Here is a 57671-nt window from a genome sequence, read left to right as displayed (position 1 = left end):
TTCGACCCTGTGAACGACCGGTCCGCGCTTCTCCATGAGGAAGCCTCATCCGGGGCGCCGCCATGCGGAAACCGAACGGCCCGCGGAGACCTGGTGCAGGTCCCCGCGGGCCGTTCAGCGCTGTCCGGACAACCCTCCGGCGGGGGGTACGTCGCCCGGTGGGGCGCTCACCGCGTCAGACGCCGGCGAACGCGCCCTCCAGGATGTCCAGGCCCTCGTTCAGGAGGTGCTCCGGGATGACCAGCGGCGGCAGGAAGCGCAGCACGTTGCCGTAGGTGCCGGCAGTCAGGACCACCAGGCCCTCGGCGTGGCAGGCCTTGGCGATCGCCGCGGTGGCCTCGGCGTTCGGCTCCTTGCCGCCCGCCTTCACCAGCTCGATGGCGATCATGGCGCCGCGGCCGCGGACCTCGCCGATGATGTCGTACTTCTCCTGCATCGCCCGCAGGCGGCCCAGCATGACCTCGCCGATCCGCTGCGCCTTGCCGTTGAGGTCCTGCTCCTTCATGGTCTCGATGGCGCCCAGCGCGGCGGCGCAGGCCACCGGGTTGCCGCCGTAGGTGCCGCCCAGGCCACCCGCGTGCGCGGCGTCCATGATCTCGGCGCGACCGGTCACCGCGGCCAGCGGCAGACCGCCGGCGATGCCCTTCGCGGTGGTGATCAGGTCCGGGACGACGCCCTCGTCCTCGCACGCGAACCACTGGCCGGTGCGGCAGAAGCCGGTCTGGATCTCGTCGGCGACGAACACGATGCCGTTCGCCTTCGCGTACTCCACGATCGCCGGCAGGAAGCCCTTGGCCGGCTCGATGAAGCCGCCCTCGCCCTGGATCGGCTCGATGATGATCGCGGCGACGTTCTCCGCGCCGATCTGCTTGTTGATCACGTCGATCGCCTGCGCGGCGGCCTCGGCGGCGCAGTTCTCCGCGCCGGTCAGCCAGCGGTACGGGTAGGCCACCGGCACGCGGTAGATCTCCGGGGCGAACGGGCCGAAGCCCTGCTTGTACGGCATGTTCTTCGCCGTCAGGCCCATGGTGAGGTTGGTGCGGCCGTGGTAGCCGTGGTCGAACACCACGACGGCGGTGCGCTTGGTGTAGGCGCGGGCGATCTTCACCGCGTTCTCGACCGCCTCGGCGCCCGAGTTGAACAGCGCGGTGCGCTTGTCGTGGTCGCCCGGGGTCAGCTCGTTCAGCTGCTCGGCGACCGCCACGTAGCCCTCGTACGGGGTCACCATGAAACAGGTGTGCGTGAACGCGGCCAGCTGCTCGCTCGCCTTCGCCACCACGGCCTCGGCGCTGTTGCCGACATTGGTCACGGCGATGCCGGAACCGAAGTCGATCAGCGAGTTGCCGTCCACGTCCTCCAGCACGCCGCCGTTGGCGCGGGACACGTACACCGGCAGGGTCGTGCCGACACCCGCGGCCACCGCGCCCAGCTTGCGGGCCTGCAGCTCCTGCGACTTCGGACCGGGGATCGCGGTGACCAGGCGGCGCTCCTGCGGGAGCGGCGTTGCGGCGCTCATGGGGTTCTCCAGACTTCTAGGCTCGGTGCTTCGCAGGCTACGGCCGCCCCCGGGGACCGGGCATGCGCCACTCGGTAGCACTGCGCCGTCCGACTTGTCCGGCACGGCCAGCGCGGGTGGCACGACTACCCGCAGGCCCCGCTCCACTACATTGAGCGCGGGCGTGTCGCCGGTACGGCGGCATGGGTATGGCGGCACCGACGGCGGTCGGGCCGGGCGGGCGAGGGAGCGGGGCCGTACACATGGCACAGGACGGGGCACACCACCACGGCGACCGCACCACCACACCCCCACCCCCCATGCCCCACCAGCGCCCCGGCGCGTCCCAGGCGGGGTCCTTCGACCTTTCAGCCTGGGTGGCGATCCCCCGGCCGGAGGCGGCGCCGGGTATCTACCGCCAGGGGCACGAGCTGATCGACGCTACCCAGGCCGAAGAGGCGAAGGTGCCCACTGGGCAACTTCTGTGGCGGGCATTGCTGAATCTCGTCGCCACCTTTGCGACGTACTACATCGGTACGTTCGTTCTCATGTGGGTGACCGGGACGTTGTTCGGCTGGTTCGCCGGGACAACGCCGGAACAGTTCAACGTCGTCCAGATACTCATCAATCTGGTGACCATCAGTTGTGCCGCGGCCGTGTTCTGGCGGACTGGGCGGTGGCGGGAAGTCTGGCGACGGTTCCTCAGCCCGGCGGGCTGGCGTAGGAACGTTGCGCCTGTGCTTGCTCTTGCAGTCACGCACGAGGGCCCAGCTCTGGCGAGATCGGCAGACGAAGCCGCGGTGGTTCCCGCTGCCGACCCATGGATCGCGCAGCGTCTGGGCGGAGCGTCGGCCGCGGCCGCCAGGCTGGACCGCTTGTCCGTCGGCGATGTCGACTACGTACGGATCCAGCGTGCTTGGGAGTCGGCGCAAGCGGATGCCGTGTTCGTCCCGGCATTTGTCGACCAGGTAATGGCGAGGGGTGGTGCGGCCTTCGCACACCCGTCGGAGAGCCGTGACCTCCTGATTCGAAAGGGGCGGCACGACCTGTTGCTGCAGCAGGTCCGTCTAGGAACCACACAGGACGTGGTGAAGAATCCGCAGACCCACAGGGCCACCGGGTTTGCACTCGACCCCACGCTGCTCGGGACTTCCCTCCTGGCCGTGGGCCCAGCGGGTACCGGCAAGACAGCCCGTTTGGCGAGGCCGATCACCGAGGCACTGTGCCTTCAGACGCTCGCTGGTACGGCGTGCACAGTGGTGATCGGCGCAGCGGAGTCCGACCTCGGACCAGACTCCTGGTACGACGTGGTGATCGCACCGGGCGAGCCGGGTACGGCTTACGGGCTGGACCTGTACGGGGCGACCCAGGATCCCGACGAGGCAGCTGCCCGGCTGGCCGAGGCGCTTCTCCCGGATGAGTTGACCGCTCGTGCGGAGAGCGCTCGAACGACGCTCCAGCAGGTGGTCGGTCCGTTCAAGACGGCTTACGGGCGATACCCCGGGGTGCGCGAGTTGCGATCCCTGCTCGCCGGCGAGCCCGACATTCTGGATCCATTGGTGAAGGCGCTTCGCGAGTCCGGGCAGTTGGCGCTCTACGAGCGGGATCTGGACCATCGGCAGCGACAGCAGGGGCGTGCGGATGACCCGGGCGTGCTGCTGGCGGACCGGCTGGGCCTGCTCGACCGTCCGGCATTCGAGGGGGCGTTCGCCACCGATGGCACGGGACGGATGCCGTTTGCGATGCGTGTTCTGGACCATCCGTTGAGGGTGCGGGTGAAGCTGCCGGAGCGGAGCCACCCGGAGGCGGCCCGGATTCTCTCCCGACTGGTGGTGGGGCAGTTCGTCGTAGCCGCTGCCGCGCGCGTGGACCGTTCGCTCTTTGCCGGGCTGGTGGTGGACGATGCTTCCGCCGCGCTGGACGCCAACACGATCCGGGGCCTGCAACGGATGCGCGGGGCCAACGCTGGCGCCGTGTTGCTGCTTCGTACGTTGATGGATCTGCCCGAGGCGTTGCGGACCCAGCTGTTCGGAGCGGTTGGATGCCGGATGGTCTTTCCTGGTATCGCCCCTTGGGACGGGAAGTTCTTCTCCGAGGCGTGGGGCACCCATGTCGTCCACGAGACCGAAGTGACGCACACCCCCGACACCTCCGGTGGGGTGGTGCGGCGGGCCGGGCGGTTGGGGCGGAAGGCGTTGTCGGGGACGACGGCGCAGACGGAGTCGGTGACGACGCGGGATGTGGAGCGGTTGCGGTGGTCGCCGTCGGATCTGGCGCACGCGTTGCCGGCGGGGCACGCGGTGGTGTCGTTGACGGCGGTGTCGGGGGAGCAGGTTCCGCCGCTCCTGGTCGACCTCCGAGGGTGAGGCGGGGATGAGCCGGGGGTGAGCCGGGACTGAGGGCGGACGGGCGGCAGAAGTCGCCTCCGAGGTGGATTCGGCAGTGCCGGTTGTCCGGAGCGTCCATAATGAAGGGGAGAGCCCCTCACCAGATCCACTGCCCTCTCCTCGCCCGGCCGCAACGGCGCGGTCGGGTCGTTCCCCCGAAGGTGCCATGCCTCCCACACTCGCCTCCGTCGTCCGCAACAGTTCGCTCCACCTGACGGTCCTCGCCGGTGCGGACCACTTGGAGCGGCCGGTCCGCTGGGTGCACACCAGTGAGCTGGACGACCCGACGCCCTTCCTGGAGGGTGGCGAGCTGCTGCTCACCACCGGGATCAAGCTGGGCCGCACGGCCGCGCAGTTGCAGGCGTACGTGCACCGGCTGGCCGATGCCGGGGTGGTGGGGCTCGGGCTGGGGGTGGGGCTGTCGCACACGGAGGTGCCGCAGCCGCTGGTGGAGGCGGCGGCGCAGCGCGGGCTGCCGTTGTTGCGGGTGCCGGAGCCGACGCCGTTCATCGCGATCAGCAAGGTGGTGTCGGCGGCGCTGGCCGCGGAGCAGTACGAGGCGGTGACGACGAGCTTCGAGGCGCAGGAGGAGCTGACCCGGGCTGCGCTCGGCAAGGACGGGACGACGGCCGTGGTGCGTCGGCTGGCGGCGCGGCTGGGGGGCTGGGCGGCGCTGTACGACGGGTCGGGCGCGCTGTCGGTGGTGGCGCCGGACTGGGCGGCGCGCCGGGCGGGGCGGCTGGCGGCGGAGGTGGACCGGCTGCGGCGGCGTCCGGCGCCGTCGAGTGCGGCGCTGCAGGGGCGGTCGCCGGGGATAGACACGGCGGACGAGGACTACGTGGTGGTCCAGTCGCTGGGGGCGGACCGGCGGGCCCGGGGCTTCCTGGCGGTCGGGACCGAGGACCGGATCACGCCGACCGAGCGGTACGTGCTGAACGCGGCGGTGGCGCTGCTGACCCTCACCCTGGAGCGCTCGCGCGAGCTGCGGCAGGCGGAGGAGCGGATGGGCGCGGCGCTGCTGCGGATGGTGCTGGCGGGCGAGGTGGCGACGGCCCGGCAGGTGGCGGTGGGGCTGTTCGGCGGGCTGCCGGAGGGGACGATACGGGTCCTGGTGGCCGGGGCCGGGCCGAACGCGGACGCCGTGGACGCGCTGGTCGAGCTGGGGGACCGGGCGGAGCAGGCGGGGTCCCGGGTGGGCGAGAAGCTGCTGGTCGCGCGGGAGGACGGGACGCACGGGCCGCGGCTGATGGTGCTGGCGCTGGACAACGGCGCGGTGCACCGGGCCTGCCTGGGTGTCGTCGAGGAGCACGAGGGCCTGTCGCTGGGCGTCTCGGCGCCTGCCGTGCTGGAGGAGGCGGGCACGGCGCACGCGCAGGCCGAGCGGGCGCTGGCGGTGGCGCTGCGCGGTGGCCGGCGCTCGGTGGACCACGAGGAGGTCGGTGCGGGGTCGCTGCTGCCGCTGCTGGGCGAGGACGCGGTGACGGCGTTCGCGGAGGGGCTGTTGCGGCCGCTGCGCGACCACGACCGGACGGCCCGCGGTGACCTGGTGGCCTCGCTGCGGGCGTGGCTGTCCCGGCACGGGCAGTGGGACGCGGCGGCGGCCGACCTGGGCGTGCACCGGCACACCCTGCGGTACCGGATGCGCCGGGTCGAGGAGCTGCTCGGGCGTTCGCTGGACGACACGGACGTCCGCATGGAGCTGTGGCTGGCGCTGCGCTCCGGCGAGGAGTGACGGGCGACGAGGCGGCGGGCGAGGAGTAGCGGGCGAAGAGGCGGCGGCGCCGGGCCCGCGTCGAACGTCTGGACGGGATGGAGTGCCCCCCGGGCCGAACGCTCCTCGGCGGCCAATCCGGTTGTCGCGTCCGCCCACCTACCCTCGGGTTCGGGCTCATGTTCGTGGGTCCGACGACGACGAGGAGAGGGCCGGTACCACGGTGACCACCACGTACGATTTCTGGCTCGCCGGCCGCCGGGCGAGCGGTGACGCCGACTTCGAGGTGCGCAACAGCTGGGACGGCCGTCTGGTCGGCCGGGTGAGCGTCCCGACCGAGGCCCAGGTCGACGAGGCGCTGGACGCCGCCGTCGCGGCCCTGCCGGTGTTCGCCGCCACCCCGGCGCACGTGCGCGCCGCCGCGCTGGACCACGTGGCCAAGCGGCTGGCCGAGCGCACCGAGGAGATCGCCCGGCTGATCACCGCCGAGAACGGCAAGCCGATCAAGTGGGCCCGCGGCGAGGTCGGCCGCGCCGTCTCCGTCTTCCGCTGGGCCGCCGAGGAGGCCCGCCGCACCAACGGCGAGACGATGCGGCTGGACACCGACCCGGGCGGCGTGGGCCGCTTCGCGCTGGTGCGCCGCTTCCCGCGTGGCGTGGTGCTCGGCATCGCCCCGTTCAACTTCCCGCTGAACCTGGTCGCCCACAAGGTCGCCCCGGCGATCGCGGTCGGTGCCCCGATCATCCTGAAGCCGGCCCCGGCGACCCCGCTGTCGGCGATGGTGCTGGGCGAGATCCTGGCCGAGACCGACCTGCCGGCCGGTTCGTGGAGCATCCTGACGGTGCCCAACGACCGCATGCCCGCGCTGGTGCAGGACGGGCGCCTGCCGGTGATCTCCTTCACCGGGTCGGACAAGGTCGGCTACCAGATCATGGACTCGGTGCCGCGCAAGCACTGCACCCTGGAGCTGGGCGGCAACGCCGCGGCCGTGGTGCTCGCCGACTGGTCCTCGGACGCCGACCTGGACTGGGCGGCGACCCGGATCGCGACGTTCGCCAACTACCAGGGCGGCCAGTCCTGCATCTCGGTGCAGCGGGTGATCGCCGACGCGTCGGTGTACGACGCGCTGGTGGAGAAGGTCGTCGCCAAGGTGCGGGCCCAGGTCACCGGCGACCCGAAAGAGGACGCGACGGACGTCGGCCCGCTGGTGGACGAGAACGCCGCGAAGCGCGTGGAGTCCTGGGTGGACGACGCGGTGGCCAAGGGCGCCAAGGTGCTGACCGGCGGGACGCGCGAGGGCGCGACCTACGCCCCGACCGTGCTGGCGGACCTGCCGGGTGACGCGATCCTGGCCGAGGCCGAGGTGTTCGGCCCGGTCATGTCGCTGCACCGGGTGGACGGCACCGACGAGGCGTTCGCCGCCGTCAACGACTCGCCGTTCGGCCTGCAGGCGGGCGTGTTCACGCACGACCTGCAGACCGCCTTCCGTGCCCACCGGGAGCTGGAGGTCGGCGGTGTCATCATCGGCGACGCGCCGTCCTACCGTGCCGACCAGATGCCGTACGGCGGCGTCAAGGACTCGGGCGTCGGCCGCGAGGGCGTCAAGTACGCGATGGACGACTACACCGTCGAGAAGGTCATGGTCCTGACGGGCCTCGACCTGTAAGCCGTGTAAGTCCTGCAAGTCCTGTGAGCGAGGACGGCGGACGTGCGGAGGGCCCGGTTCGGTCGAACCGGGCCCTCCGCACGTCCGGGGGCGGGTCAGCCGTCGTGTCCGCCGGCGGCGGCCACGGCCTCGGCGACCGTGGCGTTGCCGGCGACGAGTTCGAGGGTCTGCCCGGCGGTGCCGGGTTCGCGCAGCAGGGCGGCGAGGACGGCGGCCACGTCGGCCCGGTCCACCGCGCCGCGCCCGGTCCCGGGGGCGAGCCGGACCAGGCCGGTGCCGGGGCCGTCGGTGAGCCGGCCGGGGCGCAGCACCGTCCAGTCGAGGGTGGTGCGGGCCCGGACGGCGTCGTCGGCGGCGCCCTTGGCGCGCAGGTAGGTCTCGAAGACCTCGTCGGCGGGGTGGTGGGCGTGGGCGTCGGCGCCCATGGAGGAGACCATGAGGTAGCGGCGGACGCCGGCGAGTTCGGCCGCGTCGGCGAGCAGCACGGCGGCGTCGCGGTCGACGGTGTTCTTGCGCTCGGCGCCGCTGCCCGGTCCGGCGCCGGCGGCGAAGACCACGGCGTCGGCGCCGTCGAGCAGGGCGGCGAGCTGCGGGGCGGTGGCGGCCTCCAGGTCGAGCAGCAGCGGCTCGGCGCCGGCGGCCACGAGGTCCTGGGCCTGTTCGGGGCGGCGGATGATCCCGGCCGGGCGGTCGCCGCGGGCGGCGAGCAGCCGTTCGAGGGCGAGCGCGATCTGTCCGTGGCCCCCGGCGATGACGGTACGCATGGCTCCGACGGTAGCCGCGGCGCGCGTCCCCGTCGTGCGGAGCGTGCTGCGGGGCGGACGCCCCGGGGCGGGCACGAGGAGGGCGCCGGGCAGGACACAATGGGCGCATGACTTCGCTCGCCCACCCGCAGCTGCGTTTCACGCCCACCGTGCAGGACCCGTCCGGCCCCCGGGAGCTGGTGATCCTCGGTTCCACCGGGTCGATCGGCACCCAGGCCATCGACGTGGTGCTCCGCAACCCGGACCGGTTCCGGGTGGTCGCCCTGTCGGCGGCCGGCGGCCGGGTGGAGCTGCTCGCCGAGCAGGCGCTGGAGCTGGGCGTGCACACCGTGGCCGTCGCCGACCCGGCGGCGGAGCCGGCGCTGCGCGAGGCGCTGGCGGCGAAGGCGGCGGGCCGTGCGCTGCCGGCCGTGCTGGTGGGGCCGGACGCGGCGACCGAGCTGGCCGCGATGGAGTGCCACTCGGTGCTGAACGGCATCACCGGGTCGATCGGGCTGCGGCCGACGCTGGCCGCCCTGAAGGCGGGCCGGGTGCTGGTGCTGGCGAACAAGGAGTCGCTGATCGTCGGCGGTCCGCTGGTGAAGGCGGTGGCGAAGCCGGGCCAGATCGTGCCGGTGGACTCCGAGCACGCGGCGCTGTTCCAGGCGCTGGCCGGCGGCACCCGGGCCGAGGTCCGCAAGCTGGTGGTGACGGCGAGCGGCGGGCCGTTCCGCACCCGGACCCGGGAGCAGCTGGCCGGGGTGACCCCGCAGGACGCGCTGGCGCACCCGACCTGGGCGATGGGCCCGGTCGTCACGATCAACTCGGCCACCCTGGTCAACAAGGGCCTGGAGGTGATCGAGGCGCACCTGCTGTACGACGTGCCGTTCGAGCGGATCGAGGTCGTCGTCCATCCGCAGTCGGTGGTGCACTCGATGGTGGAGTTCACCGACGGTTCGACGCTGGCGCAGGCCAGCCCGCCGGACATGCGGATGCCGATCGCGCTGGGCCTGGGCTGGCCGGACCGGGTGCCGGACGCCGCGCCGGGCTGCGACTGGACCAAGGCCGCGACCTGGGAGTTCTTCCCGCTGGACAACGACGCGTTCCCGGCGGTCGAGCTGGCCCGCGAGGTGGGTTCGCTGGGCGGCACGGTGCCGGCGGTGTTCAACGCGGCGAACGAGGAGTGCGTGGAGGCCTTCCTGAAGGGCCGGCTCGCCTTCACGGGAATCGTGGACACTGTTGCCAAGGTCGTGGCCGAGCACGGACAGCACGACGGCGGGTCGGCTGCGGCGGGAACTTCCCTGACCGTCGAGGACGTCCTGCACGCGGAGGACTGGGCCCGCGCCCGGGCCCGCGAGCTGGCGGCGGGCTGACCGACCGACTGGGCTGACCGGCCGACCGGGCCGGCCCGACCCGGCCGGCCCGGTCGGCCGCGGCGGTTGAACCGTGACTCCGGTCGCGGTAGGACGAGACGATGAGCGGAGCGGCATGACGGAGGAGTTGCGGTGGCAGCGGTTTTGACGGTGGTCGGCATCCTGGTCTTCGTGCTCGGGCTGCTGGTGTCGATCGCCTGGCACGAACTCGGCCACCTCTCCACGGCCAAGCTGTTCGGCATCCGGGTGCCGCAGTACATGGTCGGCTTCGGCCCGACCCTGTGGTCGCGCCGCAGGGGCGAGACCGAGTACGGCATCAAGGCGATCCCGTTCGGCGGGTACATCCGGATGATCGGGATGTTCCCGCCGGGCGATGACGGGCGGATCACCAAGCGCAGCAGCTCGCCCTGGCGGAGCATGATCGAGGATGCCCGGGAGGCCTCCTACGAGGAGCTCCAGGAGGGTGACGAGCACCGGCTGTTCTACACCCGCAAGCCGTGGAAGCGCGTCATCGTCATGTTCGCCGGGCCGTTCATGAACCTGATCCTGGCGTTCGGGCTCTTCCTGACGGTCATGATGGGCTTCGGCGTCTCCATGAACGTGCCGACGGTGAGCACCGTCGCCCAGTGCATCGTCAAGGCGGGCCAGCCCACCGACGCCTGCCCGGCGGGCGCCCCGCAGACCCCCGCCGCGACGGCCGGGCTGAAGGCCGGGGACCGGATCCTCTCCTTCGACGGGGACCGCATCCACACCTACGACCAGCTCCAGGCGGACATCCGCAGGTCGGCGGGGAAGACCGTGCCGGTGGTGGTCGACCGGGGCGGGCAGCAGCTGACCCTCAGCCCGACGATCGCGGTCAACGACGTCCAGAAGTACGACGCGAACGACATCCCGATCAAGGGGCAGACCGTCCAGGCCGGGTTCCTCGGATTCACCCCGGCGAGTGGCGTCGTCCAGCTGGGTTTCGGGCAGTCGCTCGGACGGATGACGGACATGGCCGAGAACGGCGTGAAGTCCCTGGTCGCCCTGCCCGGCAAGATCCCCGGGCTGTGGAACGCCGTCGTCGGTGACGCCCCCCGCGACCCGGACTCGCCGATCGGGATGGTCGGCGCGGCCCGGGTGAGCGGCGAGGTCTTCTCGCTCGACATCCCCGGCACCCAGCGGATCGCGTTCTTCGTGAACCTGCTGGCCGGCATCAACCTGTCGCTGTTCCTGTTCAACATGCTGCCGCTGCTGCCGCTCGACGGCGGCCACGTCGCGGGCGCGGTCTGGGAATCGGTCCGGCGTCGCCTCGCACAGCTGTTCAAGCGGCCGGACCCGGGCCCGTTCGACGTCGCCAAGCTGATGCCCCTGGCGTACGTGGTGGCCAGCATCTTCATCGGGTTCACCCTGCTGGTCCTGGTGGCCGACCTGGTGAACCCGGTCAAGATCAGCTAGTGCGTCCGGGTACGGCGGGTGTGCTCGGCTCCACCCCCGTGCCGTACCGTGGAGGCCGGGTGCGCGATCGTGGCGCGCCCGGCCCCGGCCGTTTCCTTCGGCCGGGCGGTCGACCACACCTCCACCCTGGGGAACCCTGCGCACATGACCGCGATCTCGCTCGGTATTCCGTCCCTGCCGCTCAAGCCGCTCGCCAAGCGCCGAGTATCCCGGCAGATCATGGTCGGCAACGTTCCGGTCGGTGGTGACGCCCCCGTCTCGGTGCAGTCGATGACCACCACCGTGACCTCGGACATCAACGCCACGCTGCAGCAGATCGCGCAGCTCACCGCGTCCGGCTGCCAGATCGTCCGGGTCGCCGTCCCGTCCCAGGACGACGCCGACGCGCTGCCGATCATCGCGAAGAAGTCGCAGATCCCGGTCATCGCCGACATCCACTTCCAGCCGAAGTACGTGTTCGCCGCGATCGACGCCGGCTGCGCCGCGGTGCGCGTCAACCCCGGCAACATCAAGGCCTTCGACGACAAGGTCGGCGAGATCGCCAAGGCGGCCAAGGACGCGGGCGTGCCGATCCGGATCGGCGTCAACGCCGGTTCGCTCGACAAGCGCCTGCTGGAGAAGTACGGCCGGGCCACCCCCGAGGCGCTGGTGGAGTCCGCGCTGTGGGAGTGCTCGCTGTTCGAGGAGCACGACTTCCGCGACATCAAGATCTCGGTCAAGCACAACGACCCGGTCGTGATGATCCAGGCCTACCGCCAGCTCGCGGCGGCCTGCGACTACCCGCTGCACCTCGGCGTCACCGAGGCCGGGCCGGCCTTCCAGGGCACCATCAAGTCCGCGGTCGCCTTCGGCGCGCTGCTCGCCGAGGGCATCGGCGACACCATCCGGGTCTCGCTGTCGGCCCCGCCGGCCGAGGAGATCAAGGTCGGCAACCAGATCCTGGAGTCGCTCGGCCTGCGCCAGCGCGGCCTGGAGATCGTGTCCTGCCCGTCCTGCGGCCGCGCCCAGGTGGACGTCTACAAGCTCGCCGAGGAGGTCACCGCCGGCCTGGAGGGCATGGAGGTGCCGCTGCGCGTCGCGGTCATGGGCTGCGTCGTGAACGGCCCGGGCGAGGCCCGCGAGGCCGACCTCGGGGTCGCCTCCGGCAACGGCAAGGGCCAGATCTTCGTCAAGGGCGAGGTCATCAAGACCGTCCCCGAGTCGAAGATCGTCGAGACCCTCATCGAGGAGGCGCTCAAGCTCGCCGAGCAGATGCAGGCCGAGGGCGTCGAGGCCGGGGCGCCGACGGTCGTCGCCGGCGAGTGACCGGGGTGTAGTTCCCCCGCGGCCCCCGCGCGGTCGTCCGCCCCGGGCCCGTGCGGAGCGCTGTTCTGTCTTTCCGGAAGCGGGGCCGTCCGTTCGCGGACGGCCCCGCGGCCGTAGCCGGGTGGGGCCACGGAGTAGGGTGCGGCCAGAGTCGTCTCAGTGAGGTGCTGTCTCGATGCTCGATCGAGGTGTGATGCTCCCCAGCTCGTTCCAGGCCGCCCGCGCCCTGGCCACCACCCGCGTGCTGGAGCCGCCCGACCTCGCCGACGCCCTGGAGATCCTCCACCGGGACCCGGTCGCCAACGCCTTCGTCGCCACCCGCGTCGAGTCGGTCGGCCTCGACCCCTGGCGGCTCGGCGGCGAGATGTGGGGCTGGTACGACGAGGACGGCGTCCTCGACGCGCTCTGCTACGCCGGGGCCAACCTGGTCCTGGTCAACGCCGGTCCGCCGGCGGTCCAGGCCTTCGCGGAGCGGGCGCGGCGCCAGGGGCGCCGGTGCTCCTCGATCGTCGGTCCGGCCGGACCGACGGCGGCCTTCTGGGCGCTCCTGGAACGGAGTTGGGGACCGGCCCGGGACGTGCGCGCCCACCAGCCGCTGATGGCCACGACGGTGTCCTCGGCGGAGATCGCCCCCGATCCGCTGGTCCGGCGGGTGCGGCGGAACGAGGTCGAGGCGCTGATGCCGGCCTGCGTGGCGATGTTCACCGAGGAGGTCGGGGTGTCGCCGCTGGCCGGGGACGGCGGGCTGCTGTACCAGGCCCGGGTCGCCGAACTCGTCTCCACGGGACGGTCGTTCGCGCGGTTCGGGGACGACGGCGAGGTGGTCTTCAAGGCCGAGGTCGGCGCGGTGACCGAAGGGGCGTGCCAGATCCAGGGGGTGTGGGTCGCGCCGGAGCACCGGGGGCGGGGGCTCTCGGAGACCGGGATGGCGGCGGTGCTGGACATCGCGCTGCGGGAGGTCGCCCCGGTGGTCTCGCTCTACGTCAACGACTTCAACGTGCGCGCCCGGGCCGCCTATCGACGCGTGGGCTTCCGCGAGGTCGGGGCGTTCATGAGCGTGCTCTTCTGACGGGGACGTCCGCCCGCCCGTTGTTTTCACATCGGGCTTCCTCACGTTGGGCTTCCTCAAGTGGGGCCTCCCCAGGGGGGATTCCTCCGGCGGCTCGGCCGGGTCGGCGGCGCTGATCTGCGGCTCCGCCCGCGTCGGCGCGGCGCGGGTAGTAACGTCCGGGGCATGGATCAGCTGACCGGGGTGACGATCGAGGCCATCGACCTCGCGGCCTGGGCGCCGCAGGCGCTCGACGTCCAGGCCGTGGCGTTCGGGCTGACGCCCGAGGAGGTCGCCGTCCGGCTGCACATCGTCGGCAGGCACGCCCAGCAGCCCGGGGTGATCGCCCTCGGCGCGATGAGCGGCGGGCGGCTCGTCGGCTTCGGGTACGGGATGCCCAACCGGCGCGAGCACTGGTGGAGCACCGTCATCGAGCCCTACCTGGTCTCCCGCGGGCACGGGGACTGGCTGGACGGGGTGTTCGCCATCACCGAGCTGCACGTGCTGCCCGAGTGGCAGGGCCGGGGCGTCGGTTCGCGGCTGATCCGGGGACTGTGCGAGCGCTCGGGCCTCGACCGGAGCATCCTGTCGGCGATCGACGCCGAGACGCCGGCCCGGCGGCTGTACCGCTCCCTGGGCTACCAGGACCTCGCGCGGGCGGTGCGCTTCCCGGCCACGGACCGGCTGTACGCGGTGATGGGGGCCCCGCTGCCGCTGCGGCGGCCGGGCGCGGGCGCGGTTCAGAGCGCGCCGGCGAACTCCAGGTAGAGCTCGGCGTCCTCCCGGCGCTGCACGGCGAGGGCGCGCAGGCCGAGGTCGACGGCGCGGTGGAGCGTCCAGCCGCGCAGGCGTTCCTGGTCCACCTCCAGGGCCTCGGAGAGCTGGTGGAGCCGCCTGCGGATCGCGCCGGGCGCACCGGCCGAGCCGACCACGGTGTCCGCGCGGTCCAGGACGAGGCGGGCCAGGTCGTAGGCGCGTTCCCCGGCGAGGGGGCGGGGGTCGATGGCCAGCCAGGGGGCGCGGTCGGCGGCGAGGACGTTGCCGTGGTGGAAGTCGCCGTGCAGCAGGAACGTCTCGGTGGCGGAGGCCGCGAGGGCGGTCCCGGTCTCCAGGGCCTCGGCGACGAGGGCGGCCGCCTCGGGCGGGGGCGCGACGGCGGGGGCCCCGGCGGCGACGCGGTCGGCGAGGGCGGGGTAGGCGTGTTCGTCGGGCAGTGGCACCCACAGGCGGTGGAGGAGGCTGGTCGCCTCCAGCATGGCCTTGGGCTCGGCGAGCGACCGCAGGGGGATGTCGCCGTGCAGACGCTCCAGGAGCAGGACTCCCTCGGCGGGCACGGCGTCCAGGAGGAGGACGGCGCCGCGGCCGGCCCATGCGGTCAGCGCGGCGTGCTCGGTGGCCGTCTCGGGCGTGACCAGGCCGACCTTGAGCACGGCGGGGGAGAGGTCGTCGCGGTGGACGTAGGCGACGAGGCTCAGGCTGCCCCCCGGGTCGAGGACGCGCTCCAGGGTGAGGTCCCAGTGGTCCAGGTGGGCGGCCACCCGCTCCGGGAGGCCCGCCAGCCAGGCCCCGGCCGCGTCGCCGCCGGGGCTCGCGGCGATGCTGCGCGCCAGCCATGCCGACACGGTGATCTGTGCTGCTGCTCCCGACATGCCGGCCTTCCGGTTGGTGTTCCCCCGTGGTGCTACCCGTCCATTGTCGGTGATCGGGGCGAAAGCGCAGGTCAGTGTCGCGCGGAGGGTGCCGGGCTCAGGAAGTCGCGGACGGGGTCGGGGCCGGGGTCGGCGACGCGGTCGGGGACGCCGTGGCCTGGTCGTCGATGCCCGGGAACGCGCGCTGGGGCGCGCCCCAGCGGCGGGCGTGGAGGGCGGCCTCGCGCAGGGCGTCGGCCGCGGCGGTGCGCTGCTGGGCGGGGACGGCGGCGACCAGGTCGGCGTAGATCACGGTGAGCCGGGTCTCGATGTGGGCGGCGAGGCGGGTGGCCGCGGCGGCGTCGGTGACGGCGAACGGCAGCTGGTAGCCGGCGGCCGCCGCGCCCGGGGTCGCTCCCACGCCGGTGAGGAGGCGCTGCCACGCGTCCCGGCGGGCCTGGTGGTCGGCGTAGGCCGTCCGCGCGTCGGCGCGCTGCTGGTCGTCGGGGAGCTTTGCGCCGACCACGCCGTAGCCGTATATGGCGGCGTGTTCGGCGTTCAGGGCGCCCTGGAGCGCGGTGACGGCCTCGGGGGTGAGCGCCGCGCCCGGGGTCGCGGAGGGTGAGGAGGGCGCGGAGGGCGAGGAGTCCGGCGCGGCCGGGGGCGCGGTGTCGCCGAGCGCGGTGGCGTGCACGGCGGCCGACGCGGCGACGGAGGCCAGGAGCCGGGCGAGTTGCGGGGACGCGGCGCCCAGGTCGGCCAGGTGGGCCTGGGCGGTCCGGCGTTCGAGGGCGGCCAGCTCGGCGGTGGTGGTGACGGGGGACGGAGTGGCCGTGGGGGTCGGCGCGGTGGCGCCCGGTGTGGTGGTGGAGGGTGCGGGCGGTGTCGGAGGCGTGAGGGTTTGCGCCAGCGCCGCCCGGTGCTCCGCGACCTCGGCGCGCAGGGGCTGGAGCTGGGCCGTCGGCAGGCCGTCGTAGGCCGCGAGCAGCGCGTCGGTGGCGGTCACGGCGCGTCGGCGGAGGGGCTCGTCCGGGTCGGGCCGACGGGCGTCGGCGGGCGCCTCCCGGTCGGGGCCGGTGGTGCAGGCGGCGGCGGTCAAGAGCAGTCCGAGGGCCAGGAAGCTCCGTCGGCTGGGCGGCTGCATGCGTGTCACTCCGGGGCGTGTACGGGAGGACGGCCTCCCTGCCTGCCCTCGTAGGCGTGAATGATTACAGAATCCCCACGATTTCGGCCCGGATCCGGGGCGGGAGGAGGGCCGGGGGCGGGTGTGACCTTGCTCGCAGTGGGTGGCGGACGGCCTGGGCGGTGTGGTCCGGAATCGGTGGTTCGCGGCATCACCGGCTAGGCTTTGGGCCGAGCTGCCGCGACCCGTCGGGACGCGGAGCGACCTTCTGACAACAGCAGACGCGGCCGAGGAGTCCACCCGGATGAGCACCACCACCAACGACCGGCTGCGCGCGTTGCTGGAGCCGCTGGCCGCGCGGGCGGGCCTGGACCTGGAGGACGTCAGGGTCACTCAGGCCGGCAGCCGCCGCCAGGTGCAGATCGACGTCGACACCGACGACGGCGTGGACATGGACGCCATCGCCGACTTCAGCCGCGTGGTCGGCGAGGCCCTGGACGAGTCGGACGTGATGGGCGACGGCGCGTACCTGCTGGAGGTCGGATCCCCCGGTGCCGAGCGTCCGCTGGCGCTGCCCCGGCACTGGCAGCGCGCCGAGGGCCGGCTGGCCAAGATCCACCTGGCCGATGGCGGGGAGGTCGTCGCGCGGGTGCTGGAGGCGGACGAGGACGGCGCACTGGTCGAGGTGCAGCCGGTGAAGGGCCGCGGCCGTCCGAAGGAGCGCCGCCTGGAGTACTCCGAGGTGGCCCGGGCGCGCGTCCAGGTCGAGTTCAACCGCAAGGACGACGAGCTCCTCGACGAGGGGGACGACGGTGCGGAGTGACGGCCGCACGCACTGGACCATGATGAACGTGACGAAAGACGAGGAGGCGTAGCCGTGGACATCGACATGAGTGCCCTGCGCACGCTGGTCAACGAGAAGAACATCCCCTTCGACCTGCTGGTCGAGTCGATCGAGTCGGCCCTCCTCACCGCGTACCACCGCACCGAGGGCTCGCGCCGCCGGGCCCGGGTGCACCTGGACCGCAAGTCCGGGCACGTCACCGTGTGGGCGATGGAGGACCCGGCGGAGCTGGACGAGGGCGTCGAGCCCAAGGAGTTCGACGACACCCCGAACGGTTTCGGCCGGATCGCGTCCAGCATCGGCATCCAGGTGATGATGCAGCGCCTGCGCGACGCCGCCGACGACCAGACCTTCGGCGAGTACGCGGGCAAGGAGGGCGACATCGTCACCGGTGTCGTCCAGCAGGGCAACGACCCGAAGAACGTGCTGGTCGACATCGGCAAGCTGGAGGCCATCCTGCCGCCGCAGGAGCAGGTCCCGGGCGAGGACTACCGGCACGGCACCCGGCTGAAGTGCTACGTCGTGGCCGTGCGCCGCGGTGTCCGCGGGGCGTCGGTGACGCTGTCGCGCACGCACCCGAGCCTGGTGAAGAAGCTGTTCGCGCTGGAGGTCCCGGAGATCGCGGACGGCAGCGTGGAGATCGCGGCGATCGCCCGCGAGGCCGGCCACCGCACCAAGATCGCGGTCTGGTCGCGCCGCGCCGGGCTGAACGCCAAGGGCGCCTGCATCGGCCCGATGGGCGCCCGCGTGCGCGCCGTGATGGGCGAGCTGCACGGCGAGAAGATCGACATCGTGGACTGGTCGGAGGACCCCCGCGAGATGGTCGCCGCCGCGCTGTCCCCCGCGCGGGTGACCAGCGTGGAGATCGTCGACGCGGCCCAGCGCTCCGCCCGGGTGATCGTGCCGGACTACCAGCTGTCGCTGGCGATCGGCAAGGAGGGCCAGAACGCCCGCCTCGCCGCCCGTCTGACCGGGTGGCGGATCGACATCCGGCCGGACACCGAGGACGCCGGCCAGGAATCCGCGGAGCGGTAGTCAGTGTTGTAGCGGGCTCCCCGCCGGTCCTCCGGGACTGGCGGGGCGGCGCCATGTCCCTTCGGAGGGGTAGACTTGCCTTCGTCTGGCCGGACGCATGTCCGAGCACGCCCGGAACGCACCTGCGTGGGCTGCCGCAAGCGCGCGGCCAAGCACCAGCTGTTGCGTGTCACGGCGGTCGAGGGCGTCTGCGTCCCCGATCCCCGTGGCGCACTGCCGGGCCGGGGCGCACACCTGCACCCCGATCCGGCCTGCCTCGACCTCGCGGTCCGCCGTCGGGCGTTCCCCCGGGCCTTCCGGCTCCAGGGCGCGCTCGACACGGAGCGGCTCCGCGGGTTCATCGAGGGGCGGGCGGGCGGCAACCCGGAGTCCTGATTTCTCCCGGGTCCCCCGCTTCGGAGAACCACCGCAACAAGTACGGCGGGCGGGCAGCCGCGCGCCGTGCCACCAGTCAGGTACCTCGCGATGTGGAAGTAGGTCGAGATTGCGATGAGCACTCGATGAGTACGCGATGAGTACGCGATGGGTACGCCCATGAAGTAGCGACGGTCCGGCGGACGAGACACCCCGGACTCATAGACAGGAGTGAAGTGGCTAAGGTCCGGGTTTACGAACTCGCCAAGGAGCTTGGCTTGGAGAGCAAGGCCGTCATGGCCAAGCTCACCGAGCTCGGCGAGTTTGTCCGTTCGGCGTCCTCGACGATCGAGGCGCCGGTCGTGCGCAAGCTGACTGACGCGCTTGGTGTGGCCCCCACCGGTGGTGGCGCTGCCAAGCCGGGCCCGCGGAAGTCCGCGGCGCCCTCTCCCTCCGGGGCCCCCAAGCCGGGTGCCCCGACCCCGGGGCCGCGCCCGAGCGCGACCCCTGGTCCCCGTCCCACCCCGGCCGCCGCGGCTCCCGCCGCCCCGGCCGCCCCCGCTGCCCCCGCAGCCCCGAAGCCGGCCGGCGCGCCGACTCCGGGTCCGCGTCCGGCCGCACGTCCCGCCGCTCCGGCGGCCCCGGCCGCGCCCGCGGCCGAGTTCTCCTCGCCGGCTCCGGCCGGTGACGCCCCGCGTCCGGCCGCCCAGGCCCCGCGTCCGGCGGCGCAGGCCTCCGGCGGCGCCCGTCCGGGCCCGCGTCCGGCCGGCCCGCGTCCGGGCAACAACCCGTTCACCTCGGGCAGTGCCACCGGCATGGCCCGCCCCGGCGACCGCCGTCCCGGCGCGCCGGGTGGCCGTCCGGGTGCTCCGGGTGCGCAGGGCGGCGACCGCCCGCGTCCCGGTGGCGACCGTCCGCGTCCGGCCGGTGCTCCCGGTGCCGACCGTGGCGCCCCGCGTCCCGGTGGCGACCGTCCGCGTCCGGCCGGTGCCCCCGGTGCCGACCGTGGCGCCCCGCGTCCCGGTGGCGACCGTCCGCGTCCCGCCGGTGCCCCCGGTGCCGACCGTGGCGCCCCGCGTCCCGGTGGCGACCGTCCGCGTCCCGACGGCATGCCCCGTCCGGCCGGTCCGCGCCCCGGCGCGCCGAGCCCGTCCGGCATGCCGCGCCCGAACCCGGGCATGATGCCGCAGCGTCCGGCTCCGGGCCCGCGTCCGGGCCCCGGCGGCCGTGGCCCCGGTGGCCCCGGCGGCCGTCCGGGTGGTCCGGGTGCCGGCGGCGCCCGTCCCGGCTTCCAGGGTCGTCCGGCCGGTCCGGGCTCGCGTCCGGCCGGTGGCGGCGGCTTCGGCGGCCCGCGTCCGGGTGGCGGTGCCCCCGGTGGTGGCGGTGGCGGCTTCGGTGGCGCCCGTCCGGGTGGCTTCGGCGGTCGTCCCGGTGGCCCGGGTGCCCGTGGTGGCACGCAGGGTGCCTTCGGCCGTGGCCCCGGTGGCCGTCCGGCCCGTGGCCGCAAGTCGAAGCGGGCGAAGCGCCAGGAGTACGAGGCCATGCAGGCCCCGTCCGTCGGCGGTGTGATGCTGCCCCGCGGCAACGGCCAGACCGTTCGCCTGTCCAGCGGCGCCTCGCTGATGGACTTCGCGGAGAAGATCAACGCCAACCCGGCCGCGCTCGTCTCCGTCATGTTCAACCTCGGTGAGATGGTCACCGCGACCCAGTCGGTCTCCGACGCGACCCTCGAGCTGCTGGCCGGCGAGATGGGCTTCCAGCTGGAGATCGTCAGCCGGGACGACGAGGACCGCGAGCTGCTGGAGTCGTTCGACATCGACTTCGGCGCCGACGAGGGCGACGAGGACCAGCTGGCCCCGCGCCCGCCGGTCGTCACCGTCATGGGTCACGTCGACCACGGTAAGACCCGCCTGCTGGACGCGATCCGCAAGTCCAACGTGGTGGCCGGCGAGGCCGGTGGCATCACCCAGCACATCGGTGCCTACCAGGTCGTCACCGAGGTGAACGGCGAGCAGCGTCCGATCACCTTCCTCGACACCCCGGGTCACGAGGCGTTCTCCGCCATGCGTGCCCGTGGTGCCAAGTCCACCGACATCGCGATCCTGGTGGTCGCGGCCAACGACGGTGTCATGCCGCAGACGGTCGAGGCGCTCAACCATGCCAAGGCCGCGGGCGTGCCGATCGTGGTCGCCGTCAACAAGATCGACGTCGAGGGCGCCGACCCGACCAAGGTGCGCGGTCAGCTGACCGAGTTCGGTCTGGTGGCCGAGGAGTACGGCGGCGACACCATGTTCGTCGACATCTCCGCGCGCCAGGGCCTGAACATCGAGCAGCTGCTCGAGGCCGTGGTCCTGACCGCCGACGCCTCGCTCGACCTGCGGGCCAACCCGGAGCAGGACGCGCAGGGTATTGCGATCGAGGCCCACCTCGACAAGGGCCGCGGCGCCATGGCGACCGTGCTCGTCCAGCGCGGTACGCTCCGCGTCGGCGACTCGATCGTCGTGGGCGACGCCTACGGCCGCGTCCGCGCGATGCTGGACGAGAACGGCAACAGCCTCACCGAGGCCGGCCCGTCCCGTCCGGTGCTGCTGCTCGGTCTGACCTCGGTGCCCCGCGCCGGCGACAGCTTCATCGTCGTCGACGAGGACCGCACCGCCCGTCAGATCGCCGAGAAGCGCTCGGCCCGCGACCGCAACGCCGCCTTCGCGCAGCGTCGGGTCCGGGTGTCCCTGGAGGACCTGGACAAGGCCATCGCCGCCGGCGAGATCGAGCAGCTCAACCTCATCATCAAGGGTGACGTCTCCGGTTCGGTCGAGGCCCTCGAGGACGCCCTCGTCAAGCTCGACGTGGGCGAGGAGGTCGAGCTCCGCATCCTGCACCGCGGCGTGGGTGCGATCACCGAGTCCGACGTCAACCTGGCGATGGGTTCGGACGCCATCATCATCGGCTTCAACGTGCGCGCCGAAGGCCGTGCGCGTACCGCGGCCGACAAGGAAGGCGTGGACGTCCGGTACTACTCGGTCATCTACCAGGCGATCGAGGAGATCGAGAACGCCCTCAAGGGCATGCTCAAGCCGGAGTACGAGGAGGTGCGCCTTGGCGCCGCGGAGATCCGCGAGGTCTTCCGCTCCTCCAAGTTCGGCAACATCGCCGGTGTCCTGGTCCGCGACGGCATCATCCGCCGCAACGCCAAGGCCCGCCTGCTGCGCGACGGCAAGGTCGTGGCGGAGAACCTCTCGATCGAGGGCCTGCGCCGCTTCAAGGACGACGCGACCGAGGTCCGCGAGGGCTTCGAGGCCGGTGTGACCCTGGGGTCGTTCAACGACATCAAGGTCGAGGACATCATCGAGACCTACGAGATGCGCGAGAAGCCGCGCGCGTAGTCGCTGGTCACCGGGGCCGGTCGACGGGTGGTATTTCCGTCGACCGGCCCCGGTCTCGCTGTGTAGGGTCCGGGGTAGTCAACAGACGCGGTGTCGGCCCGAGTCCGGGCCGTCCCCCCGAGGCCTTCCAGGTCGGCGAGACCTGTCACACATGTTCGTGGGAACACTCACCTTCGACCTGCTGCTGGGCGACGTCCACTCGCTCAAGGAGAAGCGTTCGATCGTGCGGCCCATCGTGGCCGAACTGCAGCGCAAGTACAGCGTGTGCGCTGCCGAGACCGGGAACCAGGATCTGCACCGCCGGGCCGAGATCGGTCTGGCGGTGGTGTCCGGCGAAGCCGGGTACGTCACCGAGATCCTGGACAGCTGTGAGCGGTTGGTCGCCGGCCGCCCCGAGGTGCAGCTCCTCGCCGCGAGGAGGCGCTACCACAACGACGACGACGAATGACCCCTGTGGAGCGCGCCGGCGGAAGTCGCCGTTCTCACACAGATCAGGACCCAGAGCGCCCGCAAGGCCGGGCGCGGGCCGGTACTTTGGGGCGTGGGCCCCGACGGGCAGGCAGCTCGCCCGGGTACCGGGCCCATTGCACGAGGAGGCAACGTGACCGACACCGCAAGGGCGCGCAAGCTCGCCGACCGCATCCAGGTGGTCGTCGCCCAGACCCTGGAGCGGCGGATCAAGGACCCGAGGCTCGGGTTCGTGACCATCACCGACACCCGGGTGACCGGGGACCTGCGCGAGGCCACCGTCTTCTACACCGTCTTCGGTGACGACACCGAGCGCGAGGCCACCGCGGCCGCGCTGGAGAGCGCCAAGGGCGTGCTCCGCTCGGAGGTCGGCAAGCAGACCGGGGTGCGCTTCACCCCGTCGCTGACCTTCGTCGCGGACGCCCTGCCGGAGAACGCCCGGAACATCGACGACCTGCTCGACCGGGCCCGCAGCTCCGACGCGGCCGTGCGCACGCAGGCCGCGGGCGCGACCTACGCCGGCGACGCGGACCCGTACAAGGTCCCGGCGTCCGAGCGTGACGACGAGGACGAGTAGTCATGACGGGTGAGCCGGCGCAGGCCGGTTCGGCGGCCGGTTCGACCACGGGGGCGTCCTCCACCAGCGCGGTGGAGGGTGCCCTCGCGGTGCTTCCGGGGTCGGCGCTCGCGGGCTCCGCGCTCCAGGGGCCGGTGCTCCCCGGGCCGCGGGCCGAGGAGAGCGGCTTCGAGCTGGTCTGGCAGGCCGTGGTGGCCGAGATCGGGCGGGCCCGCACGATCGACCTGATCTGCCACATCTGCCCGGACGGCGACGCCCTGGGCTCCGCCCTGGCGGCGGGGCTGGCGCTGCGCGGGCTCGGTCACGACGTGCGGGTCTCCTTCGGCGACGATCCGCAGGTGGTGCCCGAGTCGCTCGCGTTCCTGCCCGGCCAGGAGCTGATCGTGTCGGCCGCCGAGGTGCCGGACACCCCCGAGCTGGTGCTCTGCTTCGACGTGGCCGCCGAGAGCCGGCTCGGCCTGCTGCACGCCAAGGCCTTCGCCGCGCCCGTGCTGGTGGTCCTCGACCACCACGCCTCCAACCCGGGCTTCGGCACCCACCAGCTGATCGACCCGACCGCGCCGGCCACCGCCGTGCTGGTCGACGAACTGCTGCGGCGGCTCGGCGTCGAGCTCGACCAGGACCTGGCCACCTGCCTCTACACCGGCGTCGCCACCGACACCGGCTCGTTCAAGTACCGGGCCACCACGCCCGCCACCCACGAACTCGCCGGGCGGCTGCTGGCCACCGGCATCCGGCACGACCTGATCTCCCGGCAGCTGTGGGACACCTCCTCCTTCGGCTACCTCAAGGTGCTCGCGGGCGCCCTCGACCGGGCGGTCTACGAGCCGGACGCCGCGGGCGGACTGGGACTCGTGTGGACCTGGGTGCCCTACCAGGACCTCGTGCTGTTCAGCGTCACGATCGAGGAGATCGAGGGGCTCATCGACATCCTGCGCCGCCCGGCCGAGGCCGAGGTGGCGCTGGTGCTCAAGCAGGACCCGGACGGGACGCTGCGCGGCTCCTCGCGCTCCAAGGGCGCCGTGGACGTCGCCGCGGCCTGCGCCGAACTCGGCGGCGGGGGGCACGTCTACGCGGCCGGGTTCAGCGCCCGGGCGGACGTGACCGCCGTGGTCGGGCGGTTCCGGGACGCCCTGCGGCCGATGCGCTGAACGTCCCGCGTGTGATCATGCTGTGACCGTTGTTTGAGAGAAAGAACCCGATGAAGCGCAAAGGCACCGGCCCCGACGGCCTGGTGATCGTCGACAAGCCGGAGGGCATCACCTCGCACGGGGTGGTCGCCAAGCTGCGGTGGCTGGCCGGGACGCGGAAGGTCGGCCACGCCGGCACGCTCGACCCGATGGCCACCGGCGTGCTGGTGATCGGGGTCGAGCGGGCCACCCGGCTGCTCGGCCACCTGATGCTCACCGCCAAGACGTACGAGGCGACGATCCGCCTCGGCCAGACCACGATCACCGACGACCGGGAGGGCGAGGTCACCTCCTCCACCCCGGCGGACGGGGTGGAGCGGGCGGCGATCGACACCGGGATCGCGGCGCTGACCGGCGAGATCATGCAGGTGCCGTCCAAGGTCAGCGCGATCAAGATCGACGGCAAGCGGTCGTACGCGCGCGTGCGCGAGGGCGAGGAGTTCGAGCTCGCGGCCCGGCCGACGACGATCCACTCCTTCACCGTGCACGACCAGCGCGCCGCGGTCGCCGAGGACGGCACGCCGGTGATCGACCTGGACGTGACCGTCGAGTGCTCCTCCGGCACCTACATCCGGGCGCTGGCCCGGGACCTCGGCGCCGGGCTCGGCGTCGGCGGGCACCTGACCGCGCTGCGGCGCACCAAGGTGGGGCCGTACTCGGTGGAGTCGGCACGGACCCTGGAGCAGCTGGAGGCCGCGGTCACCGGCGAGGCCGCCGCGGGGCTGGAGGTCATGCCGATCGCGGACGCGGCGGCGGCCGCCTTCCCGCGCTGGGACCTCGACGCCCCGCAGGCCGAGAAGCTGTCGCACGGCGCCCGGCTCAAGGCCCCCGGCATGGGCGTGGACGGGCCGATCGCCGTGTTCGGGCCGGACGGGCGCTTCCTCGCGCTGGTCGAGGAGCAGGGCGGGCAGGCGAAGCCCGTGGCGGTGTTCGTCGGCTGACGCCCCCCTTCTCGAACCGAAACCCCCGTCGGAGCCTTCCGGCGGGGGTTCATTCGTCCGTGGGAGCGCGCGAGGTGAAAGCCGGTGGTGAGCGGCGCGTGGGCGGTCGGGCCGTCCCCGGGACGGGCAGGTCTCCGGGCGTCGGACGAGGGACGCTTTCACGGGGGAGGACAGGCGCATGCCGGGATTCCTGGACGGCGACACGGCGGGCGATCCGGGGCGGTACCTGCTGCGGATCCGCGACCTCAACGGGCGGCTGCACGGCTTAGGGTTCGTCGCCGACCCGCAGGGCACCGTGCTGACCTCCCACGAGTGCGTCGCGGGCCTGGACCGGGTGGTGCTGCACACCCCCGGCGGGCAGACCCGGGTGCTCGGCCCGGACAGCGTGCTGCCGCTGCCGGGGCACGGGCTGGCGCTGCTGCGCACCGACGCGGTCGGCGGCCTGCCGGTGCCGCCGCTGCCGGTCGCCGCCGCGGGGGCCGGGTGCCAGGTGCTGCTGCCCGCGCTCGCCGGCGAGGACGGACGGGTGGTGGGGCTGCGCTGCGGCGTGCTCGGGGTGACGGGCGCGGGGTACGCGGCGCCGGACCGCGTCCACCTGCTGCGCGGGGTGCTGCTGCTCGACGTCCCCGTGGTCGGGGGCGTCGCCGTGCCGGCCGGGTCGCCGGTGCTGGACGCCCGCAGCGGCGCGGTGGTCGGGCTCGCCGCGCCCGCGCTGGGCGGTCCGTGGCACGGCGGCGCGCTGCCGGCGGTGCCGGCCGCCGGCGGGGTGGCGCCCGCGCCGGAGCTGGCCGGGCTGACGGCGCGCAACGCGGCGGCGGTGCCCGCGTACGGGCCCGCGCTCAACCTCGCCGGGGTGCTGCGGCTGGCCGGCGTCCAGCTGGGCTCCGCCGGGGCCGGTCCCGGCCGGGTGGCCGGGCTCGCCGCCGACCGGGTCGACCGGCCGGACGGCCTCGCCGGGGACGCGCCGGCGGCCACCGTCACCGTCCTCGTCGGCGCGCCGGGCAGCGGTCGCAGCACCGAGCTCGCCGCCCTCGCCGTGCGCCGCACCGACGGCGCCCGCCCGCTGCCCACGCTCTGGCTGCGCGGCGCGGACCTGCGGGCCGGGGACCGGTCGCTCGCCGAGCCGCTGGAACGGGCGCTGGCCGGGGCGGCGGCCGAACTGGGCGTCGCGGCGCCCGCGCCGGAGCCCGTCGCAGCCCTCTGCGCGGCGGCGGGGCGGCCGCTGCTGGTCGTCCTGGACGGGCCGGAGGAGGCCCCCGTGGCGCCGGGCGCGGCCTGGCTGCGGGCCGCGGGGGAGTGGCTGACGGGCTGCGGGGCCCGGCTGCTGACGGCGTGCGGGGAGGAGAACTGGGAGACCCCGGCCGCGGGGGAGTGGAGCGAGCCGGGCGACGACGGCCCCGCCGACGACCGGCACCGCGATGAAGCGCACCAGGAGGCCGCGAACGGCGACCTGGCCAGCGCCCCGACCGTACGGGTGGTCCGCCCGGCGCCGCCCAGCCTCGCCGTGCACCGCCTCGGGCCGCTGCCGGCCGAGGCGGCGGAGCGCGTCCGGCGCCGGTACGGGCTGCCGCCGGGCCGGCCGGGCGCCGCCGACGCGCGGCACCCGCTGGCGGTGCGGCTGGCCGGCGAGCTGTGGGCGCTGGAGCTGGCGGGGGAGCCCGCGGACCGGGGCGAACTGTTCGGCGCGTACCTCGACCTGCGCTGCCTGCGGGTGGCGCAGCAGCTGGCGCTGTGGCCGGCCGGCGAGGGCCGGACGCGCCGCCCCGGGGCGCACCGCAAGGGCGCGGTGCGCCCGGCCGGGCCGTCCGCCGGGCGGGTGCGGCGGACGGCCGCGGCGGTGGCCGGGCGGGTGCACGAGGCGGCCCGGCGGATGCTCGGCGCGGACCAGGGCGGGCTGGACCGGGCCGGGTTCGAGGAGCTGTTCCCGGTGGCGGGCGGCTGGGCGGGGGCGGTGCTCGCGGAGGGCCTGTTCGTGCCGGCCGGGCCCGGGGTCCGGTTCGCGCACGGGGAGTTCGGGGACTGGCTGCAGGGACTGCACCTCGACCTGGACGCGGCGCTGCGGCTGCTGCTCGGGGAGGACCGGGAGGACCGGGAGGACGAGGACGCCCGCCCGGCGGCCGGGGCGCGCGCGGTGGCCCGGCACCGGATCGGCCCGGTGGCGGCGGCGCTGCGCCGGGTGGCCGACACGTGGGGCGCGCCGGCCCTCGACCCGTGGCTGCACCGGCTGTGGCGGGCGCTGGACCTGCGCCCGCCGGGCGGCGAACCGGCCTGGTGGGCGGGCCGGCTGCTCGCGGCCGGGCTGGCGGCCAGTCCGGACGTCGCCGAACACCGCGCGCTGCTGGAGCAGTTGGCCGGCCGGATCGCCGAACGCGCCTTGCGGGACGGCGGGTTCGACGCGCTCCCGGCGGACGGGCTGGGCCGGTTCGGCCCGGCGTTCTGGACCGGGCTCGGGCTGTCCGTCGAGGACGAACTCGCCCTGCTGCGGCGCCTGGTGGTCGCGGACGGCCCCGGGCAGCCGTTCCTCGCGGCGGTCGCCGGGCGGCTGCGCGCGGACCCGGCGACCGTGTTCCCGCTGCTCTGCGCGTGGTTCGACGACCGGCGCGGGCTGCCCGGTGCCCCCGGCAGGTCCGTCGCGGACCTCACCCACGACCTGCTCCTCGCCCACCGCAGGCTCGCCCTGGACGAGCTGGCCGACGCGCTGGCCGACGCCGCGCACCCCGGGGCGGACGCGCTGCTCACCGTGCTGGCCGCCGAGGAGCCGTCGGCGCTGTGCCGCGCGGTGGACCGCTGGAGCCACGACCGGCGGCCCGAGCGGCACGTCGCCGCCGCCGTGCACGCGCTGCGCGTCGCCCCGCACGCGTCCGGGGCCGGGCCCGAGCTGCTGCGCCACACCGCGCTGGCCCTGCTCGCCCGCGAGGACGAACCCGCGCTGCACGGCGCCGCGTTGGCGCTTCTGGTCGGCGATCCGCGGAGCCGGGCCGGATACCTCCCGGCCGCGCTGGAGCTCCACCGGGCGGGCACCGACGGGTTCCTGACCCCGCGGGCGCTGGCCCCGGCCCTGGAGAGCGACCCGGAGCCCGTCCTGGCCGCGCTCGCCGACCGCCTGGCGGAGCCGCGCGCGCCCGTCGCCGAGACCCTGCGGGTGCTCGCCGACGCCGGCGCCCCGGTCGCCACCCGGCGGGGCGCCGAGCTGGCCGCCCGGCTGCTGCGGGAGCGCCCCGCGCTGGCCGGGCCGGTCGCCGCCGACTACCTGGGCCGCCGACTGGAGCGCGCCGCCGTCACGGGCCCGGCCGCCCGGCTGGAGCTGCGGCTGCTGCTGGGCGGTGCGCTGGCCGCGCGGGCGGCGGCGGTCCGGCAGCCGTTCGCCGAGGTGCTGTCGGTGCCGGTGGCCGATCCGGCCGCCGACGCGCTGCGCTGCGAGCTGCTCGACACCCTGCTGGCCGCCGAGAACGACCCGGCGGTGCTGACCGCCGCCGTCGAGCGGCTGGCCGACCACTGCGCGGCCGAGAAGCCGGCCCGCGCCCGTGCGGTGCTGGCCCGGGCGACCCCCGGGCTGCCGGCCGCGGACGACCTGCTGGTGCGCTGCGCGGGCCGTTCGGCGGCGTTCGCCCAGCTGCTGGCGCAGTGGCCGCAGGACGCCGCCCCGACTCCGCCGGACGGCCCCCGGCTGGCCCGGATGCGGGCCCTGGTGACGGCCGGGCGGGACCCGCAGTACGCCGCCGCGGAGGCGGAGCGGGCACCGTTCGAACGTGTGGTGCGCTCAACCCGCATTCCGGTGCCTGAGCAGGGGCAGGCGCATGGCACGCTATAGGGGTTCGGGTTTTGAGCGTTTGAGCGTACAGAAGGTACGCGCCGTAGGGAACAAGGAGCGGTCAGGGTGCAGCGCTGGCGTGGCCTGGAGGAGATCCCCGGTGACTGGGGACGCAGCGTCGTCACCATCGGCTCGTTCGACGGGGTGCACCGCGGACATCAGCTGATCATCGGACGGGCGGTCGAGCGGGCCCGCGAGCTCGGCGTCCCGTCCGTCGTCGTCACGTTCGACCCGCACCCGCGCGAGGTCATCCGCCCGGGCAGCCACCCCGCGCTGCTCGCCCCGCAGGCCCGGCGCGCCGAGCTGATCGCGGGCCTCGGCGTGGACGCCGTGCTGGTGCTGCCGTTCACCCCGGAGCTGTCGCAGGAGTCGCCGGAGACGTTCGTCCGGCAGGTGCTGGTGGACGCGCTGCACGCGCGCGTCGTCATCGAGGGCCCCAACTTCCGGTTCGGGCACCGGGCCGCCGGTGACGTGGCGCTGCTCACCGAGCTGGGCCGGGCGGCCGGGTTCGACGTCGAGGTGGTCGACCTCCAGGTGAGCGGTGCGGCCGGCGCGGGCGAGCCGTTCTCGTCCACGCTGACCCGCCGCCTGGTCGAGACGGGCGACATGGCCGGGGCCGGCGAGGTGCTCGGCCGTCCGCACCGGGTCGAGGGCGTCGTGGTGCGCGGTGCGCAGCGCGGGCGTGAGCTCGGTTACCCGACCGCCAACGTGGAGACGGTGGCGCACAGCGCGATCCCCGCCGACGGCGTGTACGCGGGCTGGCTGACCGCCGACGGCGAGAGGATGCCGGCCGCGATCTCGGTGGGCACCAACCCGACGTTCGACGGCACCGCGCGCACCGTCGAGGCGTACGCCATCGACCGGGTCGGCCTGGACCTGTACGGGCTGCACGTGGCCGTCGACTTCCTGGCGTACCTGCGCGGGATGGAGAAGTTCGACTCGATCGAGGCGCTGATGGTCCGCATGGCCGACGACGTCAAGCAGGCCCGCGAGCTGACCGACGGCGCCTGAGCCGCGCCGCCCGGCCGGTACGAAGGCCCTGGCCCGTGCGTAGGACCTGGCCCGTGCGTAGGACCCGGCCTGTGCGAGAAGGGCCCGCCGACCTGGTCGGCGGGCCCTTCGGCGTCACTGCGGGGGCTGCGGCGGGTATCCGTAGCCGGGGGGCGGCTGGTACCCGTCCGGCTCCGCGGGCGGGGCCGGGTGCGGGGCGGCGGGCTGGGGCCACGCCGGCGCGGGCGGCTGCGCGCCGCCGGGGTGGGGCTGCGGGTAGCCGTACCCGGCGGGGGGAGGCGTCTGGCCCGGCTGCGGGTAACCGTAGGTCCCCGGCGGCGGGGTCTGGCCGGGCTGCGGCGCCCACGGCGTGCCCGGGGCCGGCTGGGCGGCTGGTGCCGGATACGGCTGGGCGGGGGCCTGGTAGGGCTGCTGCTGGCCGGGCTGCTGCTGCGCGTACGGCTGCTGCGGCGCCTGCTGCTGGGCCTGCTGCTGGGCCTGTTGCTGCCAGCCGCCCTGCTGCTGGGCGGCCTGCTGGGCCCGGATGATGTCCTCGCCGACCAGGGTGGCCAGCTCGAAGTACGCCTCGCGGACCTTGGGGCGCATCATGTCGAGGTCGACCTCGGCGCCGGCCGCCAGGCTCTCGTCGAACGGCACCACGATGACGCCGCGGCAGCGCGTCCGGAAGTGCGCCACGATGTCCTCGACCTTGATCAGCTTGGCGGTCTCGCGCACCCCGGAGACCACCGTGATGCTGCGCTGGACGAGGTCCGCGTAGCCGTGCGCGGAGAGCCAGTCGAGCGTGGTGGAGGCGCTGGAGGCACCGTCCACGCTGGGCGTCGAGACGATGATCAGCTGGTCGGCCAGGTCGAGCACCCCGCGCATCGCGCTGTACAGCAGGCCGGTGCCGGAGTCGGTCAGGATGATCGGGTACTGGCGGCCCAGCACGTCGATGACCTGGCGGTAGTCCGAGTCGTTGAAGGTGGTCGAGACGGCCGGGTCGACGTCGTTCGCCAGGATCTCCAGGCCCGAGTGCAGGTCCTGCGAGGTGAACTGACGGATGTCCATGTAGCTACGCAGGTGCGGGATGGCCGTCACCAGGTCGCGGATGGTCGCGCCGGTCTGGCGCTTGACCCGGCGGCCGAGGGTGCCGGCGTCCGGGTTGGCGTCGATCGCGATCACCTTGTCCTGGCGCTCGCTGGCCAGCGTCGCACCGAGCGCGGTGGTGGTCGTGGTCTTGCCGACGCCGCCCTTGAGGCTGATCACGGCGATCTTGTAGCAGCTCATCACCGGCGTGCGGATGATCTCCAGCTTGCGGCCCTTCTCGGCCGCCGCGGCCTTGCCGCCGAACTGGAACCGCGGCTGCTGGCGCTGCTGCTTGGGCTGGCTGCGCAGCAGGCGGTCCGAGGACAGCTCGACGGCGGCCGTGTAGCCGAGCGGGGCGCCGTGCGCGGCCTGCTGCGGGGCGGGGCCCTGCGGGAACCCGGCGGGCGCCGGGGCGCCGGCCTGCTGCGGCCAGGGCTGCGCGGGGCCGGGCTGGGCCGGCGGGGCGGGCTGCTGGTAGGCGGCGGGCTGCGGCCAGCCGCCCTGGCGCGGGTCGACCGGCGCGGTCGGCGGAGCGGGCTGTGCAGGGGCGGGCTGTGCCGGTGCGGGCTGGGGCTGCGGCTGAGCGGGCTGCTGCGGCTGAACGGGCTGCGCCTGGGCCGCGGCCTGCTGGGCGGCCCACGCGGCGGCCTGCAGGTCCTGCAGGTCCTGCGGGGCGGCGGGCGGCTGCGCGAACGACGGCGGGGCCGGCGGGCCGGGCTGCACCGGCGGCACGGCGGCGTGCGCGTCCGGGAACGGCTGCGGGTCCGCGTACGGCTGCGGCGCGGCCGGGCCAGGCTGCTGGTGCGCGACCGGGGCCGCCGGGGGCCAGCCCGGGGCGACGGCCGGCGGCTGCTCGTGCTGGACCGGGGCCGGCGGCGGGAAGGCGGCGTGCGGCGCCTCGGCCGGGGCGGGCGCCGGCCCGGGCGCGGCCACCGGGATCGGGGCGGGTGCGGGCGGCTGCTCGGCGACGGGGGCGTGCGCGTGGGCGGGTGCGGGCTCGCTCACCGGAGCGGGGAAGGACAGCGGGGCCGGAGCCGGAGCCGGCGGCGGCACGACGGCCGGGGCCGGGGCCTGGGCCTGGGCCGGAACCGGGGCCTGGGCCGGGCCCGCCGGATCAGGGGCGCCCTGAGCCGCCGGCTCGGCCGGGCCCGCCGCGCCGTCCGTCCGCACGTACCAGGACGGGGGAGTGTAGTCGGGGGCGTCGGACCAGTCGTCGTCGTCCTCCGCCGCGTTGTGGCCGACGTAGACGCCGTCCCGATCGCTGCTCACTAGGGCTCCCTCGTGTTCGCCGCCGCTTGTTCAGCGGTGCCGTTACCGCCTCAAGACTAGGCCGTACGGCAGACGTCGTTGTAGGCGGACTCCGATCCCGGCCGGTCGGCCGCACCGCTCAGGCGGGCGGGTCCACCCGGCGCGGCGCGCCCAGGAGCTGCAGCTCCGCCTGCCCGGCCACGGCCCGAACGTACTGACGGTGCATCCGCGTCGTCCAGAGCGTCAGGTCGTCGCCGAGGGCGGGCAGCGCGGCGACGTCCTCCGGCGGCAGCGACAGCGCGTGCCGCAGGATCCCGGCCTCCTCCGGCTGGACCCGCTGCACTCCGACGAGGTCGGCGGCGCCGACCAGCCGGGCGGCCTCCGGGAGCAGCCACGGCAGCACCGTCAGCGTGGTCTGCCAGGGCGTGGCGGACAGCCGGCTGCGCGGCGGGCGGGCGGTGAGGTCGCGCACCACCAGCACCGGCGAGGTGACGGACGCGCCCTGCGGGCCGAGCCGGCCGGCTTGGTGGACGGTCATGCAGGGCTGCCCGCCGCCCGCGGCCCGCGCCAGCGCGCTCCAGGCCTGCGGGCGGGCGGTCTCCACCGCGACGCGCGCGCCGGTCGAGGCGGCCCGCAGGGCGATCAGCCGGGCCGTCCACAGGCCGCCGACGAGCACCAGGTCGTGGGCGCCGGGCCGGAAGAGCCCCAGCACCGAGGGCCGGCCCTGGACGTCCACGCCGATCGGCACGCCGTCGTCGCCGACGGGGAGGGCCAGCGCGCCCAGGTCCGCGGCGGCCAGCACGTGCTTGTCCCGGCGGGGGCCGCGGAGGCCGAAGCCGGGCAGGATCCGCGGCCGGGGGCGCGGCCGCGCGGTGGCGGGGCGCGGGCGGGTCGGGTGGGCCATCAGGCGGTTCCTCCCAGCGGCAGGGTGGCGAGGACGCCGGGCGCCTGTTCCAGGTCGAGCCGGCTCAGGCCGAGGCCGGCGTTCCGGGCGCGGGACTCCACCTCGCGGCAGGTGGCGGCGAGTTCGGCCTCGTCGCGTCCGGTCAGCCGCAGGTGGCCGGCGAGGGTGACGGAGCCGCCGCTGGCGTGCCCGAGGGTGAGGCTGAGGGTGCCGGCCAGTGCGGGGGCGCCGGTGAGCCGGTTGACCAGCTCGGGCAGGGGCGGCTCGCCGGGGTGGCCGAGGCGGGGCCAGCGGGAGATCCAGTAGGTGCAGTGCCAGCGGTCGTCGATCCGCCAGTGGCGGCGGCCCTCCCGGGTCCGGCGGGTGGCGCTGGCGCCGGTGCCGCCGCCGCTGCCCTGGAGCCCGGCCGCCGCGAGCGGGTTGGCGCACGCGGCGGTGGCGAGGGCGGTGATCAGCTCGCGTTCGTCCAGCACCGTCGCGCGGAACCCGGCGCCGTCGAGCCGCCCGGCGAGCTGGTCGGTCACCCGCTGGAGCGCCCTGCGGGCGCCCTCCTCGCCGCCGCCGCGGGCCCGGACGGCGGTGGCGGCGCGCTCCGGGTCGAGCTTGAGCGCCACCCAGGTGAGCCGCAGCGCGGGGGTCGTGGCGCCGCCGGGCAGCTCGCGGTGGGCGCGGGCGGCGAGCGACTGCTCGGGCAGGTGCGGGGCGGGGGCGGGCTGGGTGTACTGCACCAGCTGGACGGATTCCAGGGTGATGTCGTCGACCCGCAGCGCCGAGCACAGGACGTCCAGCGGGAGCGGCCGGTCGCCGCGCGCCGGGCGCAGCGGCCGGTCCCTGGACTGGACCAGCAGCACCGAGCCGAGGTAGGTGCCGTCGCCGATCATGCCGGTCTCGCGGCGCACCGTCCGTCCGCCGAAGTCGGCCTCGGCGGCGTGGGTGTACGTGCGCAGGGCCGGTTCGAGTTCCAGCACCGGGGCGAGCGTCGGGTCGGCGCCCGGCGGCGGAAGGGTCGAACTGGCCACCCTGAGCCGGGACCTGAGCGCGGATCGGGCCGAGAGGAGCTCCGGGAGGGTCCGGCCGCGCAGCGGGACGAGGCCGGCCAGGACCAGGGCGAGGCCGAGCGCGCCGAGCACGGCGGTGGCCGTCCGGCCGATCGTCCAGCCGATCGCGACGAGGGCCAGGGCGGCCTCGACCAGCACGAGTCGACGGAGCAGCCGGCGGCCGCCGGGCAGTGCGGACGACGAGTGGACGCGGACCGCGGCGGGTCGTCCGCCGCCGGCGGGCGGCTGCCCGCCCGGTGCCGTGCCACGTCGTCCCGGAGCGGTCTGGCTTGGCATCCCCCGGCTGACCCCCACTGCTCGGTTGACAGGCCGCTGGCTCGTCAACGGACCGTGCCCGTACGGTACTCATCGTCCGCTGCCGCATCGTAGAGGGTTCGAGCGCGTTCTCGCCCGCGATGGCGGACTCGGGGGCAGGGCCGGTCGGACAGGGGAGACGACGAGGATGGCATCGCGGCGGGACGAGCTGAACGCGTACACCTTCGCCCGCAGGCGGATGGTGGGCGCGTTCCTGCTGCCGGGTGGCGGGGGCGGTGACGAGGACGCGCCGCGTCCGCTGCGGGCGGTGCTGCCGGGTCTGGTCGTCGGGGCGGTGGTGGTGGCCGGGTTCGGGGTGTGGGGGGTGTTCCGCCCGAGCGCCCCGCTGCACTGGGACGACGGGCGGAACGTGGTCCAGGGCAAGGGGTCGACCACCCGGTACGTGGTGCTGACGGACCCGGACGGGCGGACGAAGCGCCTGCACCAGGTGCTGAACATGTCCTCGGCGCGGCTGGTGCTGCCGGCCGGCGCGAAGGTGGTGGTCGTCGACGACGACGTGCTCGACCGCTACCCGAACCACGGTCCGACGATCGGCATCCCGTACGCCCCGGACAAGCTGCCCGGCAAGGAGAACGTGAGCCGGGCGATGAAGTGGTCGGTGTGCGACCGCCCCGGTTCGGACGCGAGGCAGGAGACCGTCGACCAGGCGCTGTTCGTGGCGGCGGGCGCGGACGCCGCGACGCTGGGCGCCAAGGGCCAAGTGCTCGGGCCGGAGCAGTTGCTGCTGGTCCAGCAGGCGGCGGACCAGCAGGTCACCGCCGCGGCCGGGGCCGGACCGGGGGACGCGGGGGTCTACCTGGTCGACGCGCAGGGCCGTCGGCACCGGATCGGTTCCCCGCAGGCGGACGACCACGAGCGGAAGTCGCTGATCACCGCGGTCTTCGGGCCGAACGCGGTGCCGCAGCCGGTCAAGCGCGAGTGGCTGGACACCCTGCTGCCCGGCAGCGCCGTCGTCTTCCCGCGGGTCGACGGGGCCGCGGACAGCCAGGGCGCCAACTCCACGGTGGCGCTGGAGAACCAGGCCGACCGCAGGATCGGCCGGCTGGTGCACTACCGGGACCGCAATTACGTCGTCGGCCGGGACCGGCTGTTCCTGGTGACGCCGTTCCAGGCCGATCTGATCCGGCAGAACCCGGCGTACCAGATGCTGTACCGGTACGACCAGGACAAGCAGCCCCGCAACGACGAGATGACCCCGTCCGACCAGGCGAGCTTCGGCACGGCCACCCCGCTGCCGAACGCGGGGGACGGCGACTGGCCGCTCAAGTCCGGTGCGCCGGTGAACGACCGGCAGGACCGGCAGGACGCGCGCACCGTCGTGTGCAGCACCTTCGACGGCGTCGCCGAGGACGGCCGCACCCCGAAGCGCAGCGTGTGGGCGGGCCCGGAGTACCCGGCGCAGTACGACAACGGCGCGGGTGCGGCCCACGTGACGCCCGGCCACGGGCTGTTCTACCGCGCGACGGACAACGGCGCGGGCGGCTCCGGCACCGACTTCCTGATCACCGAGACGGGCCTGCGCTACTCGGTGCCCGCCAACGGCGACGGCGGCCGGGGTCCGTCGGCCCCGCAGGGAGCCCCGCCGGGCCAGGGCGGTGCCCCCACGTCGTCCCCGCCCCGGCCGAGTACGGCGGGCCCGGCGGCTCCGGACCGGACGGAGGCGCCGCAGCAGCCGGACGAGCCCGGCGGCAACCAGGCGCGCCTCGGCTACCAGGGGGTCCAGCCGCTGCCGGTCCCCCGCGAGTGGTCGGACCTGGTGCCGGCCGGCCCGCCGCTCAGCGCGAAGGCCGCGGCGCAGCAGCAGAACGCGTGATCGGCCGTGTGCCCAGCGGGAGTTGTGGGCCCGTCGGGGCCGCTGTCACGGTCCGGTGACTACTCTGCGTTCGGAGTTGGGTGAGCTGCGTATGCCGACTACAGTGCTCCTGGACATCACAGGGGTGATGACCCGTCGGGTCGGACGGCCCGTCGGTCATGGAGTGTCTGTCTGTTGGGGGACGGTGGAGCATTGAGTGCCAACCAGTTCACGATGACCGCGCAGGAGATGCAGGCTTTCGCGAGGCACATCGAGGAGGTCATCGGCAAGATCGGCCAGGAGCGCACCAAGCTCAACAACACGGTGGAGCACGTCGGTGCCGGCTGGGCAGGCCAGGCGGCCGAGGCCTACAAGGCGCTCCAGCACCGGTTCAACGAGGACATCGACGCCCTCAACGGGTCGCTGAAGGCGATCAAGGACGCGATCGAGCTGACGACCAAGTACTACGCGGAGACCGAGGCCCAGCAGCAGCAGCAGTTCAGCGGCGCCCAGGGCTGATCGCCGCCCCCGGCCCGCCTTCCGGGCCGGACACCGATCACCGCACCGCGAACTGCCCGCATCCTCGATTGGGAGACATCGTGACCGACCGGATCCTCGTCAACTTCGACGCCGTCCACAGCGCCGCCGAGCAGGTCAAGGCCTCGGCCGCCCAGATCGACCACCTGCTGCAGGAGCTCAAGCAGGGCGTCACCAAGATCTCCGCGAGCTGGGAGGGCGCGGCCCAGCAGGGCTACCGGGCCCACCAGGCGAAGTGGGACGCCAAGGCCGCCGACCTCCAGCAGGCCTGCGCGCAGATCGCGGCCGTGCTGGAGTCCGCCGCGCACGGCTACCGCGCCACCGAGACCAAGAACACCAACGCCTGGACCTGATCGCTCCTCCCGGCGGGAGGGACGGACGCGCGGGGCGGGTGCCCGGATCCCGGGCGCCCGCCCCTGCGCGCGGGTGCGGCCGGACGACGTGAGGGGAGGCAGGGTGTCCGCACGCGGGTACCGCAGGACGGCCGCGGCCCTGGCCGCGTTCGCGGTGCTGGCCGGTCCGGCCGCCGCCCCGGCGCGCGCCGACGGCCCCGGCGTGGCCGCCGCCGGGGACTGCCCGTCCCCCGCGCCCGACGTGCAGGTCGTGCCGTGGGCGCTGCAGCGGCTGCTGCTCGACGAACTGTGGCAGCACGGCCGCACGACCGGCGAGGGCGTCACCGTCGCGGTCGTCGACACCGGCGTGGACGACCGCAACCCGCAGCTGGCCGGCCGGGTCGCGGACGGCGGCAGCCTGCTGGTCGACCGGGAGAGCGGCAAGCGGGTCGAGGGCGGCGGCAAGGACGACCAGGTCGGCCACGGCACCAAGGTGGCGGGCATCATCGCCGCCGCCCGCTCCGACCGGACCGGCTTCGTCGGACTCGCCCCGGGCGCGAGGATCCTGTCGATCCGGCAGAACGACAGCGCGGGCAACGGCGACGTCGCCACCCTCGCCGCCGCCGTCACCCAGGCCGTCCGGGCGGGCGCGCGGGTCGTCAACATCTCGCAGGACGTCCGCGGCGCGGACACCACCGGCTTCACCGGCTACGCCGAGCTGAAGACCGCCGTCGAGTACGCCGAGGCGAACCGCGCCGTGGTGGTCGCCTCCACCGGCAACGACGGCCGGGAGGGCGACACCTACCCGGGCGCCTTCCCCACCGTCCTCGCCGTCGGCGCCTCCGACCGCAACGACGAGCGCGCCTCCTTCTCCCAGTACGGCGACTTCGTGAAGGTCGCCGCGCCCGGCGTCGGCGTGCTCTCCACCGTCCCGGGCGGCGGCCAGTGCGCCGACAGCGGCACCAGCTTCGCCGCCCCGTACGTCTCCGGGCTGGCCGCGCTGCTGATCGGCGCCCACCCCGGCTGGAGCGCCGCCCAGGTGCGGGCCTGGATCGAGCAGACCGCGCAGCGCACCGAGCACGGCCCGAACCGCTTCATCGGCTGGGGCGTGGTGGACCCGGTGCGGGCCGTCACCAAGGCCCCGGACGACCCGCCCGCACAGGCCTCGCCGGACGCGCCCGTGCGCCTCGCCGCCGTCCCGGTCGTGCCCCGCCCGGCCGGCCTCGGCGAGACCCGGGCCGACCGCGACCGCCGCACCGCGACCTACGTGCTCGGCGCGGGCGCGCTGCTCGTCGCGCTGGTGATCGGCGGCGGCGTCGTCCTGCGCGACCACCGGCGCCGCACCGCCGGCTGACCCGGCCGCCCGCCCCCGCCCAGCCACCCTCACGGAGCCGTCCCCCCAGACCGTGCTCCCCCAAAGTCGCCCCGACCCGGCTGTAACATCCCGCGCCGGCCGCCGCATCCAAGAGGTGTCAGCGACCACGAGCCATGGGGGACAGCGCAGATGAGGCGGATCGGGGCGGGCCGGGAGGCCAAGGACGCGGAGTTCCTGGAGCTCGTGTCCAGCCGGACCGGTCAGCTGTACCGCTCGGCCTGCCTGCTGACCAGCGGCGACACCCACCACGCCGAGGACCTCGTGCAGGAGGCCCTCGGCCGGATGTACGTCCTCTGGCGGCGCAGCGCCTGGACGGGCGGGTGGCACCGGATCGACAACCCGGCGGCCTACGTCCACACCGTCATGGTGCGGACCTTCCTGGCCCAGCAGCGCCGCCGCTCCAGCACCGAGCGCCCCACCGGCGACCTGCCCGAGCCCGAGGGCCGGGAGGCCGACAGCACGCTGCGGCTGACCCTCCTCGACGCGCTCGGCCGGATGCCGGCCAAGGACCGGGCGGTGCTGGTCCTGCGCTACTGGGAGGACCGCAGTGTCGAGGAGACCGCCGAGGTGCTGCGCGCCTCCTCCGGCGCGGTCCGTACCCGCACGACCCGGGCCCTGGCCCGGCTGCGCACCCTGCTCGGCGACTCCCTGGCCGAACTGGCCACCCGCTGAGCCCCGTTCGACACCCGACCGACGACATCCGAACCGAAGAGACGGTGATCAACCATGTCCGAACCGGACACGTTCGAGGACGACCTGCTCTACGCGATGAGCCGCACCGGCGAGGCCTTCCGCTCCGAGCGCGCGGGCCTGGCGGCCGGCGGCCTGGACCTCGGCCGCCGCCGCTGGCGCCGCCGGTCCGCCGCCGCCGTGGTGAGCGGCGCCGCCGCGCTGGCCCTGGTCGGCACCGGCGCGTTCTACCTCTCCGGCGCCACCGGCGGCTCCCCGGTCGCCGCCCCGGCCGAGGCCGCGGCCGCCCCGGCGACGAGTGGCGCGGGCACCGCCCCCCTGACCGCGACCCCGGCCGCCACCGCGGCCGCGACGAAGGCGGCGGCGCCGGCCGCCCCCGTCACGGACAAGGAGATGCTGGCCGCCTTCCAGGCGCTGCTGCCCAAGGGCGAGGTGACGGAGGCCAAGGGCGAGGGCACCGAGAAGAGCACGACCCCGTACGCCCAGCTGGTCTTCGACGACGGCCAGGGCAAGTCCCTGATGAGCGTCTCGGTCCAGAGGTTCTACAAGGGCCAGGAGCAGCAGCGCACCTGCCCGACGGACCTCAGGCTCGCCAACCTGGACTCCTGCAGCGTCACCACGCTGCCGGACGGCTCCACGCTCATGCTCTCCCAGGGCTACGAGTACCCGGACCACCGCGCCACGACCAAGGAGTGGTGGGCGACGGTGAGCCGCCCGGACGGCGGCCAGGTCTCCTTCAACGAGTGGAACGCGGCGCAGGAGAAGGGCGTGCCCGACAGCCGCCCCAACCCGCCGATCACCCTGGAGCAGGCCAAGGCGATCGTCACCGACAAGGTCTGGGACAGGGCCGTCGCGGCGGTCCGCTACAACGGCATCGACCCGGCGGTCGAAGATCCGGGCGTCACGCCGGACGAGAAGCAGGCGATCCTGGCCGGGCTGCTGCCCGCCGGCTTCGCGGTCCAGAGCCGCACCACCCACCTCGTCACGGACATGTACCAGCTGACCGGTCCGGACGGGGCCAAGGGCTCGATCTCCGTCCGGCTCGCGAACTGGTCGCGCCCGTTCGACGACCCGCAGACCCAACAGTCGATGGACCGGGGCCGCGCCTCGCAGCTCAAGGACGCCACCGTCCTGCCCGACGGCACCAAGGTCGTCGTGAACGAGCCCGGCAGCGGGTCCAACCCGAAGTTCCCCTACACACGGGCCGCGGAGCTGCACCCGGACGGGACGTACATCGAGGTCGACGCCACCGAGGGCAAGGACCTGCTCACCCTCGACCAGCTGAAGGCGATCGCGGCGAGCCCGAAGTGGCAGGTCAGGAAGTAGGGACCCGACGACACGGCGGTGCCCCGGGCGAGGGGGAAGCCCGGGGCACCGCGCGGTGGGGGAGGGGTGGGGGTCAGGCCTGCTGCTGGTCCTCGGGGAGGCTGATCACCCAGCGGGAGTCCTGCCGGGGGCGCAGGTAGAACAGCCAGTAGAGGGTCGCGGCGGCGGTGATGCCGCCGGTCCAGAGCAGGGGCTCGGTGTCCAGCTGGGTCATGACGTAGACCAGGACGGCGATCAGGACCACCGGGACGCCCGGCCACAGCGGCATCCGCCAGGCGGCGGCGTGCTTGTGGTGGCCGCGGCGGGAGAGCAGCGCGGCGACCGCGACCAGCAGGTACATCGCGGTGACGGCGACGCCGGTGATGTTGCTGAGCAGCTGGCCCTTGACGAAGCAGAGCGCGGCGCCCGGCAGGCCGACGGCCAGGGTGGCGATCCACGGGGAGCCGAAGCGCCCGAGGGTGCCGAAGGCCTTGTTGACCGGCCCGGGCCAGGCCTTGTCGCGGGCGGAGGCGAACAGCACGCGGGAGTTCTGGATGACCATGACGATGCCGGCGTTGATGATGGCCAGCGCGATGCAGAGGCTGATGAAGGTGCCGACCGCCGAGTTGCTCCAGGCGGTGACCATGCCCGAGATGTCGCCGGCGGCCAGGGTCTGCAGGTCGGGGGCGCCCATGGTGATGGCGGCGACCGGGATCAGGATGATGGCGCTGGAGAGGCCGAGCGTCCAGAGCACGGTGCGCGAGACGGTGCGGCGGGGGTTCTCCAGCTCCTCGGAGAGGTAGACGGCGGTGGAGAAGCCCTGGGTGACGAAGAGGGCGATGCCGAGCGCGCCGATGATGGCGCCGATGCCGACGGTGGTGGTGGCGCCGTTGTCCCCGGCGACCACGCCGTGCAGCAGGCTCGGGTGGTCCGGGTTGGTGTGGGCGAAGCCGAGCACCGACACGACGCCGGCCGCGACGACCTCCAGCACCAGGAAGACGCCGGTGATCCAGGCGTTGGCGCGCAGGTCCAGCAGGCCGGCCAGGGTGGCGGCCAGCATGACCGCGGCGCCCGCGATGGGCTTGTCGACGTGCAGGACGGGCGCCAGGTAGTCGGCGGTGCCGAGCGCGATGACCGAGGGGACGATCATCACCACGATCAGCGACTGGATGAAGACCAGCCAGCCGGCCAGCCGTCCGGCCAGCGTGCCGACCATCGCGTACTCGCCGCCGGCGCTGGGGATCAGCGTGCCGAGCTCGGAGTAGCAGAACGCGACGGCGACGCAGAGCACCGAGCCGATCGCGATGGTGAGGGCGGTGGCGCTGCCGATGCTGGAGAACAGCTCCGGCACGATCACGAAGAGCGTGGAGGCCGGGGTGACGCAGGACAGCGTGAGCAGCGTGCCGCCCACGACGCCGATGGAGCGCTTGAGCTGCTGGGGGGCGACTGTCTCGTGCGTAGTGGGGGCTACGTCGAGTGGCTGGCGAAGCGTGTCGGTCATGTGGCTTCCGATCGGCTCTGTGCGGTCCTGGGATGGGAGCGGTATCGCCTCCGCTGGCTGGTTGCTCGGGTCTTGGTCCGGTCGCTCCCGGGCCGCAATGGAACCTTGGGCGTAATGATTGCGTCAACGCCGGAACTGCTTCGGAATCCGTTGCGCGGAAGGGCATAAACATGCGATCCGATGATCACGTACGGTCATTGCGAGGATTGTCCGAGTTGTTACCTCTGCTGCATTGCACTTGAATCCAAGGTAAACAGGATGTTGAAAGCATCCTTTCGAAGGCTGCACTCCGATCCGATGCCGGTACGGCCAGGCGCCCCGAAGCGGCCCCGCAAGCCCCGCGCGGGGTGCGGGAACCGCAGCCCCGCGCCGGAAAGATCTAGGTAACGTTTCAACACCTGGGACGCCGGGGTGCGCCGAGGGGCCGGACCCGAGCGGGCCCGACCCCTTTGGTCACCGTCCGTCACTACTCGGCGGGCAGCCACCCCGTCTGGACCAGCTGTCCGCCGGTCGCCCGCCGCGACACGTACAGCCCGCGGCCCGGCGGCAGCGCCTGCGGCTTGACCGTCCCCAGCAGCGCCCCCTCGTCCCGGTTGCCGGAGAGGACCACGCCCTGCCCGCCGAGCTCGCGCATCCGCTGGAGCACCGGCTCGTACAGTGACCGGCCCGCGCCGCCCGCGCTGCGCGCCACGATCACCCGCAGCCCGATGTCCCGGGCGAACGGCAGGAACTCGGCCAGCGGCGTCAGCGGGTTGCCCGAGCCCGTCGCGACGAGGTCGTAGTCGTCGACGATCACGAACATGTCCTTGCCGCGGTACCAGCTGCGGTCGCGCAGCTGCTCGGCGGTGACGTCCGGCCCCGGCAGGCGGCGCGAGCAGGCGCCGCGCAGCATGTCGACGACCTTCGTCAGCGCGGGCTGCGTCGCCGCGTACTCCACCTGGTACTCGCGGGGGACGGCCCCCAGCAGCGCGCGCCGGTAGTCGGCGACGACGATGCCGGCCTGTTCCGCCGTGTACCGCTCGGTGATCTGCTTGACCAGCATCCGCAGCAGCGCGGACTTCCCGGACCGGGTGTCGCCGAACACGATGAACAGCGGGTCCGTCTCGAAGTCGACGAAGACCGGCGCCAGTTCCGCCTCGTCCACGCCGAAGGCCACCCCGCGCTCGGGGTGCTCGAAGCCCTTCGGCAGTCCGTACCCGTCGAGGACGGCCGGCAGCATCCGCACCCGCGGCGCGTGCGGGCCGGTCCAGGCGCCGGCGACGGCGGCGACGAGTGCGGCCACGCCGTCCTGGAGGTCGTCCACCGCGGACGAGCCGTCGATCCGGGGCAGTCCGGCCAGGAAGTGCAGCCGCTCCGGGGTGACGCCGCGCCCGGCGAGCGCCGGGACGTTCTGCGCGGTCCGGCGGTCCACCTCCGACTCCATCGGGTCGCCCAGCTTGAGCTCGGTGCGGTTCTGCAGCAGGTCCTTGAGCGCCGGGCGCACCTCCGCGTAGCGGGCCGCCGTGATGACGAGGTGCACGCCGTAGCCGAGGCCGCGCTGGGCGATGTCGGCGATCACCGGCTCCAGCGCCTCGAACTCCTGCTTGAAGGTGTTCCAGCCGTCGATCACGAGGAACACGTCGCCGAAGGGCTCGTCCGGGAGCCGCCCGGCCGCCCGGCGGGCCCGGTAGGCCGCGATGGTGTCGATCCCGGCGGCCCGGAACAGCTCCTCGCGCCGGTTCAGCACGCCGTGCACCTCGGAGACCGTCCGGCGCACCTCGTCGACGTCGAGCCGCCCGGCCACCCCGCCGACGTGCGGCAGCCCGGCCAGTGCGCGGAAGCCGCCCGCGCCGAGGTCCAGCAGGTAGAACTGCACCTCCAGCGGGGTGTGGGTGAGCGCGAACGCGGCCACCGCGGTGCGCACGACCGTCGACTTGCCCGAGAGCGGGCCGCCGACCACCAGGCCGTGCCCGGCCGCCCCGGCGAAGTCGAGCTCCAGGACGTCCGTCCGCTGCTCGCGCGGCCGGTCGACCACGCCGATCGGCACCCGCAGCCGGCCCGCCGGGTACCCGGGCGCGCCCAGCCCGCGCTCCGGCACGGCCTGCAGCGGCGGCAGCAGCCGGTCGAGGCCCGGCGCCGCGCCCAGCGGCGGCAGCCACACCTGGTGCGCGGCCGGGCCCTGGCCGGCCATCCGCCGCACGAAGACGTCGAGCACGGTGTCGGCCAGGGCGTCGTCCTGCTCCGGGGCCCGCGCCTCCTCCTGCCCGGCGGGCTCCGGCAGCTCCACCTCGGCCGCGGTGAACAGGACCGGCCGCGTGCCGGCCCGCTGCTCGCCGGCCGCGTGCTGCTGCCCCGGCGCCCGGTAGGGGCCCGAGACGTACGCGGCCTTGAACCGTTCCATCGCGTCCTCGCCGAACTTGAGGTAGCCGACGCCCGGCACCGGCGGCAGGTGGTAGGCGTCCGGCGCACCGATCGCCGCCCGCGACTCGGCCGCGGAGAAGGTCCGCAGACCGATCCGGTAGGAGAGGTAGGTGTCCAGGCCGCGCAGCTTGCCCTCCTCCAGACGCTGCGAGGCCAGCAGCAGGTGCACCCCCAGCGAGCGGCCGATCCGGCCGATCTGGATGAACATCTCGATGAAGTCCGGCTTGGCGGTGAGGAGTTCGGAGAACTCGTCGATGATCAGCACCAGCGAGGGCAGCGGGTCCAGGGCCGCCCCGGCCGCGCGCGCCCGCTCGTACTCGTGGATGTTGACGTAGTTGCCGGCCCGGTGCAGCAGCTCCTGGCGGCGGTGCAGCTCGCCCTCGATCGCGTCCCGCATGCGGTCGACCAGGGTGAGCTCGCCCTCCAGGTTGGTGATGACGGCCGAGGTGTGCGGCAGCTCGGCCATGCCGGCGAACGTCGCGCCGCCCTTGAAGTCGGCGAGGACGAAGTTCAGCTCCTCCGAGGAGTGCGTCATCGCGAGCGCCAGCACCAGCGTGCGCAGCAGCTCCGACTTGCCCGACCCCGTCGCGCCGACGCACAGGCCGTGCGGGCCCATGCCCTCCAGCGCGGCCTCCTTGATGTCCAGGAACACGTGCTCGCCGCCCGCGCCGACGCCGATCGGCACCCGCATCCGCTCGTGCCGGCCGCGCGGGCGCCAGCCCCGGGAGACGTCGAAGGAGCCCGGGTCGCCGGAGTTCATCAGGTCGGTGAAGTCGAGGTCGGACAGCAGCGGCTCCTCGTCGCCGCCGGCCGGCATCCGGTACGGCGCCAACTGCCGCGCCAGCGCCTCGGACTGCCGGGCCGAGAGCAGGTCGGGCGTGCCGGTGTAGGCGGCCCCGGAGGCCGAGCGCAGCTCGATGGCGGTGGGGCGGACGGTCGCCATCAGGTGCCCGCTCGGCTCGTCGAGCTCGCCCGGGACGACCTCGATGACGGTCACCCCCTGCACGCCCTCCGGGCTCGCGAGGAGCGAGTCGTGCGGCACGCCGGCGCCGTCCATCACGACGACGACGTGCGGCTGGTCCGGCGGGGCGGCGGCGTCCCGGACGAACCGCTGGCGCCCGGCGAGCTCGTCCTGGAGCAGCAGCTCCAGCTCGCCGAGCCCGGTGGCGGTCAGCCGGCGCGAGCCGGCGCCGTCGGTCTCCTTGCGGTGCTGGTTGTGCGGGAGCCACTTCGTCCACTCCCACTCCCCGGCCGCGCCGGGCGCCGCGGCGACCGCCACCAGCAGGTCCTCCGGCGAGTGCAGGGTGGTCAGCTGGGCGATCATCGCCCGCACGCTGCCGTACACCGAGTCCGGGTCGCCGCACACCGTGACGTGGTAGAAGGCGCGCAGCGACACCGCGAGCGGGAGGTCCTGGAGCGTGCCGTGCGCGTTCAGGAAGGACTTCATGGCCGCCGCCGACAGCGGCTCCAGCTCGTCCGCCGGCGCGGTCCGCGGTGCCACCAGGGGAGTGGACAGCTGCACCGGCCCGAGGCCGACCCGGATCTGCGCGAAGTCCGCGTCCCCCGAGCGGCGTTCCCACAGCCGGCGCCCGCCCGCGACGACCGCCCACAGCTGGTCCGGCGCCGGGTTGAGGAACAGCAGCGCGCCGCGCTGGCGCTCGGCGGTGCGGCGCACCGCGCGCCGCGTCTGCTGGAGGTACTTGAGGTAGTCGCGCCGGGCGTCGGACGTCGCGGTGGAACCGCCCCGGCGGGCCCGGACGATCTGCGCGAGCACCATGCCGACCGTCGAGGCGATCATCAGCCCGCCCATGATCCGCATCGGCCCCTGGGAGCCCGGCGCGAAGAAGAACACCGCCGAGCCGCCCATGCCCAGCATCGGCAGGACGCTCGACACCCAGTCCTCGCCGCCCTGGCGCGGCAGTTCGGGCGGAGCGACCAGCTCCACCGGCTCGTCGGGCACCGGGGGCGGATAAGCCCTGGCCGCACGCCGCACCATGATCACACCCATGTGCCCCCCCACCCCTAGGCGCCGGTACACCGGAGGCGGCCGCCCGGCACGTCCGCCGGACACGGCGGCAGGGCGCCCGACGGTACCGGTCGCACCCGTACTCTCGGCACGGGTAGGGTAGCGCCGCGTCAACTCGCGTGTACGCCGGGTAGGTTCGCCCCGGCGCCGGGGCAGGGGGGAACGTCCAGTGCGTGGAACGACCGAGGTGATCGCATGAGCGAGCCCCGCGAGCTCATCAGGAGCAGGTGCACGTGGGTGAATGCCCCTGCCGAGCGAAGCGAGGCGGGTGCGTGAACGCCGTAGCGACGGGTTTCGCCCGGGTCACCGTCGTCACCCCGGACCGCCGGATCGACGTCGCCCTGCCGGAGGACCTCCCCCTCGCCGACCTCTACCCCGACGTCCTGCGCCTGGCCCGCGCCACCCAGCCCGACGGCGTCCCCACCGGCTTCCACCTGGTCCGCCGGGACGGCACCGTCCTCGACGGCGGCCTGTCGCTGGCCGCCCAGCAGGTCCGCGACGGCGACCTGCTCACGCTGCGCCCGTTCGCCGAGTCCCTCCCGCCGGCCGTCTACGACGACGTCGCCGACGCCATCGCGGGCGCCGTCCCGGCCGACCACCGCTTCTGGAGCCCCGAACTCACCCGGGCCTCCGGCCTCACCGGCGCCACCGTCCTGCTTGCGCTGCTCGGCCTCGCCCTGTGGTCCGCCGGCCCGCACCACGACGCGCACGGCCTGCCCGGCGTCCTCGCCGGCGTCACCGCCGTCGTCCTCACCGCCCTGGCCGGCGCCCGCGCCCGGGTCTACGGGGACGCCCCGGCGGCGGTCGCGCTCGGCCTCGGCGCGCTGCCGCACGCCCTGATCGCCGGGACCGGCCTGCTCGCCGCCGCCCGGCCCGGGGACGGCCCCGGCCGGCTGCACTTCCTGGCCGGCTGCGTCGCCGTCCTCGTCACCGCCGTCATGCTGGCCGCGCTGCTCCCCGAACGCGACGCGGTGTTCGTCGCCGCCGCCCTCGCCGCCGCCGCGGGCGCCCTCGCCGCCTTCGCCGCCGTGCTGCTGCCCGGCACCCCGGCCCACCGCATCGCCGCCGTCACCGGCGTGGCCGCCGTCGCCGCCATCGGCTTCCTGCCCGGCCTCGCCGCCCGCTCCGCCCGCCTGCCCGTCGGCTACGCCGCCCCCGGCCAGGCCCGCGGCGGCGAGGCGGACGACGAGGACCGGGCCGAGACCGTCCGGTACGAGCGCATCGCGCAGCAGGCCCGGCGCGGCCACGAGGTCCTCGTCGGCCTGGTCGGCGGCTGCGCCGCGGTCGTCGCCGGCGCCTGCGCGCTGCTCGGCTTCACCGACGCGGCCTTCCCCGAACTGCTCGCGCTCGCGCTCGGCCTCGCCGTCCTGCTCCGCGCCCGGCTGTTCCGCTACACCGCCCAGGTCCTCGCGCTCACCTCGGCCGGCCTGCTCGGCCTCGCCCTGCTGATCGCGGGCCTGTCGCTGCACGCCCGGCAGTTCGCCGAGGGCGCCGCCCCCGCCGACGCCGACCTGCGCACCGTCTGGCTGACCGCCGCCGTCGCCCTCGGCGCCGCCGTGCTCACCGCGACCGCGCTCGTCGTGCCCCGGCTCGGCGTCTCCCCCTTCTGGGGGCGCGTCCTCGACCTCGTCGACGGCCTCGCCCTGCTCTCCCTCGTCCCGCTCGCGCTCGCCGTCCTCGACGTCTACCGCCTGGTGCGCGGGGCCACCGGCTGACCCGCCCCGGCCCCGCCGGCCGCCCGCGTGGGCGGCGCTGGTACGCTTGGCCTTCGAGCGCAGCCGTGTGTCCGCCCCCAGGGTGCGGAGGAAGCGGCCGGCGCCCGCGTTACGACACCGAGTTCTCGATGAGTCCTGTGCCGTAGACCAGGACCGCTCGGTTCACCTCGTTAAGGAGTTGCAGTGGCTCTCGCCTCTGACATCAAGAAGCAGATCATCGCCGAGTTCGGCCAGAAGGAGGGCGACACCGGCTCCCCCGAGGTTCAGGTGGCCATGCTCTCCCGCCGCATCTCGGACCTGACCGAGCACCTCAAGACCCACAAGCACGACCACCACTCGCGCCGTGGCCTGCTCATCCTGGTCGGCCAGCGCCGCCGCCTGCTGCAGTACCTGGCCAAGAAGGACATCGAGCGCTTCCGTACGCTCGTCGACCGCCTGGGCATCCGTCGCGGTGCCGCCGGCGGCGCCCGCTAAGACCGCCGCTCGGGGCGGCTCCCCACACCGGGGAGCCGCCCCTCGCGCGTATGCCGCGGTCGTTCGGCCGCGGCGCCCGGACATAACAACTCGCGCGCACCTCCCCAGGTGGCCGAGGATTGCACCGTAGGGTTGTGGGCATGCCGGGTGATGGCGCACGAGACGCCATCCAGGCAGAAGGACCCCAACCCCCCCCGCGGGCCGAAGGCTTCAAACGGAAGCCGCCCGCATCCGAGAGAGCGTCCAGACGCGGACCGCCCGCGCGGCCCGGCAGCCGTGAGGCGCCGGTCCTCGGTAGTGGCCCCCGGAAGCCCCGCAGTCGAGCGGGACCCGCCGGAGGCTTCGATCGAAGACCGGCCCGACTGCCGCCCCTCCTGACAGGAGGGCACAGGGCCCACCGGCAGGCAGGACGCGGGGACGCTCTCCCGGAGACGTACGAAAGAGGAGATCTTCCAGGTGGAAGAGAACGTGTTCTACGCCGAGGCCGTCATCGACAACGGCTCCTTCGGCACCCGTACCATCCGCTTCGAGACCGGCCGCCTGGCCCGTCAGGCCGCCGGCTCCGCCGTGGCCTACCTGGACGACGACACCATGGTGCTGTCGGCCACCAGCGCGTCCAAGCAGCCGAAGGAGCACTTCGACTTCTTCCCGCTGACCGTGGACGTCGAGGAGCGGATGTACGCCGCGGGCCGCATCCCCGGCTCGTTCTTCCGTCGCGAGGGCCGGCCCTCCGAGGACGCGATCCTCACCTGCCGCCTGATCGACCGCCCGCTGCGCCCGTCCTTCGTCAAGGGCCTGCGCAACGAGGTCCAGGTCGTCGTCACCGTGATGGCGCTCAACCCCGACCACCTGTACGACGTGGTCGCGATCAACGCCGCCTCCGCCTCCACCCAGCTGGCCGGCCTGCCGTTCTCCGGCCCCATCGGCGGCGTGCGCGTCGCGCTGATCAACGGCCAGTGGGTGGCCTTCCCGACCCACAGCGAGCTGGAGTCGGCCGTCTTCGACATGGTCGTCGCCGGTCGCGTCCTGCCGGACGGCGACGTCGCGATCATGATGGTCGAGGCCGAGGCCACCGACAAGACCATCAAGCTGGTCGAGGGCGGCGCCGAGGCCCCGACCGAGGAGGTCGTCGCCTCCGGTCTGGACGCCGCCAAGCCGTTCATCAAGGTCCTGTGCGCCGCCCAGGCCCAGCTGGCCGCCCAGGCCGCCAAGCCCACCGGCGAGTTCCCGGTCTTCCTGGACTACCAGGACGACGTCCTCGCCGCGCTGACCGCCGCCGTCAAGGACGAGCTGGCCCAGGCCCTCACCATCGCGGGCAAGCAGGAGCGCAACAACGAGCTCGACCGCGTCAAGGCGCTCGCCGCCGAGAAGCTGCTCCCCGAGTTCGAGGGCCGCGAGAAGGAGATCAGCGCCGCCTACAACGCGCTGACCAAGAAGATCGTCCGCGAGCGCGTCATCAAGGACAAGGTCCGCATCGACGGCCGCGGCGTCACCGACATCCGTACCCTGGCCGCCGAGGTCGAGGCCATCCCGCGCGTCCACGGCTCCGCCCTGTTCGAGCGCGGCGAGACCCAGATCCTGGGCGTCACCACGCTGAACATGCTCCGCATGGAGCAGCAGCTCGACACGCTCTCCCCGGAGACGCGTCGCCGCTACATGCACAACTACAACTTCCCGCCGTACTCGGTCGGCGAGACCGGCCGCGTGGGCTCGCCCAAGCGCCGCGAGATCGGCCACGGCGCCCTGGCCGAGCGGGCCATCCTGCCGGTGCTCCCCACCCGCGAGGAGTTCCCGTACGCCATCCGCCAGGTCTCCGAGGCGCTCGGCTCCAACGGCTCCACCTCGATGGGGTCGGTCTGCGCCTCCACCATGTCGCTGCTGAACGCCGGTGTGCCGCTGAAGGCCGCCGTCGCCGGCATCGCCATGGGCCTGATCTCCCAGGAGATCGACGGTGAGACCCACTACGTCGCGCTGACCGACATCCTCGGTGCCGAGGACGCGTACGGCGACATGGACTTCAAGGTCGCCGGTACCCGCAACTTCATCACCGCCCTCCAGCTCGACACCAAGCTGAACGGCATCCCGGCGTCGGTCCTGGCCGCCGCCCTGAAGCAGGCCCGCGACGCCCGCCTGCACATCCTCGACGTGATGAACGAGGCCATCGACTCCCCGGACGAGATGTCCCCGAACGCGCCGCGCATCATCACCATCAAGATCCCGGTGGACAAGATCGGCGAGGTCATCGGCCCCAAGGGCAAGATGATCAACCAGATCCAGGAGGACACCGGCGCCGAGATCACGATCGAGGACGACGGCACCATCTACATCGGTGCCGCCGACGGCCCGGCCGCCGAGGCCGCCCGCACCACGATCAACCAGATCGCCAACCCGACCATGCCGGAGGTCGGCGAGCGCTACCTGGGCACCGTGGTCAAGACCACGACCTTCGGTGCGTTCGTGTCGCTCATGCCGGGCAAGGACGGCCTGCTGCACATCTCGCAGATCCGCAAGCTCGCCGGTGGCAAGCGCGTGGAGAACGTCGAGGACGTGCTCGGCGTCGGCGCCAAGGTGCAGGTCGAGATCGCCGAGATCGACCCGCGCGGCAAGCTCTCCCTGATCCCGGTCATCGAGGGCGAGGAGGCCGGCGAGGCCGCTTCCGAGTGAAGCGCCGCTAGCTGACCCCTTGCGGCCCGTACGCCTCCCGGCGTGCGGGCCGCACCCTGTTGTCCCCCGCGTTCGTACGCGTGTCCTCAGAACGCGCGTTTCCTCTGGAGGTACCCCCCGTGGCCCAGGCCCCGGCCGCGAAGCAGCGCCCCGGCACCACCCGGACCCTGCTCAAGGGCGCCGACGGCGCCGGCACCGTGCGCCGCACCGTGCTCCCCGGCGGCCTGCGGGTCGTCACCGAGACCCTGCCGACGGTGCGCTCCGCCACCTTCGGCATCTGGGTCGGCGTCGGCTCGCGGGACGAGACCCCGCAGCTCAACGGCGCCACCCACTACCTGGAGCACCTGCTCTTCAAGGGCACCGAGCGGCGCAGCGCGCTGGACATCTCGGCCGCCCTGGACGCGGTCGGCGGCGAGATGAACGCCTTCACCGCGAAGGAGAACACCTGCTACTACGCCCGGGTCCTCGACACCGACCTGCCGCTCGCCATCGACGTGGTCTGCGACATGCTCACCGGCTCGCTCATCCGCGCCGAGGACGTCGAGGCCGAGCGCGGCGTCATCCTCGAAGAGATGGCGATGGCCGAGGACGACCCGGGCGACGTCGTCCACGACCTGTTCGCCAAGGTGATCTTCGGCAGCGGCCCGCTCGGCCGCCCGATCCTCGGCACCCAGGAGACGATCAGGACGCTCACCCGGGACCAGGTCGCCGGCTTCTACCGCCGCCGCTACCGGCCCGAGAACCTCGTCGTCGCCGCGGCCGGCAACCTCGACCACCGCAAGGTGGTCAAGCAGGTCGAGGAGGCCTTCGCGCCGGTGCTCGCGGCCTCCGCCGCCGCTCCCGCCGAGGCCCGGCGCGGCGTCAAGGCGCTGCGCACGGCCGGCCGGGTCGAGGTGCTCAACCGCTCCACCGAGCAGGCCCACCTGGTGCTGGGCGTGCCCGGGGTGCCGCGGCACGACGAGCGCCGCTGGGCGATGGGCGTGCTCAACGCGGCCCTGGGCGGGGGGATGAGCTCCCGGCTGTTCCAGGAGGTCCGGGAGAAGCGCGGGCTCGCGTACTCGGTGTACTCCTACTCCTCGTCCTACGCGGACAGCGGCCTGTTCGGCATCTACGCCGGCTGCCAGCCCAAGCGGGTCGAGGAGGTGCTGCGGATCTGCCGCGCCGAGCTGGCCAAGGTGGTCGCCGAGGGCATCACCGAGGAGGAGCTGCAGCGCGCGATCGGCCAGATCTCCGGCTCCACCGTGCTCGGCATGGAGGACACCGGCTCGCTGATGAACCGGATCGGCAAGGCCGAGCTCAGCTACGGCCACCACCTGTCGGTGGACGACATGCTGGCGCGGATCGCCGCGGTGACCCTGGACGACGTCCAGGCCGTCGCCCGTGATGTGCTGGGCGCGTACCGGCCGTCGCTGGCGCTGATCGGCCCGGTCAACGACAAGCGGGCCGCCAAGCTCGCCGATCTGCTGGTCTGAGACCGGCTGGTGTGAGAGGAACTTCGCTATGACGCTGCGTGTCGCCGTGATCGGCGCCAAGGGCCGGATCGGCTCCGAGGCCGTCAAGGCCGTCGAGGCCGCGCCGGACCTGGAGCTGGTGGCCGCGCTCGGGCGCGACTCCGAGCTGGAGGAGCTGACCGGGGCGAGAGCCCAGGTGGCGGTCGAACTGACCCACCCCGACTCGGTGATGGGCAACCTCGACTTCTGCCTGCACCACGGCATCCACGTGGTCACCGGCACCACCGGCTGGACCGAGGAGCGCCTCGCCACCGTCCGCGGCTGGCTGGCCGAGGCCCCGGAGCTCGGCCTGCTGATCGCGCCGAACTTCTCCATCGGCGCGATCCTCGGCATGAAGTTCGCCCAGACGGCGGCCCGCTACTTCGAGTCCGTCGAGGTCGTCGAGCTGCACCACGACCGCAAGGCCGACGCGCCCAGCGGCACCGCGACCCGCACCGCCCAGCTGATCGCCGCCGCCCGCGCCGAGGCCGGCCGCCCGCCGCAGCAGGACCCCACCACCCACAGCCTGCCCGGCGCGCGCGGCGCCGACGTCGACGGGGTGCCGGTGCACGCCGTCCGGCTGCGCGGCCTGCTCGCCCACCAGCAGGTGATGTTCGGCGACACCGGCGAGACGCTCACCATCCGGCACGACTCGCTGCACCACAGCAGCTTCATGCCGGGCATCCTGCTGGGCGCCCGCCAGGTGGCCGACCACCCGGGGCTGACCTTCGGCCTCGAACACTTCCTGGACCTGTGACCGTGCCGACCCCCGGGAGTGTGCGATGACCTCGCGTACCGGCTTCTTCGTCCTCGCCGGCGTGCTGCTGCTGGTCGCGCTGATCTGCATCGGCGAGGGCGTCCAGCTGGTCGCCACCGGCAAGCCGCTCGGCATCGGCATCGGGCTGTGCGCCTTCGTCATCCCGGTGATCGGCGTCTGGTTCCTGCGCCAGACCGTCCGCTTCGGCCGGGACAGCGAGCGGCTCGCCCGCGAGCTGGAGGCCGAGGGCGGCCTGCCGGTGGACGAGCTGGAGCGCACCAAGGGCGGCCGGATCGACCGCGCCTCGGCCGACGCGGTGTTCGCCCGCCGCCAGGCCGAGGCCGAGGCCGCGCCGGGCGACTGGCGGGTCTGGTTCCGGCTGGCGGTGGCGTACGCCGACGCCGGGGACACCCCGCGCGCCCGCAAGACCATGCAGCACGCCATCCGGCTGCACCACCAGCAGGACCGGCACGACAGCACCGAACCCGCGAGGAGCAACGCGTGAGCGACGAAACGACGGCCCCCCGGTTCCGCAGCGACGTCACGGTGGAGCTGGTCCGCAGCGCCGCCGCCGACTCGGACGTCATCTGGGCGGCCCGCGTCTCGACCGCGGGGGAGCAGTCCCTGGAGGCGCTCCAGCAGGACCCGGAGAAGTCGAAGGGCCTGATCAACTTCCTGATGCGCGACCGGCACGGCACGCCGTTCGAGCACAACTCGATGACCTTCTTCATCAGCGCGCCGATCTTCGTCTTCCGCGAGTTCCACCGCCACCGCAGCGGCTGGTCCTACAACGAGGAGTCCGGCCGCTACCGCGAGCTGGAGCCGGTCTTCTACGTCCCCGCCGAGGAGCGCAAGCTCGTCCAGCAGGGCCGCCCCGGCCGCTACGAGTTCGTCGAGGGCACCCCGGAGCAGCACAAGACCGTCACCGAGTCGATGGAGGCGGCCTACCGCGAGGCCTACGACCGCTACCAGGAGATGCTGGCGGCCGGCGTGGCCCGCGAGGTGGCCCGCGCGGTGCTGCCGGTCGGCCTGTTCTCCTCGATGTACGCGACCTGCAACTCCCGTTCGCTGATGCACTTCCTGTCGCTGCGCACCAAGCGGGAGAACTCGGCCGTGCCGTCCTTCCCGCAGCGCGAGATCGAGATGGTCGCCGAGCGGATGGAGGCGCAGTGGGCGCAGCTCATGCCGCTCACCCATGCGGCCTTCGAGAAGCACGGCCGGGTCGCGCCCTGACCTGCGGCGATGAGCATATGGGCAGAGTGTCGGGCATGTCTGGATTGCGGCTTTTCTGGCCGCTCCCTACATTCGTGAACACGGATTCCGGTGCTGCCTGAACCCCCGAGCACGCAGCACCGGAATCCCATGTCACCGCCGTGTCGCCGCCCGTTCCGGCCGCCCAGCGCCGCCGGACACCTGTCCGAACCCTGGACCGGTGTGGTAGCCGCCCCACCGCCTACGAGTAGCTTTGGACGCATGGCTCCGACCTCCACCCCCCAGACGCCGTTCGGCCGGGTCCTGACCGCGATGGTCACCCCGTTCACCGCCGACGGCGGACTCGACCTCGACGGCGCCCAGCGCCTCGCCACGCACCTCGTCGACTCCGGCAACGACGGCCTCGTCGTCAACGGCACCACCGGTGAGTCCCCGACCACCAGCGACGCCGAGAAGGCCCAGCTCGTCCGTGCCGTGGTCGAGGCGGTGGGGGACCGCGCCCACGTCGTCGCCGGCGTCGGCACCAACGACACCCACCACAGCGCCGAACTGGCCCGTCAGGCCGAGTCGGCCGGAGCGCACGGCCTGCTCGTCGTCACGCCGTACTACAGCAAGCCCCCGCAGGAGGGCCTGTACCGGCACGCCGTGCACATCGCCGATGCCACCGGGCTGCCGGTCATGCTGTACGACATCCCGGGCCGCAGCGGGGTGGCCCTGGGCCACGAGACGCTGGTGCGCCTCGGCGAGCACCCGCGGATCGTCGCCAACAAGGACGCCAAGGGCGATCTCGGCGCCGCCGCCTGGGCCATCGCCCGCTCGGACCTCGCCTGGTACTCCGGCGACGACATCCTCAACCTGCCGCTGCTGTCGGTCGGCGCCGCCGGCGTGGTGAGCGTCGTCGGGCACGTGGTGTCCGGCGAACTGCGTGCGATGATCGACGCGTACCTGACCGGCGATGTGGCCAAGGCCACGGCGATCCACCAGGGTCTGCTCCCGGTCTTCAGCGGTATGTTCCGCACCCAGGGTGTCATCCTCACCAAGGCCGCGCTGGGCCTCCAGGGCCTGCCCGCCGGCCCGCTGCGGCTGCCGCTGATCGGCGCGACGCCCGAGGAGATCGCGCAATTGAAGAAGGATCTCGCCGCAGGCGGGGTACACCTGTAGCAGACAAAGACGTGCGCGCCCCGGCTCGCCGGACCCTCACGGGACCGCCGCTGGACCGGACCGAAGGCGCGAGAGCACAGACCCAGTAGGAACACACGACACTGAGTACGCACGCCATATGTCTCCGGGGGAGGACCCCGGGCATATGGCGTGCGTCGTGAGGAGAGTCTTTTGAGTCACCCGCACCCCGAACTCGGCGCGCCGCCCGCCCTGAAGGAGGGCGCCCTCCGTATCACTCCGCTCGGCGGCCTCGGCGAGATCGGCCGCAACATGACGGTCCTCGAATTCGGGGATCGCATCCTGATCGTCGACTGCGGCGTCCTCTTCCCCGAGGACGAGCAGCCCGGCGTGGACCTGATCCTCCCGGACTTCAGCTACATCCGGGACCGGCTCGACAAGGTCGACGGCATCGTCCTCACCCACGGGCACGAGGACCACATCGGCGCCGTCCCCTTCCTGCTCCGGGAGAACCCGGACATCCCGCTGATCGGCTCCAAGCTCACCCTCGCCCTGATCGAGGCCAAGCTCGCCGAGCACCGCATCCGGCCGTACGTGCTGGAGGTCAAGGAGGGCGAGCGCGAGCGCATCGGCCCCTTCGACTGCGAGTTCATCGCCGTCAACCACTCCATCCCGGACGCCCTCGCGGTGGCCGTGCGCACCCCGGCCGGCATGGTCGTCGCCACCGGCGACTTCAAGATGGACCAGCTGCCGCTCGACGGCCGCCTGACCGACCTGCCGACCTTCGCCAAGCTGGCGGAGGAGGGCATGGACCTGCTGCTGGTGGACTCCACCAACGCCGAGGTCCCCGGCTTCATCCCGCACGAGCGGGACATCTCGGCCGCCCTGCGCAACGTCTTCGCGAACGCCGACAAGCGCATCATCGTCGCCTCCTTCGCGAGCCACGTGCACCGCATCCAGCAGGTGCTGGACGCCGCGCACGAGTACAAGCGCAAGGTGGCCTTCGTCGGCCGCTCGATGGTCCGCAACATGGGCATCGCCCGCGACCTCGGGTACCTCAAGGTCCCCGGCAACATGGTCGTCGACGTCAAGCAGCTCGACGACCTGCCGGACAAGGAGGTCGTGCTGATCTGCACCGGCTCGCAGGGCGAGCCGATGGCCGCGCTGTCCCGGATGGCCAACCGCGACCACCAGATCCGCATCGTCGAGGGCGACACCGTCGTCCTGGCCTCGTCGCTCATCCCGGGCAACGAGAACGCCGTCTACCGCGTGATCAACGGTCTGACCCGCTGGGGCGCCAAGGTCGTGCACAAGGGCAACGCCAAGGTGCACGTCTCCGGCCACGCCTCGGCCGGCGAGCTGCTGTACTTCTTCAACATCTGCAAGCCGCGCAACCTGATGCCGGTCCACGGCGAGTGGCGCCACCTGCGGGCGGCCGCCGACCTGGGCATCGCCACCGGCGTGCCGCGCAACCGCGTGGTCATCGCCGAGGACGGCGTCTGCGTCGACCTGGAGAACGGCGTCGCCCGGATCGTCGGCAAGGTGCAGGCCGGGTACGTCTACGTGGACGGCGCCTCGGTCGGCGACATCACCGAGGCCTCGCTCAAGGACCGCAAGATCCTCGGCGAGGAGGGCTTCATCTCGGTCTTCGTCGCCGTCGACTCGGCCAACGGCAAGATCGTGGGCGGCCCGACCATCCAGGCCCGCGGCTCCGGCATCGAGGACAACGCGTTCGGGCCGGTCGTCGCCAAGCTCCAGGAGGCCCTGGACCGCTCGGCGAGCGACGGCGTGATCGAACCCCGCCAGGTGCAGCAGCTCGTCCGCCGCACCATCGGCAAGTGGGTGGCGGACAACTACCGCCGCCGGCCGATGATCCTGCCGGTCGTCGTCGAGGTCTGAGCCCCCTGAGGCTGGTTTGACGTGGGGCGGCCCGGTGCGTAATGTTCTCCGGGTTGCCCCACGGGACGGCCCCAAGGAAGCCCTCGAATTCGAATTCGAGAAGGACCAAGGAAAACGGCCCGAGAAACTCTGGTAGAGTTCGGGAGCGCCGAAAGGCAAAAGCCGATTGGATGAATGAAACTCCGGAAAACGGAGCGGAAAACATCTGATAAGCTGGAAACACGAAAGAACGAAGCGCCCGGAGGGCCCGCTGGAAGGCGGCT

The 57671-nt window shown here is 73.8% G+C and carries 42 protein-coding genes; 33 read left to right on the top strand and 9 right to left on the bottom strand.

Going from position 1 to position 57671, the window contains the following annotated elements; all coding sequences use genetic code 11:
• Positions 1-175: 175 nt before the first annotated feature.
• Positions 176-1516, bottom strand: a complete 1341-nt coding sequence (gene gabT, locus ACFVSN_RS42980; RefSeq protein ID WP_380508162.1) for a 4-aminobutyrate--2-oxoglutarate transaminase — start codon at positions 1514-1516, stop codon at positions 176-178.
• A 299-nt stretch (positions 1517-1815) separates the two neighbouring features.
• Here gabT and ACFVSN_RS42975 point away from each other — a divergent pair, with 299 nt between their 5' ends.
• From ACFVSN_RS42975 to ACFVSN_RS42965, 3 genes are all read left to right on the top strand, one after another.
• The gene (locus ACFVSN_RS42975) at positions 1816-3861 is read left to right on the top strand and encodes an ATP-binding protein (RefSeq protein WP_387958944.1); all 2046 of its coding nucleotides are present in this window, start codon (positions 1816-1818) and stop codon (positions 3859-3861) included.
• A gap of 187 nt (positions 3862-4048) precedes the next feature.
• Positions 4049-5614 (top strand): PucR family transcriptional regulator, encoded by a 1566-nt coding sequence (locus ACFVSN_RS42970; protein ID WP_380445450.1) that lies wholly within the window; start codon positions 4049-4051, stop codon positions 5612-5614.
• Positions 5615-5816: 202 nt separating this feature from the next.
• Positions 5817-7259: an aldehyde dehydrogenase family protein gene (locus tag ACFVSN_RS42965; protein WP_387958942.1), complete on the top strand. Its 1443-nt coding sequence runs from the start codon at positions 5817-5819 to the stop codon at positions 7257-7259.
• A 95-nt stretch (positions 7260-7354) separates the two neighbouring features.
• On the opposite strand, the gene ACFVSN_RS42960 is transcribed toward ACFVSN_RS42965, so the two are convergent.
• A complete protein-coding gene (locus tag ACFVSN_RS42960) occupies positions 7355-8023 on the bottom strand; it encodes an NAD(P)H-binding protein (protein ID WP_387958939.1) in 669 nt (222 codons plus the stop codon).
• Between the two features lie 107 nt (positions 8024-8130).
• Here ACFVSN_RS42960 and dxr point away from each other — a divergent pair, with 107 nt between their 5' ends.
• From dxr to ACFVSN_RS42935, 5 genes are all read left to right on the top strand, one after another.
• Positions 8131-9375 (top strand): 1-deoxy-D-xylulose-5-phosphate reductoisomerase, encoded by a 1245-nt coding sequence (gene dxr / locus ACFVSN_RS42955; RefSeq protein WP_380445453.1) that lies wholly within the window; start codon positions 8131-8133, stop codon positions 9373-9375.
• A gap of 132 nt (positions 9376-9507) precedes the next feature.
• The gene (locus ACFVSN_RS42950) at positions 9508-10812 is read left to right on the top strand and encodes a M50 family metallopeptidase (RefSeq protein WP_380445454.1); all 1305 of its coding nucleotides are present in this window, start codon (positions 9508-9510) and stop codon (positions 10810-10812) included.
• Positions 10813-10956: 144 nt separating this feature from the next.
• Positions 10957-12117 (top strand): flavodoxin-dependent (E)-4-hydroxy-3-methylbut-2-enyl-diphosphate synthase, encoded by a 1161-nt coding sequence (gene ispG, locus ACFVSN_RS42945; protein ID WP_380445455.1) that lies wholly within the window; start codon positions 10957-10959, stop codon positions 12115-12117.
• A 193-nt stretch (positions 12118-12310) separates the two neighbouring features.
• Positions 12311-13186: a GNAT family N-acetyltransferase gene (locus ACFVSN_RS42940; protein ID WP_380445467.1), complete on the top strand. Its 876-nt coding sequence runs from the start codon at positions 12311-12313 to the stop codon at positions 13184-13186.
• Positions 13187-13351: 165 nt separating this feature from the next.
• Complete coding sequence (locus ACFVSN_RS42935) at positions 13352-13933, top strand: GNAT family N-acetyltransferase (protein ID WP_380445456.1); 582 nt, start codon at positions 13352-13354, stop codon at positions 13931-13933.
• Here ACFVSN_RS42935 and ACFVSN_RS42930 read toward each other — a convergent pair.
• Entirely contained in the window at positions 13906-14814 is a 909-nt protein-coding gene (locus ACFVSN_RS42930) for an aminoglycoside phosphotransferase family protein (RefSeq protein WP_387958936.1), read from the bottom strand. The genes ACFVSN_RS42935 and ACFVSN_RS42930 overlap by 28 nt on opposite strands.
• A 97-nt stretch (positions 14815-14911) precedes the next feature.
• Positions 14912-15937, bottom strand: a complete 1026-nt coding sequence (locus tag ACFVSN_RS42925) for a ferritin-like domain-containing protein (protein WP_387958962.1) — start codon at positions 15935-15937, stop codon at positions 14912-14914.
• A 283-nt stretch (positions 15938-16220) separates the two neighbouring features.
• Between ACFVSN_RS42925 and rimP the strand changes: the two genes are divergently transcribed.
• From rimP to ACFVSN_RS42875, 10 genes are all read left to right on the top strand, one after another.
• On the top strand, positions 16221-16739 hold the full coding sequence (rimP, locus tag ACFVSN_RS42920) for a ribosome maturation factor RimP (RefSeq protein WP_380445459.1): 519 nt from the start codon (positions 16221-16223) through the stop codon (positions 16737-16739).
• A 54-nt stretch (positions 16740-16793) separates the two neighbouring features.
• On the top strand, positions 16794-17795 hold the full coding sequence (nusA, locus tag ACFVSN_RS42915; protein ID WP_380445460.1) for a transcription termination factor NusA: 1002 nt from the start codon (positions 16794-16796) through the stop codon (positions 17793-17795).
• Between the two features lie 126 nt (positions 17796-17921).
• On the top strand, positions 17922-18170 hold the full coding sequence (locus ACFVSN_RS42910) for a YlxR family protein (RefSeq protein ID WP_380445461.1): 249 nt from the start codon (positions 17922-17924) through the stop codon (positions 18168-18170).
• A gap of 215 nt (positions 18171-18385) precedes the next feature.
• Entirely contained in the window at positions 18386-21532 is a 3147-nt protein-coding gene (infB, locus tag ACFVSN_RS42905; protein ID WP_380508153.1) for a translation initiation factor IF-2, read from the top strand.
• A gap of 151 nt (positions 21533-21683) precedes the next feature.
• On the top strand, positions 21684-21980 hold the full coding sequence (locus tag ACFVSN_RS42900) for a DUF503 domain-containing protein (protein WP_359972107.1): 297 nt from the start codon (positions 21684-21686) through the stop codon (positions 21978-21980).
• A 153-nt stretch (positions 21981-22133) separates the two neighbouring features.
• The gene (gene rbfA / locus ACFVSN_RS42895) at positions 22134-22577 is read left to right on the top strand and encodes a 30S ribosome-binding factor RbfA (RefSeq protein WP_380445463.1); all 444 of its coding nucleotides are present in this window, start codon (positions 22134-22136) and stop codon (positions 22575-22577) included.
• A 2-nt stretch (positions 22578-22579) separates the two neighbouring features.
• Entirely contained in the window at positions 22580-23728 is a 1149-nt protein-coding gene (locus ACFVSN_RS42890; RefSeq protein ID WP_387958933.1) for a bifunctional oligoribonuclease/PAP phosphatase NrnA, read from the top strand.
• A gap of 50 nt (positions 23729-23778) precedes the next feature.
• Complete coding sequence (truB, locus tag ACFVSN_RS42885) at positions 23779-24708, top strand: tRNA pseudouridine(55) synthase TruB (protein WP_380498213.1); 930 nt, start codon at positions 23779-23781, stop codon at positions 24706-24708.
• A 178-nt stretch (positions 24709-24886) separates the two neighbouring features.
• Complete coding sequence (locus ACFVSN_RS42880; RefSeq protein WP_387958930.1) at positions 24887-28519, top strand: serine protease; 3633 nt, start codon at positions 24887-24889, stop codon at positions 28517-28519.
• Positions 28520-28585: 66 nt separating this feature from the next.
• Positions 28586-29530, top strand: a complete 945-nt coding sequence (locus ACFVSN_RS42875; RefSeq protein WP_387958928.1) for a bifunctional riboflavin kinase/FAD synthetase — start codon at positions 28586-28588, stop codon at positions 29528-29530.
• A 114-nt stretch (positions 29531-29644) separates the two neighbouring features.
• On the opposite strand, the gene ACFVSN_RS42870 is transcribed toward ACFVSN_RS42875, so the two are convergent.
• From ACFVSN_RS42870 to eccE, 3 genes are all read right to left on the bottom strand, one after another.
• The gene (locus ACFVSN_RS42870) at positions 29645-31864 is read right to left on the bottom strand and encodes a MinD/ParA family protein (protein ID WP_387958925.1); all 2220 of its coding nucleotides are present in this window, start codon (positions 31862-31864) and stop codon (positions 29645-29647) included.
• Between the two features lie 118 nt (positions 31865-31982).
• Positions 31983-32747, bottom strand: a complete 765-nt coding sequence (locus ACFVSN_RS42865) for a hypothetical protein (protein WP_387958923.1) — start codon at positions 32745-32747, stop codon at positions 31983-31985.
• Positions 32747-34081, bottom strand: coding sequence for a type VII secretion protein EccE (gene eccE, locus ACFVSN_RS42860; protein ID WP_387601715.1), 1335 nt, complete (start codon positions 34079-34081; stop codon positions 32747-32749). The genes ACFVSN_RS42865 and eccE overlap by 1 nt, the downstream gene beginning before the upstream one ends.
• 166 nt (positions 34082-34247) lie before the next feature.
• Here eccE and eccB point away from each other — a divergent pair, with 166 nt between their 5' ends.
• From eccB to ACFVSN_RS42830, 6 genes are all read left to right on the top strand, one after another.
• The gene (gene eccB / locus ACFVSN_RS42855) at positions 34248-35933 is read left to right on the top strand and encodes a type VII secretion protein EccB (protein WP_387601718.1); all 1686 of its coding nucleotides are present in this window, start codon (positions 34248-34250) and stop codon (positions 35931-35933) included.
• Between the two features lie 192 nt (positions 35934-36125).
• On the top strand, positions 36126-36431 hold the full coding sequence (locus tag ACFVSN_RS42850) for a WXG100 family type VII secretion target (protein ID WP_380437556.1): 306 nt from the start codon (positions 36126-36128) through the stop codon (positions 36429-36431).
• A gap of 80 nt (positions 36432-36511) precedes the next feature.
• A complete protein-coding gene (locus ACFVSN_RS42845) occupies positions 36512-36802 on the top strand; it encodes a WXG100 family type VII secretion target (protein ID WP_387958921.1) in 291 nt (96 codons plus the stop codon).
• A gap of 103 nt (positions 36803-36905) precedes the next feature.
• Complete coding sequence (gene mycP / locus ACFVSN_RS42840; protein WP_387958919.1) at positions 36906-38135, top strand: type VII secretion-associated serine protease mycosin; 1230 nt, start codon at positions 36906-36908, stop codon at positions 38133-38135.
• A 150-nt stretch (positions 38136-38285) separates the two neighbouring features.
• A complete protein-coding gene (locus ACFVSN_RS42835; RefSeq protein WP_380437562.1) occupies positions 38286-38828 on the top strand; it encodes a SigE family RNA polymerase sigma factor in 543 nt (180 codons plus the stop codon).
• A 54-nt stretch (positions 38829-38882) separates the two neighbouring features.
• Positions 38883-40172: a hypothetical protein gene (locus tag ACFVSN_RS42830; protein WP_387958916.1), complete on the top strand. Its 1290-nt coding sequence runs from the start codon at positions 38883-38885 to the stop codon at positions 40170-40172.
• A 73-nt stretch (positions 40173-40245) separates the two neighbouring features.
• Here ACFVSN_RS42830 and ACFVSN_RS42825 read toward each other — a convergent pair whose 3' ends face one another.
• Positions 40246-41652 (bottom strand): APC family permease, encoded by a 1407-nt coding sequence (locus tag ACFVSN_RS42825; RefSeq protein WP_380444492.1) that lies wholly within the window; start codon positions 41650-41652, stop codon positions 40246-40248.
• Positions 41653-42118: 466 nt separating this feature from the next.
• Positions 42119-46060, bottom strand: a complete 3942-nt coding sequence (gene eccCa, locus ACFVSN_RS42820; protein ID WP_387958914.1) for a type VII secretion protein EccCa — start codon at positions 46058-46060, stop codon at positions 42119-42121.
• Positions 46061-46350: 290 nt separating this feature from the next.
• Here eccCa and eccD point away from each other — a divergent pair, with 290 nt between their 5' ends.
• The 9 genes from eccD to ACFVSN_RS42775 all read left to right on the top strand — a co-directional run bounded on the left by eccD (position 46351) and on the right by ACFVSN_RS42775 (position 57408).
• Complete coding sequence (gene eccD, locus ACFVSN_RS42815) at positions 46351-47793, top strand: type VII secretion integral membrane protein EccD (RefSeq protein ID WP_387958912.1); 1443 nt, start codon at positions 46351-46353, stop codon at positions 47791-47793.
• 183 nt (positions 47794-47976) lie between these two features.
• Positions 47977-48267 carry a 30S ribosomal protein S15 gene (gene rpsO / locus ACFVSN_RS42810; protein WP_030311414.1) on the top strand — a complete coding sequence of 97 codons (291 nt, stop codon included), beginning with the start codon at positions 47977-47979 and terminating at the stop codon, positions 48265-48267.
• 456 nt (positions 48268-48723) lie between these two features.
• Complete coding sequence (locus ACFVSN_RS42805) at positions 48724-50931, top strand: polyribonucleotide nucleotidyltransferase (RefSeq protein WP_380444489.1); 2208 nt, start codon at positions 48724-48726, stop codon at positions 50929-50931.
• Positions 50932-51050: 119 nt separating this feature from the next.
• The gene (locus tag ACFVSN_RS42800) at positions 51051-52403 is read left to right on the top strand and encodes a M16 family metallopeptidase (RefSeq protein WP_380444488.1); all 1353 of its coding nucleotides are present in this window, start codon (positions 51051-51053) and stop codon (positions 52401-52403) included.
• A 28-nt stretch (positions 52404-52431) separates the two neighbouring features.
• A complete protein-coding gene (gene dapB, locus ACFVSN_RS42795) occupies positions 52432-53178 on the top strand; it encodes a 4-hydroxy-tetrahydrodipicolinate reductase (RefSeq protein ID WP_387958910.1) in 747 nt (248 codons plus the stop codon).
• Between the two features lie 25 nt (positions 53179-53203).
• Positions 53204-53683: a hypothetical protein gene (locus ACFVSN_RS42790; RefSeq protein ID WP_380507818.1), complete on the top strand. Its 480-nt coding sequence runs from the start codon at positions 53204-53206 to the stop codon at positions 53681-53683.
• Positions 53680-54411 carry an FAD-dependent thymidylate synthase gene (thyX, locus tag ACFVSN_RS42785; RefSeq protein WP_380444485.1) on the top strand — a complete coding sequence of 244 codons (732 nt, stop codon included), beginning with the start codon at positions 53680-53682 and terminating at the stop codon, positions 54409-54411. Before ACFVSN_RS42790 ends, thyX begins: the two co-directional genes overlap by 4 nt.
• Positions 54412-54651: 240 nt before the next feature.
• The gene (gene dapA / locus ACFVSN_RS42780) at positions 54652-55551 is read left to right on the top strand and encodes a 4-hydroxy-tetrahydrodipicolinate synthase (RefSeq protein WP_380444484.1); all 900 of its coding nucleotides are present in this window, start codon (positions 54652-54654) and stop codon (positions 55549-55551) included.
• 171 nt (positions 55552-55722) lie between these two features.
• Complete coding sequence (locus tag ACFVSN_RS42775) at positions 55723-57408, top strand: ribonuclease J (protein ID WP_380444483.1); 1686 nt, start codon at positions 55723-55725, stop codon at positions 57406-57408.
• Positions 57409-57671: the final 263 nt, after the last annotated feature.

Source organism: Kitasatospora sp. NPDC057904, assembly GCF_042887925.1.
GTDB lineage: Bacteria > Actinomycetota > Actinomycetes > Streptomycetales > Streptomycetaceae > Kitasatospora.
Note: the sequence above shows the minus strand (reverse complement) of the source record. Positions and strands in the feature narration are given on the sequence as shown.

Excerpts from the sequence above, each read along its gene's own strand:
- ACFVSN_RS42960 (WP_387958939.1), bottom strand. The coding sequence starts at position 8,023 with ATGCGTACCGTCATCGCCGGGGGCCACGGACAGATCGCGCTCGCCCTC.
- ACFVSN_RS42830 (WP_387958916.1), top strand. The coding sequence starts at position 38,883 with ATGTCCGAACCGGACACGTTCGAGGACGACCTGCTCTACGCGATGAGC.
- ACFVSN_RS42790 (WP_380507818.1), top strand. The coding sequence starts at position 53,204 with ATGACCTCGCGTACCGGCTTCTTCGTCCTCGCCGGCGTGCTGCTGCTG.
- ACFVSN_RS42925 (WP_387958962.1), bottom strand. The coding sequence starts at position 15,937 with ATGCAGCCGCCCAGCCGACGGAGCTTCCTGGCCCTCGGACTGCTCTTG.
- ispG (WP_380445455.1), top strand. The coding sequence starts at position 10,957 with ATGACCGCGATCTCGCTCGGTATTCCGTCCCTGCCGCTCAAGCCGCTC.
- ACFVSN_RS42835 (WP_380437562.1), top strand. The coding sequence starts at position 38,286 with ATGAGGCGGATCGGGGCGGGCCGGGAGGCCAAGGACGCGGAGTTCCTG.
- ACFVSN_RS42940 (WP_380445467.1), top strand. The coding sequence starts at position 12,311 with ATGCTCCCCAGCTCGTTCCAGGCCGCCCGCGCCCTGGCCACCACCCGC.
- rimP (WP_380445459.1), top strand. The coding sequence starts at position 16,221 with ATGAGCACCACCACCAACGACCGGCTGCGCGCGTTGCTGGAGCCGCTG.
- eccCa (WP_387958914.1), bottom strand. The coding sequence starts at position 46,060 with ATGGGTGTGATCATGGTGCGGCGTGCGGCCAGGGCTTATCCGCCCCCG.
- eccB (WP_387601718.1), top strand. The coding sequence starts at position 34,248 with ATGGCATCGCGGCGGGACGAGCTGAACGCGTACACCTTCGCCCGCAGG.
- dapB (WP_387958910.1), top strand. The coding sequence starts at position 52,432 with ATGACGCTGCGTGTCGCCGTGATCGGCGCCAAGGGCCGGATCGGCTCC.
- ACFVSN_RS42825 (WP_380444492.1), bottom strand. The coding sequence starts at position 41,652 with ATGACCGACACGCTTCGCCAGCCACTCGACGTAGCCCCCACTACGCAC.
- ACFVSN_RS42975 (WP_387958944.1), top strand. The coding sequence starts at position 1,816 with ATGCCCCACCAGCGCCCCGGCGCGTCCCAGGCGGGGTCCTTCGACCTT.
- gabT (WP_380508162.1), bottom strand. The coding sequence starts at position 1,516 with ATGAGCGCCGCAACGCCGCTCCCGCAGGAGCGCCGCCTGGTCACCGCG.
- dapA (WP_380444484.1), top strand. The coding sequence starts at position 54,652 with ATGGCTCCGACCTCCACCCCCCAGACGCCGTTCGGCCGGGTCCTGACC.
- ACFVSN_RS42865 (WP_387958923.1), bottom strand. The coding sequence starts at position 32,747 with ATGGCCCACCCGACCCGCCCGCGCCCCGCCACCGCGCGGCCGCGCCCC.
- ACFVSN_RS42880 (WP_387958930.1), top strand. The coding sequence starts at position 24,887 with ATGCCGGGATTCCTGGACGGCGACACGGCGGGCGATCCGGGGCGGTAC.
- ACFVSN_RS42930 (WP_387958936.1), bottom strand. The coding sequence starts at position 14,814 with ATGTCGGGAGCAGCAGCACAGATCACCGTGTCGGCATGGCTGGCGCGC.
- truB (WP_380498213.1), top strand. The coding sequence starts at position 23,779 with ATGAAGCGCAAAGGCACCGGCCCCGACGGCCTGGTGATCGTCGACAAG.
- ACFVSN_RS42890 (WP_387958933.1), top strand. The coding sequence starts at position 22,580 with ATGACGGGTGAGCCGGCGCAGGCCGGTTCGGCGGCCGGTTCGACCACG.
- ACFVSN_RS42935 (WP_380445456.1), top strand. The coding sequence starts at position 13,352 with ATGGATCAGCTGACCGGGGTGACGATCGAGGCCATCGACCTCGCGGCC.
- dxr (WP_380445453.1), top strand. The coding sequence starts at position 8,131 with ATGACTTCGCTCGCCCACCCGCAGCTGCGTTTCACGCCCACCGTGCAG.
- ACFVSN_RS42970 (WP_380445450.1), top strand. The coding sequence starts at position 4,049 with ATGCCTCCCACACTCGCCTCCGTCGTCCGCAACAGTTCGCTCCACCTG.
- ACFVSN_RS42900 (WP_359972107.1), top strand. The coding sequence starts at position 21,684 with ATGTTCGTGGGAACACTCACCTTCGACCTGCTGCTGGGCGACGTCCAC.
- eccE (WP_387601715.1), bottom strand. The coding sequence starts at position 34,081 with ATGCCAAGCCAGACCGCTCCGGGACGACGTGGCACGGCACCGGGCGGG.